Genomic DNA, 44,540 nt, shown 5'->3' with positions numbered 1-44,540 from the left:
CAATATTAATTTGGTTAAAATAAACAATTTAAAATGTTTTTCAGACACGCTCTAGTACAACAAAAAGTGAGGCAGGCATATGGAAGAAATTCTATATGCCTGCCTCACTTTTTTATAGATTCGTTTATTCTTTTACTCTTCTGTACTGTCCGTTTCCTGAGAATCTGTATTCTCCTCTTCGGATGTATCAGAATCGTTTGTTATGCCGGCTGTTTCAGATGTACTGTCATCGGACTCTTCTATGCTCTCACCTGGCATATCTGTTGAATCTGATTTAGTATCATCTGTTGTTGCTTCGTCTGAATCTGTCTTATCTGAACTATCTTCTTCTGTTCCAACAACTGATTCAAATGCTGTGAACAGTTCTTTTACATTCATCTTATTTACGAGATATACTTTATTATCCACCACTGCTGCATAATAGTTTGTATCGTAGCTATAGTATGCAACTTCCTGTGTATCACCGTCTTCTTCTGTAAATGTAGCTGTCAGTTCTGCATCACCGTCAGGTTCATATTTATCTGTCAGACGTTTCTGAGCTGTCATGTTGATCAGTTTATTGTAGAATGTTGTAAATGTTGTTTCATCCAGATCAGAACCATTCAGTTTATAGGTAACTGTTTCTGTATCGTTTCCATCATCATCTGTGGATGTTTCACGTGAAACATTTACTTTATAATCACTGCCCTGATAATTTACTTTGAGGCTTCCGAGGCTGTTTAAAGATACATAACTTACTGTCATATCCCAGAAGTCTTCTTCTGATTTATCAGTGAGCGCGGACAGAGTATCCGTTGACATCGTATAGACTTCATTGCTGTCATTTACCATGACATATCTGCTGCTGTCATCTGTTTCATTTCCAACAAGAATTGTAAGCTGCTTATCTGCCATCTTAGTTTCTTCTTCCGAAGAATCCTCATCGTCTGATGCACTGTCTGAGTTTTCTGATGTTTCGTCTCCTGCTTCTTCGCTGTCAATATCTTCAGCCTCAGATGTTTCATCCGTAGTTTCATTTACGCTTTCATCTGATTCTGTATCCTGTTCAGCATCGTCACTGTTTTCTTCCACAGATGAAGCATCTTCATCTGCCGTCTCACCGGAAGCTGTCGTATCATCTTGTGTGTCATCATCAGCAACTTCTTCCTGATAATCTACTGTGATTGTTGCATATGGTTTATCCAGACCATATTTGCTCTTGTCGTCACATTTATAATCTGCAAGTGAACTATATGCCATGCTTCCGAATGAGGATACCAGAGAACTTACGGTAGCTGAGTCTGCTTTTTCTTCATCCTCGCTGCCTTTTACTGACCAGGTACTTGTATCTTCGTCTTTTGATAATTCATAGGAATTATCGCCGTGTACAGAAATTTTTGTAATGGTATCTGTATTGGAAATTGCAGGAAAATCTTCCATCTGCGCATAATCATTCAATGATTTGGTAAACGGCTCTACGCAGGAAGAATCTATCAGGTATACTGTCTTCTCATCATCATCTTTTCTTACATAATACTGACTGGTGGAGGAATTTTCATCTCCCACATACAGTGTAGTTGTTATGTCATCGCCATCTTCCTCATCAGATTTTGTTACAATCTTAATCGTGTTTGACGGAGAGTCCAGACCATATTCTGAAAGATCATCTACGTCCTCCAGAACTCTGTCTGAATCGACAGATGCAATAGCAGATGCTGCACTGTCCAGAGTAGTCTGATTTACCGGAAAATCTGTTTCGTCTTTCTTTACCCAACTGTCATCATCTTTTTCAAATGTTGTCTCTGTATCATCAACCATAAAATCCAGAGATTTAATGTTATCTGTTGATGCAGTAAATACAGTTGTGCTTTCTTCAGAATCTTCTTCGGATTCTTTCTGCTCCTGATGGGCTACGTAGGTTTTTACACCTGCGTAAGCCCCGCAGCAGACACCAAGAACTACAACTGCAAGAACCATTTTTACAGTTTTATTCTTCATTTAAGCTTTTCTCCTCTTCATCCAAACTGCAAACCCTACAACAAGGAAGAATCCAGGAATCAGACCGATGGTGCAGATCTTCCAGAATGCAGCATCATAGTCTGTAAGTGTCAGATAAGATACAGACAGGCTCTTGGATGGGATAGATACGGTTGCACTGTCTTCTGTGTCTGTCATCCACTTCAAGGATTCGATGATCAGCTTCTCATTTCCGCCGGATACCATCTGATTTACCTGTGATTCCATCAGATTGGAAGTTGAATAGTATACGATCTGCGTTTCTTTGTCATCATCCAGAGTCTCTGTGATGCTTACTCCCAGATCAAATGGGCCAGCTTCGTCTCCGTCTTCTTTCTCCAGAGTATCACTGTTCAGATCTGTCTTGGAATATGCCTGGTCTGATGTGGTGAGGATACTGTTGATCGTTACGGTATCTCTTACATCATCCATTTTTTTGATTCCCTGTGCATATGGTACAAGTACATAATATCCTCCGGAAACAGTCTCAGAGCTTGCATCTGTGCTGTTTATAGTCGGAACCAGATAATATGGCATCTGCATTGCATAATGCTGATTATCACCTTCAAATACGATTCCAGCTTCTCTCTGAACACCATAGTTTTCCAGAACTGCATCAAAGTTTGGCAGGTCTTCTGTTGTATAATCAGAGAAAATCATCGCCTTTCCGCCATTTTCAAGATAATCAATAATAGCAGTCTTTTCATCTTCTGAAATATCTGTGGATGGAGAATCAATGAACAGGCAGTCTGCATCATCCGGAACACTTCCCTCTGTAAGAAGATTCAGAGACTGAATATCCATGTTTGCCTTCTCGATGTCTTCTTTGATAGTAGAATCCATCTCCTTCTCACCATGTCCCTCGAGTGTATAAAGGATCGGGAGATCTTCGGATGTTACATATCCGATTGCACTTGTGATCTGACCTTCACCGTCGAAACCGGTAGTCTGAGAGCTGTAGGTCTGATAATCAATTGTGCTCTCATAGATATTGTTGTAATCAATGACTTTATTTCTGTCGCCGCATACAACGATCAGACTGTTTGCAGAAAGATCATCACTTGTATATTCCGTTACAAATTTAGGATTTACTACAGGATCCTTCTGCTCTACTTTAATATGCTTGGATTCATCTTCATATTTCTTAAGCAGATTGGTAATATTTTCATCTTCAGAACCGCTCTGTGCAATCTGGTAAATTGTTACGTCCTTGTCCAGATCTTTCAGCATTGCTTTTGTATCATCACCAATACTGTAGAGTTTCTGGCTGCTGATATCAATTTCTGAATATTTGGACGGAATCGCATTTACGATCATGTTGAGCACTACAACTACTGCAATAAATACCACTGACATAACCATTGTGTAAGAGCCGTTTTTGATATGCTTCTTACTGATGGTGCCAATCAGTTTCTTTTTGTCAAATTTTTTATGCTTATTATTTTTCATCTTTTCTTTCAGTTTCATTTTCTTTCACCTCCCCACTAATTCCAGCGTCTCTTCAAAATAGACTGTGTTGTAAGGAACAGGCATACTGCGATCACAGAAAGAAAATATACAATTCCTTTTATATCAAAGATGTTACTTGTAAAATTATCAAAGTGTCCGCTCAGATTAAACACATCCAGGACTTTCTGAATACCGCCCTCAAAAATACTGGATTTTACTACATAAATAATAATCAGTGCCACTTCTCCGATCACACCGATCGCTGCTGAGATCAGAATATTCTTGATCATGGTATAGATAATGATGGCTGCTGCTAGGATCAATAACCCAAATGTCACGCATGTCGACATAGATGTCTGAGAGAAGAATGAAGAAATACCATTCATCATGTAAAATGCAAATAAGAAAACAAATGTGAGTACCGCTGCAATTACCTGGCTCTCAGTTAATGCTGACATAAATACACCGATTGCAATATTTGCACATCCCAGGAGAAAGAATCCCAGGACTGCTGTATATGCAGATGCAAACTCTACTGTGCCAAACCTGGACATAATCAGCGGATAAGTACACATAACTGCCATCGGAACAGCAAATACAGTTACCAGTGCAAGATATTTACCTATTACAATACCGCTCACAGAAACCGGTGCTGTCAGAAGCAGCTGATCTGTTTTCTGTTTTCTTTCCTCTGCAAGTACACGCATAGTCAAAATCGGTACTCCGATCAGGAATGCAAAGGTAATTGCACTTAAGGTGTATTCAAATTTCGGATATGCTGCTGAAAGCTGATATGCTGAAAAATAAATACCTGTCAGTACAAGAATGAAAAAGATAAATAAATATCCTACCATGGATGTCAGGTAACTTTTCAGCTCTCTTTTATATATAGCTGTCATGGTTATTTCTCTCCCCCTTTATCATTATTCTGTTCTTCCGGTATTTCTGCTGATGTCTGTTTTACGTTTGTCTCGTTTGATTTACCGGCATCAGTATCTTTATCTTCAGGTGTATTTGGGACTTCGTCTGCAGATATTGGTTTATCGGATGCAGTAAGTTCAAGGAAGATTTCCTCCAGTGATACTTTCCTGGACTTCATCTCATAGATTGGGCTGTTAATCTCCGACATTTTGTAGAATACTTCTTCCCGAATGTCATTCTGCTCCTCTGTTGAAACTTTCACACTCCAGAGATTCTGTTTCTCATCTTTTTCCATTGTTACGCTGTTGACTCCCTCGATTCCCTCGAGAGCCTGCCTGATCTGTGTTTTTTCACCTTTAATAAGCATCTCCAGAGTATTGGATCCCTCTGCAAGTTTTCCAAGATTCTCAGGAGTATCGCTTGCTACCAGTTTTCCATGAGAAATGATCAGCACGTAATCGCATACCGCGCTTACTTCAGAAAGTATATGCGAGCTGAGAATAACGGTATGTTTCTTTTTTAATTCTTTAATTAAGGTTCGGATTTCAATAATCTGTTTAGGGTCAAGACCTACTGTCGGCTCATCCAGGATGATCACCTCCGGATACCCCATAATCGCCTCAGCAAGACCAACTCTCTGTCTGTAACCTTTTGACAGGTTCTTTATCAGACGGTTTCTCATGTCTGAAATCTTTACCATATCCATGACTTCTTCGATCATGTTTGCTTTTTTATCTTTTGGGATTTTCTTGAGATCTGCCACAAATTTCATGTATTCCAGGACAGTCATATCAAAATAGACCGGTGGCTGTTCAGGCAGATAACCGATACATTTCTTTGCCGCTTCCGGTTCTTCGAGGATATCGTGTCCGTCAATTTTGACGGTTCCTTCGGTGGATGCGATGTATCCGGTTATCATATTCATTGTAGTGGATTTTCCTGCACCGTTTGGTCCCAGAAATCCATAGATTTTGCCTTTCTCTATTTTAAAGGAAAGGTGGTCAACTGCCGTATGGTTACCATATCGTTTAACCAGATTGTTTACTTCAATCAATGTGTTCTCCTCCTCTTAATTTTTGCCAAAATAAAATATAGAAAATGTCCCCAGGTGAAACAGAGAATGGGGGAACCCGAGGACATCTCTATAAAAATAGTTTATGATGAAGTTGTGATGAAATTAGGATAAAAGTGTGATTATTCTGTGATGTTTGTTTGAAAAAAATAGCTGTCCCGAAATCTCGGCATTTTTTGCCAGAAGATTTCATGAGACAACTATACATAGATTTATTATGACAATGGTTCTTTTAATGGTGTTCCTGCTTTACGCGGATACTTTCCAGGTGTAGATTTTTTCTTATTTATAATGACAAGGGATCGGTCAATCTCGGAGTCCGGCAATTTAAAGTATGTGATGTCTTTCACCTGACCACCGAGGATATTGATTGCTTTCTCTGCTTCTTCTGCCTCTTCCTGTACAGTTCCTGATTTATAGGAAATGAAAGTTCCTCCTGTCTTTACATAAGGAAGACAATATTCTGACAGAGTTGCAAGGTTTGATACTGCCCTGGATACACAGAGATCATATTTCTCACGATACTCTTTATTTTTTGCATACTCTTCTGCTCTTCCATGAATCGCCTTAATCCCTTCTAATCCAAGAAGCTCAAAACTTTCCTCAAGGAAGTTTACCCTCTTTTTCAGAGAATCCAGCAGACATGCCTCCAGATGTGGAAAAGCAATTTTCAAAGGCACACCTGGAAATCCGGCACCTGTACCGATGTCCATAATTGTTTTTACTTTTGTCATATCAATGGCTTTTACACAGGCAAGACTGTCAAGAAAGTGCTTTGTAAGTACTTCCTCAAACTCAGTAATACCTGTCAGATTCATAACCTTATTTTTTTCTACCAGAAATTCATAAAACTGGATAAACTGATTTTTCTGCTTCTGGCTCAGCTCTATACCCAGTTCTCTGCATCCATTTTCCAATGTCGTCAGATTATACGGCATGTATTATTCTCCTTTTTCTACCTTTATTTATTTATTTTTGTATATTTTACAGGGTTGTTTTATGTGCTTTTATGATTTAATCTGTTATTTACAGTCCGTTATTTTACTCTTTTATGCACTATTTTAATATTTTTTGCCAATTTCTTGTTTTTATAAGCACATTAAAGCGTATTATATTAATTATTTCGTACTGGAAAGATACACCAGTAAAACTGATATATCAGCAGGAGAAACTCCTGAAATTCGGGAAGCCTGTCCGATTGAAATCGGTCTGTATGCTTCCAGTTTCTGACGTGCTTCGATTCTCAGGCTTCCAACTTTCTCATAATCAAGATCTGTCGGGATTTTCTTTGCTTCCAGTTTCTTAAACTGTTCTACCTGTTTTAACTGTCTGCGGATATATCCATCATACTTGATGTTAATGTCAACCTGTTCCTGTACATCCCATGGCAGCTCCGGACGTTCTTTATCAAGTGGTTTGATTGCTTCATAAGAAAGTTCCGGACGGCGGATCAGTTCTGCCAGAGTAGTTCCAGATTTCAGCGGTGTGCTGTTATAGCTTTCCAGAAGGGTCTGAACCTCTTTGTTTGCTCCGATATTTGTATGTTCTACTCTGCTGATCTCTGTTTTTATCTGTTCTTCTTTCGTAAGGATTTTCTGATAATCCTCTTCACTGATGAGCCCTGCCTGATATCCCTTTTTACGAAGTCTCAGATCCGCATTGTCCTGTCGGAGAAGTAATCTGTACTCCGCTCTGCTGGTCATCATTCTGTATGGCTCATGGTTTTCTTTTGTTACCAGATCATCAATAAGAACACCAATATAAGCCTCAGAACGGTCAAGAATCAGCTGTTCCTGACCTTTAACTTCCAGAGCAGCATTAATTCCTGCGATCAGTCCCTGCGCCGCTGCTTCTTCATACCCTGAGCTTCCGTTAAACTGACCGCCGCTGAACAGTCCTTTGATTTTCTTAAATTCCAGTGTAGGATATAACTGACGTGGATTAATACAGTCATATTCGATGGCATATGCATTTTTTACGATTTTTGCATGTTCCAGTCCCGGTACGGAATGATACATTTCTTCCTGCACATCTTCCGGCAGAGAGCTGGACATTCCACCAATATACATCTCATTTGTATAGAGACCTTCTGGCTCAATAAATACCTGATGACGATTCTTATCTGCAAAACGGACTACTTTATCTTCAATTGACGGGCAATAACGCGGACCGGTTCCTTCGATCATACCGGAATACAATGGAGAACGGTCAAGGTTTGCACGAATGATCTCATGAGTTTTCTCATTTGTATATGTCAGCCAGCAGGATTTCTGCTCTATCTGAACATCTTCCGGATTAGTTGAGAATGAAAATGGTACAACTCTCTCATCTCCAAACTGTTCCTCCATTTTACTGTAGTCAATTGTATTTCCGGCAATACGGGCAGGTGTTCCTGTTTTAAAACGGAACATTTCAATTCCCAGCTCTTTCAGAGAATCAGTCAGATAGTTGGCTGCCTGCAGTCCGTTTGGTCCTGTATAATTACTTACATCACCGTAAATACATCTTGCTTTTAAATAAGTTCCTGTACAGAGGACCACAGCTTTACAGTTATAAGTTGCACCGGAATATGTTTTTACCCCTGTAATCTTTCCGTCCTCGACCAGAAGTTTTGTTACTTCTCCCTGTTTAATAGTCAGATTAGGTGTATTTTCAAGCGTTTTTCTCATTTCATTGCTGTATGCCTGTTTGTCAGCCTGCGCACGTAAGGAGTGCACTGCAGGTCCTTTGGAACAGTTAAGCATTTTGGACTGGATAAAGGTCTTGTCAATATTTTTTCCCATTTCACCGCCCAGGGCATCAAGCTCTCTTACCAGATGGCCTTTGGAACTGCCGCCTACGTTCGGGTTACATGGCATTAATGCGATACTGTCTACACTTACAGTAAACATCACTGTATTCAGGCCCAGGCGCGCGCCCGCAAGTGCTGCTTCACATCCGGCATGACCGGCACCGACTACAATAATATCATAATCTTCTACTAACGTTCTCATTTTGTCTCCTTTTATTTTACAACTGCTCATCCTATTCTTTCAAAAATCGCCGAAGGCGATTTTTGATTTTTATTTACCCATGCAAAACTTGCTGAATATCTCATTTACCAGATCTTCACCAACAGACTCTCCGAGGATTTTACCCAGATTTTCATATGCATTCATAAGATCTATAGAAAAGAAATCTTCCGGCATTCCCATTTCGATACTGTTTCTGACCAGATCAAGGCTTCTGTCAGCCTCTTCCAATGCTGCTTTATGACGGGCATTTGTAATATATACCTCATCATTAAAGGAAATCTCTCCTCCAAAAAACATATCTTTAATCTGTTCTTCCAGTTCTGTAATGCCTTTTTCTTCTTTTGCAGAAATCGGAATTACCGGATGTCCTGTTTTTTCTTTCAGGATTTCCGGCTGGATTTCCGGCTGAAGATCAGTTTTATTATACAGGATAATCGCCTTTTTTCCAGTAAGCATTTCCATGATTTCTTCATCATTTTCGTCAAGCGGAACAGAAGAATCCACTACATAAAGAATCAGATCTGCTTTCTGTGCCATTTCTCTGGCTCTGTCTACCCCTATTTTTTCCACAATATCCTTTGTTTCCCGGATTCCGGCTGTATCAATAATCTTCAGAGATATTCCATGAAGTGTGATATATTCCTCCAGAATGTCTCTGGTCGTTCCTGCAATATCTGTCACAATAGCCCTGTTTTCTCCGATCAGAAGATTTAACAGTGAGGATTTTCCGGCATTTGGTTTTCCGAGGATAACTGTCTGGATTCCCTCCTGGATCATCTTTCCGTCAGAAGAAGTTTTCAACAGGCGCTTCACTTCTTTCTGTTCATTATCCACAACTTCCAGAAGTTCCTGGGGATATCCATCCAGACTGATATGTTCCGGATCATCCAGTGCCGATTCTATATATGCAATGTGATAAATCAGCTTTTCTCTGATATCTCGGATTGCTTTCTGCACAGAACCTCTTAACTGATCCATGGAACTGCGAAGCGCATATTCATTTTTCGCCTGTATAACATCCATAACAGCCTCTGCCTGGGACAGATCCATCCGTCCGTTCAGGAAGGCACGTTTGGTAAATTCTCCTGGTTCTGCAATTTCGGCACCATTTTTCAGCACTGTATCCAAAACCCTCTGCATAGCATATACACCACCATGACAGTCTATTTCTACTGTATCTTCTCCTGTAAAAGTCCTCGGTGCATGCATAATCATTACCAGAACCTCATCAATCAGTTCCTCTCCATCATAAATATATCCATAATGAATGGTATGAGTCGGAACTTCTTTTATTTTTTTCTTCCCGCCTTTTGATCTGTAGATACGGGAAATCACATCCATGGCATTCTCGCCGCTGATACGGATGATTCCGATTCCGGACGCACTCATGGCTGTGGAAATTGCTGCGATTGTTGTTTCCATTTTTTTCTCCTCACTTGCCTGTTCTATAATAGTTCCGCCCCTGCGGAACAGTAGACTGTTACAATAATTCTGTCATCTTATATACATAACAGGAAAATCACACTGACTACTGTTATTTTTTTCTGCAAGTGTGTAATCTCTCTGGTATATATACAAGACTTTCCGTAAAATAAAAATGTTACTCCAGGCAAAAGTACACACGCAAAGTTACGTGTTATTCACGCTTTCACCTAGAATAACATTCTTTTTTCATATCTGCAATGAAGCAGTCATATTATTAATTTCTTTTTAATTTTACCACTACATGACGGTAAGGCTCTTCACCCTCACTGACTGTCTCAACGAATTTATTTCCCTGAAGAGCAGAATGGATAATTCTTCTCTCATAAGGATTCATTGGCTCAAGAATAACCGGCTTGCGGGTTTTTCTTACTTTATAAGCAATACCTCTTGCAAGGTTCTCAAGAGTTTCTTTACGGCGCTTGCGGTAATCTTCTGTATCAAGTTTTACACGAATGTAATTTGATTTACCTTTATTTACCACAAGACTCGTCAGATACTGAAGAGAATCCAGAGTCTGGCCTCTCTTGCCGATAAGGATTCCCATATCTTCGCCTTCAAAGTCAACTTCCAGACTTCCGTCCGTTGTGTTATATTCAGATGTAATCTCTACTTCTCCAAGATTCATGGACGCAAATACATCAAGAAGGAATACCTTTGCTCTGTTTTCTACTTCTTTAATCTCTTCCGGATCTGTAAGGATCTCAACAGGCTTTGCTGGTTTAGCCGTCTTTTCTCTGACTTGTTTCTCTTTTGGCTCTCTGAATTCTCTCGGCTGTTTTTCTTTTGCAGCCCTTTCCTTTACAGGTTTTGGCTGTCTTGGTTTCTCAGAAACAGCTTTCGGCTCTTTGATTTCTTTCTTTACCGGTTTTATAGCTTCCGTTTTCTTTTCTTCCTGAACCGGGGCTTCCTCTTTGAAGGAATCGAGTTTCACTGTCTCTACGATCTCCTTCATTTCTTCTTCCTCAGAAACCGGCTCAATCTTACGAACCTTAATTACTGCAGGCTTGCTTCCGATTCCGAAAAATCCGTTGCTGCCTTCACTTATTACCTGAATCTCAAGCTGGTCACTGGATACGCCAAGCTCGATACATGCTTTTGTAATTGCTTCACTCTTTGTTTTCGCTGAAAACTGGATATAATCCTCCATGCCAACCCCTCCGTTCCTGACTACTTCTTCTTATTACGCTCATCAAATGCTTTTACCAGATTGGCCTTTGCAGTAATGCTGCCAGGTTTTGCATTCGCAGCGTCTTTGTAAGCTTCTTCAACCTTCTTGGCTCTTGTCTCAACATTTGTATTGCTGCTGCCTTTTTCAATCTTATTGATATTCTTGGCGCTCTGATGGGCCTGATTTGTAATCTTCTGAGGTGGAAGTCCCGCTTTCTCACGCTTCTTTTCCATCTTCTTCATATTCTCACTGATCAGGTCTTCAATCTGGATCTTATCCATCTTTTTATTGATAACAACCTGCTGCACACTTCTTACTGCAGCACTTGCTACCCAGTAAATACCAAGACCTACAGGGAATGTGAAACAGAATACTGCTGACATCAACGGCATTACCATATTCATTGTCTTCATGGAGTTCATCATTGCATCCTGCTGTGAATCGCCGCTCTGCTGTGCTGCCTGAGGCATCAGTTTTAAGTTGATCATCTGTGTAGCCCACGCAAGAATCGGGATAAGAATCGCAACGATAGCAAGAAGAGCAGATCCACCTACAAAAGCTGCTTTAATATAAGTCAGTGGCTGATCAGCGATATTCAGACCAAAGAAATTCTGCACATGTGAAATCTCTTTTGCAGTGCTGTTCAGCGTATCAGTAAATCCTGCAAACTGGCTTGTCTCAGCAAGTGTTTTCCACTGGGAAGGTGATAATGCATACAAAAAGTCTGTGACTGAATTACTTGTAGCTTTACTTCCATCCATAATAAGCTGAACTCTTGTCATCTTATTATCTGTGATAAACTGCTGAAGGATATCTGTATATCCGTTTACACCTGTAATACTGGTAACTGCAGATGCAAGGATATCCCTTACACTTCCTACATATGCCGGAATTTTATAAATTACCTGATATAAGGCCATCAAAATAGGGAACTGGATTGCAAGCTGTACACAGCTTCCTGTAGGAGATACGCCGTATTTCTGATATACAGCCTGTGTTTCCTCCTGCATTTTCTGCATTGCAGCAGTATCGTTGTTTTTTCCCTTGTACTTCTTTTGAATTTTCTGAAGTTCCGGCTGCATGATCGCACTCAGCTTAGAGAATTTCTGCTGTTTAATCTGCAGTGGGGTCATAAGAGCATAAATAAGGATACTGAAGATGATAATACAAAGACCGATATTCTGAATTCCAAAGATATTCAGCAATCTGTAAATACCATCCATGATCCATCCCATAACGGTCGCAAGCTGACCAATGATAGGAGTGCTACTCTTTGTCGCTAAAATCATTTCCAAGTTCATTTCCTCCTAGAATCCATAAATGACAGGAGGTTCCTTCGATCGATCAATATTCAATTTTCAAGTACATTCCTGTCTTTACGGTACAGGGTCATAGCCTCCGTGGGAAAAAGGATTACAGCGAAGTATCCTCCATACCGCAAGAAGACCGCCCTTTAATGCACCATATTTTTCGATTGCTTCTAAACCATATTGAGAACATGTGGGAATATAAGGACATTTTGTTCTCTTCATCGGTGATATATACTTTTGATAGAGTTTAATTATTCTGATCAGAAACTTCTTTATCATTGTTCTTACCTGCTATGCAGTGCTTTCCCGCCAGATGCATCAGCGCACTCTCTATCTCTTGATAGGTTCTGTCCTTTGCCTGTGGGCGTGCAACTACTACAATGTCCAAACTGTTTTCAAATTCCGCTTCATTCAACCGATAACTTTCTCTTATCAATCTGGTGAGTCTGTGGCGAACCACACTATTCCCTACTTTTTTACTTACTGATATTCCCAGACGATTCTTCATGTACTGATTTTTCAGTACGTACATCACCAGATACCGATTACCTTTTGATGTTCCATTTCTGTATACTTTTTGAAAATCTTGATTTTTTTTTAAGGACTCTGATCTTTGCATAGAATCCCCTTTCCTGATCTCTTTTTTAAGAGAAGAAAAGACCACATAATTGCGGTCTTATTCTTAGGCTGATAAATGCTTTCTTCCTTTTAATCTTCTGGCAGCTAATACTTTACGACCACCCTTTGTGCTCATACGAGCTCTGAAACCATGAACTTTTGCTCTAGATCTCTTTTTTGGCTGAAATGTCATTTTCATAGGTAAAGCACCTCCTTTATCTATTATCCATGTTAAATTTTGTAACTTTTTAAGTATGACAGACACCGGATTCTACAGCTCTCCTGCCCGCCAACTTTACTTATTAGAACATCATTTCAATTATATTCATAAAGGGTGGATTCGTCAAGTATTATTTACACAAAGATTTAAATGGTTTTTTATGCCATTGTGGATTACATAATTGGTTTACGTAATATTATCCACATTTTGTGGATAACTTGTGGATAACTTGTGGAATACCTATATATCTTTCCACTTTCTCCTGTCTATTTTACACATATCTTCAAAAAAATGCTTTTATTTCTACTTTTCTTACTGTGCATAAAATTATCCCCATTTTTTATCGTTTTTAAAAGAATAACGTCACATTATGGTAACCGGAATTGGCTTTTCCACTGTTATCCACACTAATCCACATAAAAAGTGGGGATAACTTTTTTCCACATTTCCCTCAAATATACATTGCGAAAACAGGCATTTTATTATAATATATATAAGGATATTTATGTCTTTTTTAAGAATACGGTCAGAGTTTGTGGAAAACTCAATATTATCAATACACACTTAATATAGAAGTAATACGAACCGGGAGAACCAGAAAATGAACAAAGTTGTGGAAAAATGGGACGAAATCCTGCAAATCGTCAAGACAGAACATGATCTGTCAGACGTTTCTTTTAATACCTGGCTAAAACCACTTACTGTTTACGAAGTAGTTGACAATGTTGTCACTATTATCGTGCCTTCAGAGCAGGTAGGTCTCAATTATATAAGTAAAAAATACAAACTTCCACTTCAGGTAACGATCAGTGAAGTTACCGGAATGGAAAACTGTGACATCAATTTCATATTGCCGGAAGATGTTCCGAAAAAAGAGGAAGTTTCTCCAAAAGCGCAGTCTCAGGACGCACGCTGCGAGGAAGCTCATTTGAATCCAAAATACACTTTTGATACCTTTGTAGTCGGAAGCAATAATAAATTTGCCCAGGCAGCAGCTCTTGCAGTTGCCGAATCTCCGGGTGATACCTACAATCCGCTCTTTATCTATGGCGGTGCAGGTCTGGGAAAAACTCATCTGATGCATTCTATTGCTCATTTCATTATTGATCATGATGAAAACAGCAAAGTACTTTACGTTACCAGTGAAGAGTTTACCAACGAACTGATCGAAACAATCCGTAATGGAAATAACTCGGCAATGACCAAGTTTCGTGAAAAATACAGAAACATTGATGTTCTTCTTGTCGACGATATTCAGTTTATTATAGGAAAGGAATCTACACAGGAAGAATTTTTCCATACCTTTAACAGCCTGCACAGTGCCAAAAAACAGATTATTATTTCGTCAGATAAACCTCCAAAAGATATGGAAATCCTGGAAGAACGTTTCCGTTCACGATTTGAATGGGGCCTGATCGCAGATATCACACTGCCGGATTACGAAACCCGAATGGCAATTCTTCATAAGAAGGAAGAAATGGATGGATATGATATTAACGAGGAAGTAATCAAATACATTGCAAACAATATTAAATCCAATATCCGCGAACTGGAAGGCGCGATCAACAAGGTGATGGCTTTTGCCAAACTTGAAAAAAAGGAAGTTACACTTGAACTTGCCGAACAGGCGTTAAAGGATATTATTTCCCCAGATGAAAAGAAAGTCATCACGCCGGATTATATTATTTCCATGGTTGCTGAACATTTTGATGTTACAGTGGATGACCTCTGTGGAAATAAGCGTAACTCCAAAATTGTAACCCCCCGCCAGATTGCCATGTATTTATGCAGAGAAATCATCTCAACTCCGCTGAAATCTATCGGAAAATGTCTTGGAAATCGTGATCATACTACCATTATGCACGGCATCGACAAAATTGAAAAAGAAATCAACAACGATGAAAACCTTAAAAACACCATCGAAACTTTAAAGAAAAAAATTAATCCACAGGGATGAGGATAACTGACTGTATAACATGTGTATAAGATGTTGATTGAATGTGCATAAGTGTGTATAACTTTTCGCCGCTTTTTGGGCGCTTCGGTTATACACAAGTTATACACATACTTTAAGCACACCTTTACACGAAGTTATCCATATCCGAACTCCTTGAAAAATCAACCTTCAATGGAGTTTTTCACATATTCACATCCCCTACGGCGGCGACGACGGATTCCTTTTATATATTTATCTATAAAAAACCACATCACCCAAGAAAGGAAGTTATACACATTATGAAAATCATTTGCCAGAAAATCAACTTGCTCAAAAGTGTAAACATCTCACTGAAAGCAGTTCCCTCTAAAACAACAATGCCAATTCTGGAATGTATTCTGATTGATGCTACTACAAACCAGATCAAATTTACTACTAATGATATGGAACTCGGTATAGAAACAATTGTTGATGGAACCATTGAAGAAAAAGGAATCATTGCGCTGGATGCAAAAATTTTCTATGAAATCATTCGTCGACTGCCAGACAATACGGTAACTATTAAAACAGATGAGAAACTTACTGCCACCATTACCTGTGAGAAAGCAAAATTCACGATACCTGGTAAATCCGGAGAAGATTTTGCATATCTCCCACTGATTGAGAAAGAAGAAAGTCTTACTATCTCTCAATTCACATTAAAAGAGATGATTAGACAGACTATTTTCTCAATTGCCTCCAATGAAACCAATAAGCTGATGACCGGTGAACTTTTTGAAATCAAAAATAACTACCTGAAAATAGTATCTCTCGATGGACATCGTATTGCGATCAGACGTATGGAACTGAAAAAAGATTATGCTGACCGCAAAGTGGTGGTACCTGGCAAAACACTTAATGAGATCAGTAAGATTTTATCCGGTGAAATTGATGATATTGTAAATATTTATTTCTCAAAAAATCATATTTTATTTGAGTTTGACCAGACTATTGTTGTTTCCAGATTAATCGATGGAGAATATTTCCGTATTGATCAGATGCTTTCCAGCGATTACGAAACCAAAATTAAAATTAATAAAAAAGAATTTCTGGACTGTATCGACAGAGCCACTCTGTTGGTAAGAGAGGGAGAAAAGAAACCGATCATTATTGAAATTACAGATAATTCTATGGAATTACGTATTGATTCTGCAATGGGTTCCATGAATGAAAATATTGATATTGATAAAGAGGGCAAAGATATCCTTATTGGCTTTAATCCAAGATTTCTGATCGATGCACTCAAAGTAATCGACGATGAAACAATCAGTATCTACCTCGTAAATCCAAAAGCACCATGTTTTATCAGGGATGACGAGGAAAATTACACATATTTGATTCTGCCTGTAAATATCAACCAGAATCAGGCAAGATAGGGAGTAAATGAAAATGGAAGAAATTAAGATCAGAGATGAATTTATAAAACTGGGGCAGTTACTGAAACTTGCAGATATGGTTCAGGACGGGGTTGAAGCGAAATATGTGATCACTGACGGACTGGTAAAAGTAAACGGAGAGGTAGATGACCGTCGTGGCCGAAAGGTTTATGAAGGTGACATCGTTTCTTATGATGGAAAAGAAATTAAAGTGATCAGGTGAATAAATGTATATTGAATCTGTTCAGTTAAAAAATTTCAGAAATTATGATTCTCTGGAACTCGATCTGGCACAGGGGACGAATATATTTTACGGCAATAACGCTCAGGGAAAGACCAATATCCTGGAGGCACTTTATCTTTGCGGAACTACAAAATCGCATAAAGGAAGCAGAGATAAGGATATGATTCAGTTTGGAAAGGATGAATCTCATATCAGGATGATGGTAAAAAGAGATGAGCTTTCCTACAGGATTGATATGCATCTTAAAAAGAATAAAGCAAAAGGCGTTGCGATCAATGGTCTTCCTATCCGGAAGGCCAGTGAGCTTTTCGGAGTAGTTAATCTGGTGTTTTTTTCTCCTGAGGATCTGAATATTATAAAAAATGGTCCGGGTGAGAGAAGGAGATTTCTTGATCTGGAACTGTGCCAGTTAGATAAAATATATCTTACAGATCTGGCTTCATATAACCATATTGTAAATCAGAGAAATAAATTGCTGAAGGATCTCAGTGTTCAGCCTTCACTTAAAGATACACTGGATATCTGGGATATACAGATGGCTGAATATGGGCGGAAGATTATTGACAAGCGCAGTGAATTTATTAAAGAACTAAATGAAACGGTTCGAAAAATACATGGTAATCTTACAGGGGGATTGGAAGAACTGAACGTTATTTATGAACCGGACTGTACAGCAGAGAAACTGGAAAGTACCATTTGTGCCAACAGAGAAAGAGATATGAGGATGAGACTGACATCCGCAGGCCCACACAGAGATGACCTGTGTGTAATGGCAAATGGGATTGATATCAGGAAATACGGTTCTCAGGGACAGCAGAGGACAGCGGCGCTTTCACTTAAATTATCAGAAATATATATAGTAAAGAGAAAAATAAAAGACACACCGGTTCTGCTTTTGGATGATGTTCTGTCCGAGCTGGACAGCAGCAGGCAGAATTATCTTCTGGACAGTATCAGTGATATCCAGACATTGATAACATGTACAGGGCTGGATGATTTTATCAGTCATCAGTTTCAGATAAATAAGGTATTTCAGGTAGTTCAGGGAACAGTATCACAGCCTGTGTAAGAAGAAACAATCTTTTGACAAGGGTACGGGCTTATGATACACTGAGCGTAATTATGGAAAGTTGGTGAATGCATTGGATAAAGAAGAATTTCGGATAAAACTTGAAGAGATTAATAAGCTGGTTCAGGACAAAGATTATAAAGGTGCCATGAACATTGTAGACAGCATAGACTGGAGACGCGTCAAAAATGTCCGCACCTTATGTGTTGTCGGTGAAATATATGCAGCAAACGGAAGATATGAGGACAGTAAGGAGATTTTCCTTCTTGCATATCATAAGGCATCTATTGGAAAAAATATTCTTTACCGTCTGATTGAGATCTCTCTGCGAATGGATGATATCAATGAAGCAGAAGAATTTTTTGAAGAGTATAAGCAGGTGGCTTCGAATGACAGTACACAATATATTCTGCAGTACAAGATTGCAAGGGCAAAAAATTCTTCATTAAATGAGCAGATCAGAATCCTGGAAGAGTATAAAGAACAGGAATTTACAGAGAAATGGTCATATGAACTGGCAGCCCTGTATTACAAAGCAGGAGAAAAACAGAAATGTCTGGATTTATGCAATGAAATCATTCTCTGGTTCAGTGAAGGCAAATATGTTATGAAAGCCTATGATCTTAAAATGAGAATGGGTGAGCTGACAGGTGCTGAGAAAGCAAAATTTGAGAAACAGTTTGTTCCGAAACTTCTTACACCAGAGCAGGCGAAAGAACTGGAGAAGAAAAAAACGGAAACAGAAGTAAAAGCGCAGGAAGAGCCTGAAGCTGAAGAAGTGGAAGAAACGACAGAAAACAATGAGCCGGAAGTTCAGGTCAGCATGGAAGGCATTCAGGAAAAGATTTCAAAGGGGATCAGGGATGTCTTTGGAGGTAAGACTCAGGAAGAGAAAGAAGAGTTTCCGGAAGAATCCATGGATATGGTTAACGAGGCCGGTATCACCAGGGAAGATGAGATTCCGGAAGAAATCATAAAGAGTGATGCGTCACAGAAAGAACCTGAAAATGTTCCGGAATTGGAGGCAGAACCTGAAAAACCGGGGGCAGAACCCATGGCTGCAATTAAGATGCCTGAATTAAATATTCCGGAATCCATGAAAAATATGGAACTGAGCAAACCGCCGAAAGTTGAGGAAGTTGCTGAGACGAAACTGAATATGGATTCTTTTGATCTGGAAGGGAAAGAGTTGAATCTGGAGGATACGATCCTTGCTGCTGCCAGTGCGCAGGGAATTGAGATTCCGAAGGAAGAAGAGTCAAAAACAGAAGAAGTACAGGAAGAAAGTTCAGAAACTGATGTTGATGATAAAGAAATAAAAGCCCATGATATTTCAGAGGAACTGGAAGAACCGGATTTCCTCAGCGGAGATATAAAAGATATAAAGGTTGCTGATCCAAAGCCGGATGAAGAACCGAAAAAGGAAATACCGGTGCAGCCGGAAATAGAAGAAGCTGAAGAAGAAGATGAGGTTACAGAAGAAGATCTCAGAAGAGCTGAAGAGGAATTTCTCCATGGACCGATTGGGAATACAGATCTGAATCCGGAAGATGATACAGAGGGAACGGAAGAAGCCCAACCCCTGACAGAAGAAGAGGAGCTGGAACGTTTTATAGAATCTATCCAGCCGGAAAATGGAGCAGATCCAAGGGATATCGTACCAAGAGAAAAAGAACTTACAGATAATGAGAAGCAGTTATTTACATATTTTGTAAAGGTTCCGGGTATGAAAGAGCAGCTTGTGGATACTTTATATGATGTACAGATGGCTGCAGCAGACAAGACTTCTAAAACTGGAAATATTATTGTGATGGGCGGTAAGGAATGCGGAAAGACCAGACTGATCTCAGGCCTGATTCCGGCAATCTGTAAAGAACTGAATCTGGAAGCGTCAAAAGTAGCATATGTTTTTGCAGATCAGATCAACGGAAAAAATATTTATAAGATTTTTTCAAAGCTGGCAGGTGGCTTTCTTGTGATCGAAAATGCAAATCAGCTGACACCGGAAACAGTAGAGATGCTTGACAAAGCCATGGAAGTTAATACAGACGGACTTACAGTAATCGTGGAAGATGAGAAGATTGGTATGCGAAAACTGATTGCCAGATATCCGAAATTCGCAAAGAAGTTTACTTCAATGATCAATATTCCTGTGTTTACCAATGATGAACTTGTCAATTTTGCAAGGGTTTATACAAAAGAGAATGGTTATGCTATTGATCAGATGGGAATGCTTGCGCTGTATAATCTGATTGGAATTAACCAGAAAGAGGATTCTCCTATGAATGTTGGCGCAGTAAAAGAACTGATAGATGCTGCGATTGCAAAATCACAGGGAGGAATCCGTAAATTTAAACGAAATGTATCTAAGAAACGTATAGACAGAGATGGATATATTGTTCTGTACGAGAAAGATTTTACTAAATAATGCGTATTTGTACAGTTACAGGTAATAAAGAAAAAGGAGTAAAGATTATGCCCAGACCGTATCTAGGAGATCCAAAGTATACCATAGAAGTGCTTCAGAAGTATAATTTTGCATTCCAGAAAAGGTTTGGTCAGAACTTTCTGATCGATACTCATGTTCTGGATAAGATTATAGATTCTGCACAGATCACAAAGGATGATTTTGTATTGGAGATTGGACCGGGAATCGGAACCATGACACAGTATCTGGCTGAAGCAGCAAGGGAAGTGGCAGCAGTTGAGATTGATAAAACACTGCTTCCTATTCTGGACGACACTCTGAAAGATTGGGATAATGTGACAGTCATCAACAACGACATCCTCAAAGTAGACATCCGCCAGCTTGCACTGGAAAAAAATCAGGGGCGTCCGATCAAGGTTGTTGCCAATCTGCCATATTACATTACTACCCCGATCATCATGGGATTGTTTGAGAATCAGGTTCCTGTTGATTCTATTACTATTATGGTACAGAAAGAAGTTGCGGACAGAATGCAGGTAGGACCCGGAACAAAAGATTACGGGGCGCTTTCACTGGCTGTGCAATATTATGCGAAACCAAAGATCGTGGCAAATGTACCGCCCAACTGTTTTATGCCAAGACCTAAAGTGGGAAGTGCGGTGATCAGACTGGAACGATATGAAAAACCGCCGGTTGAGGTAAAGAATGAGAAGCTGATGTTTCGTATTATCAGAGCATCTTTTAACCAGAGAAGGAAGACACTGGTGAATGGTCTGAAGAATTCACAGGAGATACCATTTTCTAAAGAACAGATTGAGCAGGCGTTGGGGATGTGTGGACTTTCCCTGAGTGTCAGAGGAGAAGCACTGACACTGGCACAGTTTGCACAGCTGGCAAATGCATTTACAGAAATTTCATAAAAAGATAAATATAAAAAGCATCCGGTGGCTAAGCGGATGCTTTTTATATTACGTTCAAATTTATTTTTTAAAAGGAAGGAGAGTTAATTGCCTCTTCCGGCAATCAACATATGAAAAAGAAATTTTATAAAAATAACGTTGGCTTTATTATTTTTATAGCTTTAGTATATCCTGCAATTATGAGAAAATCGTGTTTAAGATGTGAAAAAAATTTGAACAAATGTCGAAGGAATTATGAAGACAGAAATTGGGATATTTATTTTACAGAAGGCATAAGATTTCTGATATAATGAGCCGGTAAATGAAAATGCCTGTTCATTGTCTGTAATCTGCTGACAGTGAAAAGACAGAGACTTATTATTGACTGGCAAAAGTATGGAGGTAATTAAATCATGAGAATAAAAAAAGCAGGAATACTTATTATTGCGGCAGCAATTACATGTACGACACCGGCAGTACCGGTGATGGCAGCAGATACTTCGGAATCTGTACAGGAGATTATTTCTGATAATGAGATTGATTCTCTTGTATCAGATCCGGACAAAGTAGTTGATATCATTATGTATGTGAAAAATGAGGCAGCAAAACAGGATATTTCAGATGATCAGATCAGATCGCTGATCCAGACTGCGGAGAGTACTGCAGGAGTTAGCCTTTCGGAGGAAGAAGAGAACAGAATCATAAAGATCGTTAAACAGATCAAGGATTCTGATATTGATGAGGAACAGCTCAGGAGTGCTGTGACGAAGGCATATGATAAACTGGAAGAAATGGGGATTGGTAAAGAAGAGGTAAAAGGAATCCTGCATAAACTGGCTGATTTTGCAAAGAGTCTTTTTGAGTAAAATCTGCTCATTCTCAAATCGTAACTGTGAAAAGACGAAATAGTTATGGAAGATTATGGGAGATATACAAGATAGACAAGCATAAAATAAAACAAGAACTATAAATATGTGGTAATTCTATAAAAAAATATTAAAAAATATAAAATAATTGTGCAAATAAACGAAAAGTTAACTGCGAGTTCATAATTTGTTCATAAATGATTGCTACTATATAGATAGTTCGAAAGAACCTACGAAAGACGTTGTAATGTGTTATCATTACACATAAATTTTTTTCATAATAATAGCCCCGGTAAACCACTGCCGGGGCACTCCTCGTTTTACGGGGATTTTTTATTTTTTATCTGATAATTTTCCATATTTCTGGATTTCATTATTGAGTTCTTCCATGCGGGTATCCAGTTCTGCTACATATCGCGCACATTCTCTTAATTCTTTTGTGATATAGTCAGGTCCGTCTCCCTCAAATTTGTAATGCATCTTATGCTCCAGAGTCGCCCAGAAATCCTGTGCAACTGTGCGGATCTGAATCTCTACTTTGGTATCAATGATACTGTCGGAGAGAAAGACCGGTGTGGTAACCAGCATATGATAACTGCGGTAACCGCTCTTTTTAGGATTTTTCATATAATCACGTCTTGCAAGGATCGTCAGGTCATTTTGTTTGGAAATCATATCTGCGATCAGATAGATATCAGATGTAAAGGAACAGCTGATACGGATTCCTGCGATGTCATTTACATAGCGTACCATGTTCTCGATACTGGATTCATATCCATGTCGTTTCAGTTTTTTTACAATGCTTTCCGGAGTTTTGATTCTGGATTTTACATGTTCGATTGGATTGTATTTATGTCTGTGCTGAAATTCACCGTTTAGAATATCAATCTTTGTTTCTACCTGTTTAAGGGCAGACTGATAGACAAAAATAACTGTCTCCCAGTCATTCAGTTCTTTAAAATCCCTCAAGGGGACAGAATCATAATTCATGTATAATAATATCCTTTCCTGATACAGGCAGTTCCCCGTTGATTTTTGTAATCTCACAGGGGACTTGTTTATAGATTTGCTATAGTTGGTTGATGATATTATTGTAACATATAAATATCCGTTTGTGTGAACTATCTGTATGAAAATTCAGATTTCCATTATTAAAGTGATTGTGTTATAATGTTTGAAAATAGCTGACATAATATACTCTATTTGTAACTGTTCAGTATCCTGTAACAGATGGAGAAGAGTTACATTTATTCCAGGTAAAGGAGAAAACAGATAATGGCTGAATCAATGAAAGATTACGAAACAGAACTGGAAGCCTCTTTTAAGAAAATTGAAGAAGGGGATATTCTTACAGGAACTGTCATCAGTGTAGATGAAAAAGAAGTTGTGGTAGATTTGAAGTATTATGCGGAAGGCATTATTCCGGCAGAGGATTACAGCAGAGAACCGGGATTTTCTTTAAAGGAACAGGTGAATGTGGGAGATGAAGTTTCTGCGACTGTTGTGAGTAAAGACGATGGAAATGGAAATATTCTGTTGTCCAGAACAGAAGCAGCAGATGTGCTTGCATGGGATAAGCTGAAAGAATTAAAGGATTCAAAAGAAGTAATTGATGTGGTGGTAAAAGGCATTGTAAATGGCGGCGTGATCGCCTATGTAGAAGGTGTACGTGGATTTATTCCCGCCTCAAAGCTTGCCCTGAATTATGTGGAGGATACAAACGAATATCTGAACAAACCAATCCAGGTTCAGGTTTTCGATATTGATAAAGAAAAAGGAAGATTAATTCTCTCTGCAAAGGAAATATTAAGAGAAAAAGCAGAAGAGGAGAGAAAAACAAAAATCTCCAATGTGCAGGTCGGACTTGTAACAGAAGGTGTTGTTGAGAGCTTACAGCCATATGGTGCATTCGTAGATCTGGGAAATGGTCTGTCAGGTCTGGTTCATATTTCACAGATCTGTGAGAAGAGAATTAAGAAACCATCAGAAGTTCTGACAGTTGGAGATAAAGTAAAGGTAAAAGTAACTGCTGTCAAAGATGGAAAATTAAGTCTGAGCATCAAAGAGGCAACAGATATGATGGCTAAGGAAATTGAGGAGGAAGTGATCGAGCTTCCAGATTCAAAGGAAGAGGCTTCCACATCTCTTGGCGCACTTTTTGCAAACATTAAATTAGATAATTGAGGTTAGAATCTGTATGAGAAATCAGGAAAAAATATTTGTAATAGGTCACAAGAATCCGGATACGGATTCCATCTGTTCAGCAATTGCCTATGCGGACATCAAAAACAGGACTTCTCAGAAGGTGAAATACATTCCAAAGCGTGCAGGACAGATCAATGAAGAGACAGAATATGTGTTAAATCGTTTCGGCATGCAGCCGCCGGGATATCTGTCTAACATTGGAACACAGATAAAAGATATGGATATCCGTATGAGTCCGGAAGCTGATAAGAGTATGTCCCTGAAAAATGCATGGGATCTGATGATGGAGAAAAGTATCGTATCTCTTCCGATCAGAGACAGAGAAGGACAGCTGGAAGGTCTGATCACAATCGGTGATATTGCTAAGACTTATATGGATACAACGGACAGTTATCTGCTGTCAAGAGCGAAGACACAGTACAGAAGAATTGCCGAGACAATTGCAGGTACCGTAGTAGAGGGAAATGAGCATGGATATTTTACAAAAGGAAAAGTTCTGGTGGGAACTGCAAATCCGGAAATGCTCAAAGCCTATATTGAACCGGATGACCTGATAATCATGGGAGACAGAGAAGAGGATCATCTTCAGGCGATTGCGCAGAATGTTAGCTGTATTATCGTTGGTATGGGAATTGAAGTCAGCGAAAAGGTGATAAAGCTTGCTCATGAGAGAGAAATTGTAATTATTATGTCTCCGTATGATACATTTACGATCGCAAGACTGATCAACCAGAGTATTCCTGTACGGTATATTATGAAAACAGATAATCTGGTTACTTTTAATACAGAGGATTTTACGGATGATATTCAGAATGAGATGATCAAACACCGTCATCGTGCGTTCCCTGTAATTAACAAAAAGGGAAAATGTATCGGAACAATTTCCCGAAGAAATTTCCTGGATATGCACAGGAAAAAAGTAGCACTTGTGGACCATAATGAGAAAGATCAGGCAGTTGACAATATCGATAAAGCTGAAATCGTGGAGATTATTGACCATCATAAACTGGGTTCTCTGGAAACTATGGTACCGATTTCTTTCAGAAATCAGCCGGTCGGATGTACAGCAACGATTCTGTATGAAATGTATGGGGAGCAGAAACTTGAGATTTCACCGAGTATTGCGGGGCTTCTCTGTGCTGCGATTATTTCAGATACACTGATGTTCCGTTCACCTACCTGCACATTATCTGACAAGATGGCTGCAGGTGCGCTGGCACTTATTGCAGGAATCAATATTGAGCAGTTTGCAAAAGAGATGTTTAAAGCAGGAAGTAACCTGAAAGACAAATCACCGGAAGAAATTTTCTATCAGGATTATAAGAAATTTATTGCTGAGGATGAGATCAACTTTGGTGTTGGACAGATCAGTTCCATGGACAGCGATGAGCTGGCAGAAATCAAAGAGCGTCTGGTTCCGTTTATGGTCAGCGAGTGTGGCCGTCATGGTGTTACCCGCGTATTCTTTATGCTTACCAATATTATTGAGGAATCTACAGAGCTTCTCTATTATGGTGAGGGAAGTGAGGAAATGGCACGTATTGCTTTCAATATGGAGCCAAAGGATGGTGTATTTGATCTGAAAGGCGTTGTTTCACGTAAGAAACAGCTGATTCCGGCACTTATGGAAGCTGCACAGGCCGGACAGAACGATTACAACTGATGGCAGCAGACAGAATAGCTGAGGATAATAAGAAATGGAAAAAGAAACCTGGAAAGCAGGAAATATGCTTTATCCACTTCCGGCAGTTATGGTAAGTGTTTCTGACGGAGAGGGGAATGACAATATTATTACAGTTGCATGGGCAGGAACTGTCTGCACGAATCCGCCGATGGTGTCTATTTCTGTGCGACCATCCCGTTTTTCCTATGATATGCTCAGAAAGACGGGAGAATTTGTAATAAATCTGACAACAGAGAAACTGGCATATGCAACGGATTACTGTGGAGTCCGTTCCGGCAGGGATGTTGATAAATTTAAAGAAATGAAGCTTACCAAAGAGAAGGCGGATTTTGTGAAAGTTCCCATGATCGCAGAATCTCCGGTGAGTATTGAATGCAAAGTAAGGCAGGTTCTGGAATTGGGTTCCCACCATATGTTTCTGGCGGATGTGCTTGCAGTTCATGCTGATCCGCAGTATATGGACGAGAAGAAGAAATTTCATCTGAATGATGCGAAACCTCTGGTGTATTCTCATGGTGAATATCTGGGAATTGGTAAAAAACTGGGAACATTTGGATACAGCGTTAAAAAAAAGAAGAAAAAATCCGGAAAAAAGAAACAGTAATCCGCAATTTGCAGACGCAGACAATGTATGATAAAATGAAAGGACATAAACATGAATAATGTGACATTAATAGGAATGCCCGGTTCAGGGAAAAGTACAATAGGAGTTATTCTTGCAAAAGCATTGAGATATGAATTTCTGGATTCGGATCTTCTGATACAGAAACAGGAGAAAAGAAAGCTTTCAGAGATCATAGAGCAGGACGGACCGGAAAAATTTAAGGAAATTGAAAATCAGGTTAATGCAGACATTCATGTGACAGATACGGTCATTGCACCCGGCGGAAGTGTTATTTACTGTGATGAGGCAATGGAACATCTGAAGTCCATAGGTAAGGTTATATATCTTAAATTATCACTGGAATCTTTATCCAAAAGACTGGGAAATCTGAAAGGCCGCGGAGTTCTGTTAAAGGACGGTCAGAGCCTGAAAGATCTGTATGAGGAACGTGTACCTCTGTACGAGAAATATGCAGATATTACCATTGATGAAGAGGGGAAAGATTTGGATGAAAGTCTTCGGGCAATTCTGGAGATAATACATATCAAAGAGCAGGGAAAGTGATTATTACAGCTCGGGAAAAGGACAGTGGTAAATAATTTTTGTTTACAAATGATAAATATATGATATAATATACAACTGACTTTAAAATAGGATGATCGTTTAGTATAAACATATATGCATTTGAAACAGAAGTTACATGTTCGCAGAAAACGAAAAACAGAGTGAACAGTGACCATTAATTCTGCTCATGGAGTGAAAATAAATAAGAGGTGTGATATGGAACAGTATGTTATAAAAGGAGGCAACCCTTTAGTCGGTGAAGTTGAGATTGCCGGTGCCAAGAATGCGGCACTTGCTATTCTTGCAGCAGCCATAATGACTGATGAGACGATTCTGATAGAGAATTTGCCGGATGTAAGGGATATCAATGTATTGCTTGAAGCGATCGCTGGTATTGGAGCACAGGTAGACCGTATTGATAAATCTACTGTGAAGATTAACGGATCTACAATTGGAGATGTAAGTGTTGATTATGAATATATCAAGAAGATCAGAGCTTCCTACTATCTGCTGGGAGCACTTCTTGGTAAGTATAAACATGCAGAGGTACCGCTTCCAGGTGGATGCAACATCGGAAGCCGTCCGATCGACCAGCATCTGAAGGGATTCAGAGCGCTTGGTGCAGATGTAGATATCATGCATGGAGCAATTGTTGCGAAAGCAGATGAACTTCATGGAAGCCATATTTTCCTTGACGTTGTTTCTGTAGGTGCAACGATCAATATTATGATGGCAGCCTCATTGGCTCCGGGACGTACTATTTTGGAAAATGCCGCAAGAGAACCGCATGTAGTTGACGTTGCCAACTTCCTGAACAGTATGGGGGCAAATATTAAAGGTGCAGGTACAGATGTGATCCGTATTAAAGGTGTGGAGAAGCTCCACCGTACAGAGTATTCTATTATTCCGGATCAGATCGAGGCAGGTACATTTATGTTTGCTGCGGCAGCAACAGGCGGAGATGTAACAGTTAAGAATGTAATTCCGAAGCATCTGGAAGCAACTACGGCTAAACTTGAAGAAATTGGATGTGAGGTTGAGGAATTTGATGATGCAGTTCGTGTACGTGCACCAAAGAGACTTCACCGTACTCATGTAAAGACTCTTCCATATCCCGGATATCCTACAGATATGCAGCCACAGATTGCTGTAACTCTGGCACTTGCAGAGGGAACCAGTATTGTAACAGAGAGTATTTTTGAGAACAGATTCAAGTATGCGGACGAACTTTCACGTATGGGAGCAAACATCAAAGTTGAGGGAAATTCAGCAATTATTGATGGTGTGAAGAAGCTTACAGGTGCGAGAGTAAGTGCACCGGATCTGCGTGCAGGTGCAGCCCTGGTGATCGCAGGTCTTGCAGCAGATGGAATCACAGTTGTTGATGATATCGTATATATCCAGAGAGGATACGAGAATTTTGAAGATAAGCTGAGATCTCTCGGTGCTGAGATTGAGAGAGTATCCAATGAGAAAGAAATCCAGAAATTCCGTCTCAGGGTGGGATGATAAAAAATACCAAAAAATTACTTGACATTTGTAAGAGTTAAGTATATTGTATGGTATGCAGCAATCTTAATTAATGCAAGTTAATAATTAGTAATAGCCTTTTATTCAGAGTGGTGGAGATACAAAGGATCTGCGAAGCCACGGCAACCCCTGTTTGTGTAGGAAGGTGCCAACCTGAGCGAGTGATCGAACAATAAGAGGATTGTTGAGATAATCAGACAGTCCGATTACTTCGGGCTGTTTCTTTTTGTTAACGGAAAAGTATCAGCGGAGAGAAATAATCTGTTGATACAGTACATAAATGGCTGCGGGTTATTCTGCGGTCGGGAAACAATTGTAAATGAATAAAAAAAGGAGAACACAATGGAGAAAATTTTATTTACTTCTGAATCTGTAACTGAAGGCCATCCGGATAAAATGTGTGATGCTATTTCCGATGCTATTCTTGACGCTCTTATGGAAAAAGATCCTATGAGTCGTGTTGCATGTGAAACTGCTACAACTACAGGTCTTGTACTTGTTATGGGTGAGATTACAACAAATGCATATGTTGATATCCAGAAAATCGTAAGAGATACTATCCGTGAAATCGGATATACACGTGGAAAATATGGATTTGATGCTGATACATGTGCAGTTATCACAGCAATCGATGAACAGTCTGCTGATATCGCTCTTGGCGTAGATAAAGCTCTTGAAGCAAAAATGGGTGAAGATGAAATTGATGCCATCGGAGCAGGTGACCAGGGTATCCAGTTTGGTTATGCTTCCAATGAGACAGAAGAGTATATGCCATATGCCATCAACATGGCACACAAACTTGCACGTCAGTTAACGAAGATCCGTAAAGACGGTACATTAAAATATTTAAGACCGGATGGAAAAACACAGGTTACTGTAGAATATGATGAAGCCGGAAAACCAAGCCGTATCGATGCAGTAGTATGCTCTACACAGCATGATCCGGATGTAACTCAGGAGCAGATCCATGAGGACATTAAGAAATATGTTTTCGATGAGATCATTCCGGCAGATATGGTAGATGAGAACACAAAATATTTCATCAACCCAACAGGACGTTTCGTGATCGGCGGACCTCATGGTGACAGCGGACTTACCGGACGTAAGATCATCGTTGATACTTACGGTGGAACCGGACGTCATGGCGGCGGTGCTTTCTCCGGTAAAGACTGTACAAAGGTAGACCGTTCCGCAGCGTATGCTGCACGTTATGTTGCAAAAAATATTGTTGCAGCAGGTCTTGCAGATAAATGTGAGATTCAGCTTTCCTATGCGATCGGTGTTGCTCATCCGACATCTATCCACGTAGAAACATTCGGAACCGGTAAACTTTCTGATACAAAGCTGGTTGAGATCATTCGTGAGAACTTTGACCTTCGCCCGGCGGGAATTATCAAGATGCTTGATCTGAGAAGACCGATTTACAGACAGACAGCTGCTTATGGACATTTCGGACGTACGGATGTAGACCTTCCATGGGAGCATCTGGATAAAGTTGATGACCTTAAAAAATACCTTGCTTAAATAAGAAAATCGTAACTGTTCAGTACTTGCACAGACAGTGGAATGCTGAATAATTACAGAATATCACAAAAATTGCAGTGCAATGGGATAAAACAGGAATTATCTGAAAGAACAGGACAGATGATTCCTGTTCTTTTTATAGAAAATTTAGATATGTAAAACAGACTTTATGATATAATGCTTGCAGAGGGCAAAATTATAGAAACCTTATAAATCAACAGATAAAGGATGATCGGGATGAAGTTAAAAACAAGGATTATAGTTGGATTCGGTATGAGTATTCTGGTTCCTCTGCTTTTATTTTCGGCAACTTTGTACGGATTAGGTCATACAAAGTTTGCACAGCAGACAAAGGATTCCTCGGAAGTGGTGTATGATATTTCAGTAGGGGAATCCACCCACAGCCAGACACAGGTAAGGATTATTGCAAAAGATCTGCTGTTTACTGCGACGGTAATATTAGTATTCACAGCTTTATCTATTGGATTATGGATTTACAGAAGTATTGCCACACCGCTGGTTAAATTAAAGAAAGCCACTCAGAATATCAAAGAGGGAAATCTTGATTTTGTTCTGGAAGTAGATGGTGACGATGAGTTTTCGGAACTTTGCCGGGATTTTGAGGAGATGAGAAAGCGGCTGAAGGAATCAGCAGAAGAGAAAGTTCTTATGGATAAAGAAAATAAAGAACTTATCAGCAATATTTCTCATGATCTTAAGACGCCGATCACAGCGGTAAAGGGATATGTAGAGGGGATTATGGACGGCGTAGCGGATACGCCGGAGAAAATAGACCGTTATGTGAAGACTATTTATAATAAGACGAATGAGATGGATCATCTGATCAATGAGCTGACTTTTTATTCAAAGATTGATACCAACAGAATTCCATATACTTTCAGTAAACTGAATGTAGAAGATTATTTCAGTGATTGCGCAGAAGAAGTAGGACTGGAACTGGAAACGAGAGGAATTGAACTGGTATATGCCAATTATGTTGAGGATAATGTGCAGGTGATCGCAGATGGAGAACAGATTCGGCGTGTTATTCATAACATTATCAGCAATGCTATCAAATATATGGATAAACCCAAAGGTATCATCCAGATTCGCATAAAGGATGTGGGAGATTTTATTCAGGTTGAAATTGAAGATAATGGAAAGGGAATTGCAGCAAAGGATCTGCCGTCTATTTTTGATCGTTTTTACAGAACAGACGTGTCGAGAAATTCATCCAAGGGAGGAAGCGGAATCGGTCTTTCCATTGTGAAAAAGATCCTGGAGGATCATGGAGGAAAGGTCTGGGCAACCAGCAGGCTTGGAATCGGCACAATCATGTATTTTGTACTTAGAAAGTATCAGGAGGTACCAATGAAATGAGCAGAATTTTAATTATAGAAGATGAAGAGGCAATTGCAGATCTGGAGAAGGATTATCTGGAGCTTTCCGGATTTGAAGTTGAAATCTGCAACAGAGGAGACACCGGACTGACGCGTGCGCTGAATGAGGAGTTTGACCTGATTATTCTGGATCTGATGCTTCCGGAAGTGGATGGCTTTGATATCTGCAGGCAGGTAAGACAGGAAAAAAATACTCCTATCATCATGGTATCTGCAAAGAAAGATGACATAGATAAAATCAGAGGTCTGGGACTGGGGGCAGATGATTACATGACAAAACCATTCAGTCCAAGTGAACTGGTAGCCAGAGTCAAGGCACATATGGACAGATATAATCGTCTGATCGGTTCCAATGTACGCAAAAATGATATTGTGGAGATCCGCGGGATCAAGATTGATAAGACTGCACGCCGCGTATGGGTAAACGGAGAGGAGAAAACATTTACTTCCAAGGAATATGATCTGCTTACCTTCCTTGCAGAGAATCCGAACAGAGTGTTTACCAAGGAAGAGTTGTTCCGGGAAATCTGGGATATGGAATCTGTGGGAGATATTGCAACAGTCACTGTCCATATCAAGAAGATCCGGGAGAAAATTGAATTTAATACTGCAAAACCTCAGTATATTGAAACAATCTGGGGCGTAGGATACAGATTTAAAGTTTAACTGAATCAGGGAAGTTCCATATTTCAGGCACGAAAAGGCAATAATCAGTGGGAAATTTGGAACGCAAGATTGTTCGAGAAATCAACTTGTTGGCACAATAGTATAAAAAGGAAAAAAATGGAAAGATTATATAAAAAATTAGAAAGCTATGGGCAGTCTGACTATTATCCGTTTCACATGCCGGGGCATAAGAGAAACCGGGCATCTTCAGCAGATGATTTTCTTTTTGAGAGAGATATTACAGAGATTTCAGGATTTGACAATCTTCATCATGCGGAAGGGATTCTGAAAGAAGCACAGGAATATGCAGCTCAGATTTATGGGACAAAGAAATGTTTCTTCAGTGTAAATGGAAGTACGGCGGCTCTTCTGGCAGCAGTCAGTGCAAGTGTAAAGAAAGGCGGGAAGATACTTGTCGCAAGAAACTGTCACAAGGCTGTTTACCATGCATTGTATTTACGTGAGCTTCAGCCGGTCTATATTTATCCACATGAAGATCAGAGACTGGGGATAAACGGAGGAATTTCCCCTGAACGTGTGGAAAGATATCTGGAAGAAAATACGGATGTGCAGGCTTTTCTGCTTACTTCGCCTACATATGACGGCGTTGTGTCTGATATAAAGACAATTGCAGAAGTTGTACACAGACATAAGATTCCTCTTATTGTGGATGAAGCACATGGTGCACATCTTCATTATTCTAAATATTTTCCGGTGTCTGCTGCTGATCTGGGAGCTGACATTGTAATACAGAGTTTCCATAAAACGCTGCCATCTATGACTCAGACGGCGGTGCTTCATATATGCAGTGATATGGCAGATGTGGAAAAGATAAAGAGATTTATGGGGATTTACCAGACCAGCAGTCCGTCGTATATTCTGATGGCGAGTATGGATGCATGTATGGATAAACTGAGAAAAGACGGGCAGCAAATGTTTCGTGAATTTACCTTCAATCTGGAGAAGGCCAGACAGCGCCTTTCAAAGTGTGAAAAAATAAAACTGATCGAAGGTTCTATGATCGAAGGCAGTGGAATCTATGATTTTGACAGATCCAAGCTGTTGTTCTCCACAGTCGGAACTTCTGTTAACGGACACCTTCTCCATCAGATACTTCGTGACAGATATCATATTGAAATGGAAATGGCGGCTGAGAAATATGTTCTTGGAATTGCAGCAGTGGGAGATACAGAAGAGGGATTTGAGAGACTGTGTACTGCAATTGAAGAGATTGATGCAGAGATACAGCAAACAGATGAGTCGGAGGAATCGCAGTATCATACTTCTCATGCGAGAATGACACAGCTTATGACAATTTCTCAGGCAGTGGATGCGCAGCAAAGGCGATATTCTCTGAAAGAAAGTGTTGGCAAAGTCAGTGCAGAGTTTGCTTATCTGTATCCGCCCGGAATTCCGATTATTGTGCCGGGAGAGCAGATAACTGGACAATTTGTAAGAAATGTGAGAAGATACATGGAACAGGGGCTAGAAGTACAGGGACTCAGTGATACATCTGCTGAAACAATCTGCGTAGCTGCCCGAAATGAAATTGGACAGGAAGAATACAGTCCGGCAAAGGAATAACATAACAGATATGGGAAAGATTTTTTACATCATGGGAAAGAGTGCATCCGGAAAAGACAGAATCTATTCACTTCTGGCCGCACATAAAGAATTGAATCTGAAAACACTTATTCTGTATACAACCCGCCCGATCAGGGCAGGAGAGCAGGATGGAAAAAATTATTATTTTGTAGATGACGGAAAACTGGAAGAATTCAGAAAAAACGGAAATCTTATCGAGGAGAGAGCATATCATACGGTTTATGGGATATGGACTTATTTCACTGCAGATGATGGTCAGGTGAACCTTGCAGATTCCGATTATCTGGGAATCGGTACTCTGGAGTCATTTAAAAAGATGCGTAAATACTATGGGGAAGATGCAGTCTGTCCTGTTTATGTCCAGGTAGAAGATGGAGAAAGACTGAGTCGTGCTCTTAATAGAGAGAGAGAACAGGAAAATCCAAGATATGAGGAAATGTGCAGAAGATTTATTGCAGATCAGTCGGATTTTTCAGAGGAAAATATTCTGAACGCAGGGATAGAGAAACGTTTTCAGAATATAAATCTTGATGACTGTGTGAAAGAAATCGCAAATTATATAAAGTCTGTGCAATAGTTCTTCTTTTATGGTATAATATCTTACAAAACGGACTGGTGAGGTGATTCTTATGATGGGATTTAACAATATTATCGGACACGAAGAGATTATCGGACATTTAAAAAATGCAATAGAATCAGGAAAAATATCGCATTCTTATATTTTTACCGGCGAACCAGGTTCTGGTAAGAAGCTCCTCGCAGGGACTTTTGCGTCAACACTTCAGTGTGAGGCCGGAGGTACAGAACCCTGCCAGAAATGCGACTCCTGCAAAAAGGCGATGGGTAAGAATCATCCGGACATTATTATGGTCAGTCATGAGAAACCTGGAACGATCACAATTGACGAGATCAGAGATCAGGTGATCAATGATATAGATATCAGACCATATTACAGTCCTTACAAGATTTATATTATTGCAGATGCAGATCTTATGACACCACAGGCACAGAATGCTCTTCTTAAAACAATTGAAGAGCCGCCGGAATATGCAGTGATTCTTTTGCTGACTAATAATATCGGGGGACTGCTGCCGACTATTCAGTCAAGATGTGTTCGTCTTGATCTGAAGGTAGTGGATGACGGTCTTGTAAAGAAATATCTGATGGAGCATCTTCATGTTCCGGATTACCAGGCGGAGATTGACGCATCCTTTGCACAGGGCAGTATTGGAAGGGCAAAAGAAGCAGCTACTTCTCAGGAGTTTGCAGAGATGACTCAGAATGCACTGAGGATTCTTAAATATGCAAACACCATGGAAGTTTATGAACTGTCAGATGCGATTAAGAGTCTTTCTGAGGACAAACAGAATATCAACGATTATCTGGATATTTTCCAGTTCTGGTTCAGAGATGTCCTGATGTTTAAGGCAACACAGGAGATTGACAATCTGGTATTTAAACAGGAAATTAATTTTATCAGAGAACAGGCAAAGCAGCGTTCCTACGAGAATCTGGAGAACATTCTGGATTCTATTCAGAAGACAAAGGTACGTCTGAAAGCAAATGTTAATTTTGATCTGGCATTTGAATTGCTGTTCCTGACGATCAGGGAGAAATAGAATGACAAAAGTAGTAGGCGTGAGATTTCGTAATGTAGGCAAGATTTATTATTTCAGTCCTAAAGATTATGAAATTAAAACAGGCGATCACGTGATCGTGGAGACAGCCCGGGGAATTGAATACGGGAAAGTCGTACTTGCACCAAGAGAAGTAGATGAGGAAGATGTTGTTCACCCTCTCAAAGAAGTTCTTCGTGTGGCAACAAAGGAGGACGACGAGAGAGAGGCACAGAACAGAGTCAGAGAGAGAGAGGCATTTAAAATCTGTCAGAAGAAGATTCGTGAACATGGTCTGGAAATGAAACTGATAGATGCAGAGTATACATTTGATAATAATAAAGTGCTGTTTTATTTCACTGCTGACGGCAGAATTGATTTCCGCCAGTTGGTAAAAGATCTGGCAGCAATTTTTAAAACGCGTATCGAACTTCGCCAGATTGGTGTTCGCGATGAGACAAAGATTCTGGGAGGAATCGGTATCTGCGGAAGATGTCTGTGCTGCCACACATATCTGTCTGAGTTTGCACCTGTATCCATAAAGATGGCAAAAGAGCAGAATCTGTCCCTTAACCAGACAAAGATTTCCGGTGTGTGCGGAAGACTGATGTGCTGCCTGAAGAACGAGCAGGAAACATATGAAGAGCTGAATAAAAAGCTTCCGGGACTGGGAGATACAGTTACAACTCCGGATGGGCTTACCGGAACTGTACACAGTGTAAACGTGCTTCGTCAACGTGTAAAGGTAATTGTAGAGATCAATGACGAGAAAGAAATTCAGGAATTTCCGGTAGATGACCTGAAATTCAGACCGAGAAAGAAGAAAGTCAAAGTCTCTGAAAAAGAATTAAAAGAACTTGGAAATCTGGAAGATAAAAAAGGAGATTCCAAATTAAATGACTGATCAGCTGGTAAAAGATAATGAACGTATAGATGATCTTCAGAACGGATATTATGTGATACAGGATCCGGATAAATTCTGTTTTGGGATGGATGCAGTTCTTCTTTCCGGCTTTGCAAAAGTAAAAAAGGGTGAGACTGCTCTGGATCTGGGAACAGGAACGGGAATTATCCCGATCCTGCTTAAAACCAAAACAAATGGGAAACACTTTACAGGTCTTGAGATTCAGAAAGAGTGTGCAGATATGGCCGGACGCAGTGTCAGATATAATCATCTGGAGGACGATGTTGAGATCGTACGGGGTGATATTAAGGAGGCTGCTGATATTTTTGGGGCAGCTTCTTTTGATGTAGTGACAAGTAATCCGCCTTATATGATCGGACAGCATGGACTTCGCAATTCGGATATGCCAAAAGCAATTGCCAGACATGAAGTACTCTGTAATCTGGAGGATGTGGTGAGCCAGGCATCAAAGGTTCTGAAAGAACGTGGAAGATTTTATATGGTCCACAGACCGTTCAGACTGGCTGAGATTATGAATGTTCTCACAAAGTATCGTCTGGAACCGAAAAGGATGCAGCTTGTATATCCATACATAGACAGAGAACCGAACATGGTTCTGATCGAGGCATTAAAGGGAGGAAATTCCAGAGTTACAGTGGAACCTCCTCTGATCGTATATAAAGAGCCGGGAGTCTATACAGAAAATATACTGAAGATTTATGATATGATTTAACCGAACTTTATTTGCAAAGTAATATGAGAGGAAATAAATTATGAGTGGTAAATTGTATTTGTGTGCAACACCCATAGGAAATCTGGAGGATATTACACTCCGGGTACTTCGAACATTGAAAGAAGTGGATCTTATTGCAGCAGAGGATACCAGAAACAGTATTAAACTGCTGAACCATTTTGATATAAAAACACCTATGACCAGTTATCATGAGTACAACAAAATTGATAAGGCATATGTTCTGATCAGTAAAATGCAGGAAGGGCAGAATATTGCACTGATCACAGATGCGGGAACTCCGGGGATCTCAGATCCGGGAGAGGAGCTTGCGGCAATGTGTTATGAAGCGGGGATTGAAGTAACTTCTCTTCCGGGACCTGCTGCCTGTATCACTGCCCTGACTCTGTCCGGACTTCCAACCAGAAGATTCGCTTTTGAAGCATTTCTTCCGGCAGATAAAAAAGAAAGAAAACTGATTCTGGAAGAACTGAAGAATGAAACAAGAACTATCATTCTCTATGAGGCTCCTCACAGACTGGTAAGAACTCTGGAGGAATTGAAGGAAACTCTCGGAAATCGCAGAATGACTCTTTGCAGGGAACTGACGAAAAGACATGAGACTGCATTCCATACGACTATCGAGGAGCTGATTCTCTATTATCAGACAGAGAAGCCGCTTGGAGAGTGTGTGCTTGTGATCGAAGGCAGAAGCAGACAGGAGATGGAAGAGGAACAGAAGGCATCCTGGGAAAAAATTACCATAGAAGAACACATGGAAATCTATGAAAATCAGGGACATTCAAGAAAAGAAGCTATGAAAATGGTAGCAAATGACAGAGGAATGACGAAGAGAGATGTCTATCAGTACCTCATCAATAAAACCGAAGAATAAGATTAACATACAGAAGAATTCCCGTTTTCGGGGATTCTTTTTTATTCAGGCTGTGGCAAGGAACGGGCTTTTGTGCTATAATAAATTTGTATTATTATGTCCAGATACCAGAATATATTTGAAAACCTGTCTATAATTTTCACGCAGGGGTTTTCAGATATATTCTGGTGATAAGTATATATAACAGGAGGAAAGAAATGGGCGGAGAAAATACAGAATACGGAGCGGATCAAATCCAGATTCTGGAAGGTTTGGAAGCCGTACGAAAGAGACCAGGTATGTATATCGGAAGTACATCCGGCAGAGGTCTTCATCATCTGGTTTATGAGATTGTAGATAACGCGGTTGATGAAGCACTGGCAGGATTTTGTACAGAGATTCAGGTAGTTATTAATCCGGACAACTCTATCACAGTTGTAGATAACGGACGTGGTATTCCGGTAGGAATCAATCATAAAGCAGGGATTCCTGCTGTAGAAGTAGTATTTACCATTCTTCATGCCGGCGGTAAATTTGGAGGCGGAGGGTACAAGGTATCCGGTGGTCTTCACGGAGTAGGTGCGTCTGTAGTAAATGCACTTTCCACATGGCTTGAAGTAAGGATCTATCATGAAGGTAAGATTTATCAGCAGAGATATGAACGCGGTAAAACTATGTATCCTCTGAAGGTTGTGGGAGACTGCCAACCGGATAAGACCGGAACAACAGTTGTCTTCCTTCCGGATAAAGAAATATTTGAGGAAACAGTATATGATTATGACATTCTGAAACAGCGTTTGAGAGAGATGGCATTCCTGACAAAGGGATTGAAGATTTCTCTTAAAGATACCAGAGAAGGAATGGAAAGAGAGAAAGTTTTCCATTATGAAGGTGGTATCCGTGAATTTGTAAGCTATCTGAACAGAAGCAAGGAAGCGCTTTACCCGGAAATCATTTACTGCGAAGGACAGCAGAACGGTGTGTCTGTAGAGGTTGCCATGCAGCACAATGACTCTTATACAGAGAACTGCTATGGATTTGTAAATAATATTAATACACCTGAGGGTGGTACTCATATTGTAGGTTTCAGAAATGCCCTGACAAAGACGTTCAATGATTATGCCAGAAAGAACAAGTTGCTTAAAGACAGTGAACCCAATTTGAGTGGCGATGATATCCGCGAAGGTCTGACTGCAATCGTCAGTGTTAAGATTGAGAATCCCCAGTTTGAAGGTCAGACAAAACAGAAGCTTGGAAACAGTGAAGCAAGAGGGGCTGTTGACAGCGTGGTGAGCAAGCAGCTTGAGATTTTCCTTGAGCAGAATCCAACAGTAGCGAAAACTACAGTAGAGAAATCAGTTCTTGCACAGAGAGCACGTGAGGCTGCACGTAAGGCTCGTGATCTGACCAGAAGAAAATCAGCACTTGATAATATGTCACTTCCTGGAAAGCTTGCAGACTGTTCAGATAAGAATCCTGAGAACTGTGAAATCTACATTGTAGAGGGAGATTCCGCCGGTGGCTCTGCAAAAACAGCCAGAAATCGTGTAACACAGGCTATCCTTCCACTGAGAGGTAAGATCCTGAATGTAGAGAAAGCACGTCTGGATAAGATTTATGCAAATGCAGAGATCAAAGCTATGATTACAGCTTTCGGAACAGGAATTCATGAAGATTTTGATATCAGTAAACTTCGTTATCATAAGATTATTATTATGACTGATGCCGATGTCGATGGTGCGCACATCGCAACCCTTCTGCTGACTTTCCTGTATCGTTTTATGCCTGAGCTTATCAAACAGGGATATGTGTATCTTGCACAGCCGCCATTATACAAGGTGGAGAAGAACAAGAAAGTATGGTATGCATACGACGATGATGAACTGAATCAGATTCTGACAGAAATCGGACGTGACGGAAATAACAAGATCCAGCGTTATAAAGGTCTTGGAGAGATGGATGCAGACCAGCTTTGGGAGACGACAATGGATCCTGAGAAACGAATCCTGCTTAAGGTTACCATGGATGAGGCTGCGACTTCTGAGATTGACCTTACATTTACTACACTGATGGGTGACAAGGTAGAGCCGAGACGTGAATTTATTGAAGAGAATGCAAGATTTGTAAAGAATCTGGATATCTGATAATAGGGAGAATAGATAAATGGAAGATAATATTTTTGACAAAGTCCACGAGGTGGATCTGGAAAAGACCATGAAGGACTCTTATATTGACTATGCCATGAGCGTTATCGCTTCCAGAGCGCTGCCTGATGTAAGAGATGGTCTGAAACCGGTTCAGCGACGTGTATTGTATTCCATGATAGAACTGAATAATGGTCCTGACAAACCGCATCGTAAATGTGCGCGTATTGTCGGTGATACAATGGGTAAATATCATCCACATGGTGACAGTTCTATTTATGGAGCACTTGTAAATATGGCACAGGAATGGTCTACCAGATATCCGCTGGTAGACGGACATGGAAACTTTGGTTCCGTAGATGGTGACGGGGCAGCGGCCATGCGATACACTGAGGCACGTCTGAGTAAGATTTCCATGGAAATGCTGGCAGATATTAACAAAGATACTGTTGACTTCCAGCCAAACTTTGATGAGACAGAGAGAGAGCCGGTTGTACTGCCGTCCCGTTATCCGAATCTTCTGGTGAACGGAACTTCAGGTATTGCAGTAGGTATGGCTACCAATATCCCTCCTCATAATCTGAGAGAGGTTGTGGATGCTGTTGTCAAGATTATAGACAATATCATTGAAGAACAACGCGAAACGACTATGGAAGAGATTCTGGATATTGTAAAAGGTCCTGATTTTCCTACAGGTGCGACGATTCTTGGAAGAAGAGGGATTGAAGAAGCATACAGAACAGGTCGCGGTAAGATTCGTGTACGTGCAGTGACAAATATTGAGACTCTTCCAAACGGAAAGTCCAGAATTATTGTCACAGAGCTTCCGTATCTGGTAAATAAAGCGCGTCTGATCTCAAAGATTGCAGAACTTGTAAGAGATAAAAAGATTGACGGAATCACAGACCTGAATGACCATTCCAGTCGTGAGGGAATGAGAATCTGTATTGATCTGCGCAAGGATGCAAATGCAAATGTAGTTTTGAATTTACTGTATAAGCATACGCAGTTACAGGATACTTTTGGCGTAAATATGCTTTCACTTATTCCGAATAACGGAAGTCTGGAACCGAAGGTATTAAACCTGAAACAGATGCTGGAATATTATCTGGCTCATCAGGAAGATGTAGTGACCAGAAGAACGAAATATGACCTGAATAAAGCAAGAGAGCGAGCTCACATTTTAGAAGGTCTGCTGAAAGCACTGGACAATATTGATGAGGTGATCCGTATTATCAGAGCTTCGCAGAATGTGCAGATCGCAAAACAGGAGTTAATGGACCGCTTTGAACTGACAGATGTTCAGGCACAGGCAATCGTAGATATGCGTCTGCGTGCTCTGACAGGTCTGGAAAGAGAGAAGCTGGAAGCAGAGTATGCTGATTTAATGGAAAAAATCCGTAAATACGAGGCTATCCTTGCGGACAGAAGTCTTCTTCTTCGCGTGATTCGGGAAGAAATTCTTGCAATTGCAGAGAAATACGGAGACGACAGAAAGACTTCTATCGGATATGATGTATACGATATTTCTACAGAGGATCTGATTCCGAGAGAGAATACAGTGATCACAATGACCAAACTTGGATATATTAAGAGAATGACAGTAGATAATTTCAGAAGCCAGAACAGAGGTGGAAGAGGAATCAAGGGAATGCAGACTCTTGAGGATGACTACATTGAAGAACTTCTGATGACAACTACCCATCATTATCTGATGTTCTTTACAAATACAGGAAGGGTATATCGTCTGAAGGCATATGAGATTCCGGAGGCAGGACGTACTGCAAGAGGAACTGCGATTATTAATCTGTTACAGCTTATGCCGGGGGAATGCATCACTGCAGTAATCCCGCTCCGCAAATTTGAAGATGGTCATTATCTGATGATGGCTACGAAGAATGGCCTGGTAAAGAAAACACCGATTAAAGAATATGCGAATGTGCGTAAAAACGGACTGGCAGCTATCACATTGCGTGATGATGATGAACTGATCGAGGTTAAGCTTACAGATGATAAGAAGGATATAATACTTGTTACAAAAGATGGTATGTGTATCCGTTTTAAAGAAACAGATGTAAGAAGTACAGGCAGAACTTCTATGGGCGTACGCGGTATGAATATCGATGATGGAGACGAAGTGGTAGCAATGCAGCTGAATTCTCAGGGAGATTGTCTGCTGATAGTTTCTGCAAATGGTATGGGTAAACGTACTTCTATGGGCGAATTTACCTGTCAGAATCGTGGCGGTAAAGGTGTAAAATGTTATAAGATTACCGAGAAAACCGGTGATGTAATCGGAGCAAGAGCTGTAAATGAAGATAATGAAGTAATGCTGATCACTACGGAAGGTATTATCATCAGAATCGCCTGCGCTGATATTTCCATTCTTGGAAGAATTACATCGGGTGTAAAACTGATCAATCTTACAGAGGGTGTCACTGTAGCCAGTGTAGCTAAAGTGAGAGATAAAGAAGAAAAAGATACAAATGCACAGCAGGCAGCAGTGGAAATTACGGACAGTGCAGAAACAGAAGAATCTGATCAGCCGACAGATCAGGAGACACAGGATGAGAACAGAGGGGAAGAGGAATAACCATGAAGAAATGGTACAGATATCTTGCAGCCGGAGTGTTGGTATTACTGACACTCTGTGTGGCAGGATGCGGGGGAGTGAGTCATAAATCACCGGAAAAAGTAACAGAGGAATTGATTCAGTCCTATACTGACGGGAAAGAAAAGAAAGTGAAGGAGTGCTATAACCAGGCAGATAATACAGAAGCAGATCTTCAGACAGAGATTACAGCAACACTCAAATATTTTGCGGCACATAATCCTAAGAAAGTATCTGTTCAGGATTGTGAGATCCTTTCTGAAAATGACAAGTACAGTTATGTATACATAACCTACAATCTGATCCTGGAGGATGATCAGGAATATCCATGTGTTGAAACTTATATGGTTGGTAAACAGGATAAAACTTATTATATCATGGCACCATCACAGATCACAGATGATATGAAAACTCAGGCGGCTACAGCATATGTCCAATTTATGAAGACAGATGCTTACAAGACGTATACCAAAGCATATGAAACATTTATCAAGAAAAATCCGGGATATGAAGACAAAATTTCGGAAAAAGCAGGAGTGTAATATATCGAGGGCAAAAAAATGAAAAGAATATTACTGATGGTATTTAGAAATCTCTTTTTTGTTCCATATGGATGGTTTAAGTTATGCTGGTATGCATCGCATGCAGAACGTTACAGTGAAGAACAGAGATATCAGCTTCTTAAATATGTAGATAACAGAGCAGTGAAAGGCGGTAATCTGGTAATTGACGGTCATGGTATGGAAAATATTCCAAAAGAAAATGGGTTTATTTTCTTTCCCAATCATCAGGGATTATTTGATGTACTTGCAATCATACAGGTGTGTCCGGTACCTTTCTCGGTAGTGGCAAAAAAAGAGCTGACAAACGTACCATTTCTGAAGCAGGTATTTGCATGCATGAAAGCGTTTATGATTGACCGTGATGATGTCAAACAATCTATGCAGGTAATCATTAATGTTATCAAAGAAGTAAAGGCAGGAAGAAACTATCTGATTTTTGCCGAGGGAACCAGAAGCAAAGACGGCAATCATCCGCAGGAATTTAAAGGTGGAAGTTTTAAAGCTGCAACGAAATCAAAATGTCCGATCGTACCCGTAGCACTGATTGATTCTTATAAAGCGTTTGATACGGGATCTGTCAAAAAACTTACAGTGCAGGTACATTTTCTGGAACCCATATACTATGATGAGTATAAAGATATGAAAACAACAGAGATTGCAGCAGAGGTAAAAAAACGTATCGAAGCGACAATAACACAGTATACTTCTTGATGGAAGTATGAAATTTGCAAGTCCTGAAACCGGATTTTAGGGTAAAAATAAAAAATATGAAAAAAAGTAAAAAAACCTGTTGACAAAACAGGTTTTTTTACATATAATTACAAATGCGCTTCGGGAGATTCCAAAGTGCATTCGAATTTAATATTGAACTATTAGTTCGGAGTCTGGAGAAGTACTCAAGAGGCCGAAGAGGTGCCCCTGCTAAGGGTATAGGTCGCTAACGCGGCGCGAGGGTTCAAATCCCTCCTTCTCCGTTTTTATTTTTTGGAAAACAAAAAATAAATAAAAAAAGATGTTGACAAACACTTGAAACTATGATAAAGTAAACAAGCTGTCAACAAACAGTAAATCGGTTGAAAAAAAGATTTGAAAAAACTTAAAAAAGTTCTTGACAAATCAAAAACAACATGATAAAATGAACAAGCTGTCGCAAGACAGACAACCTTGATAACTAAACAGTGAAACACATACGATTCTCGAAAATTCT

General features: G+C 39.9%; 38 protein-coding genes, 1 tRNA gene and 1 riboswitch. Of the genes, 26 read left to right on the top strand and 13 right to left on the bottom strand.

Annotation, left to right across the window (positions count from 1 at the left end; genetic code table 11):
- Positions 1–132: 132 nt before the first annotated feature.
- The 12 genes from LI074_RS12160 to rpmH form a co-directional block, all read right to left on the bottom strand.
- The gene (locus LI074_RS12160; protein WP_243868827.1) at positions 133–1,977 is read right to left on the bottom strand and encodes a DUF4340 domain-containing protein; all 1,845 of its coding nucleotides are present in this window, start codon (positions 1,975–1,977) and stop codon (positions 133–135) included.
- The gene (locus LI074_RS12155) at positions 1,978–3,462 is read right to left on the bottom strand and encodes a GldG family protein (RefSeq protein ID WP_008708020.1); all 1,485 of its coding nucleotides are present in this window, start codon (positions 3,460–3,462) and stop codon (positions 1,978–1,980) included.
- 17 nt (positions 3,463–3,479) lie between these two features.
- Positions 3,480–4,343, bottom strand: coding sequence for an ABC transporter permease subunit (locus LI074_RS12150; protein WP_008708018.1), 864 nt, complete (start codon positions 4,341–4,343; stop codon positions 3,480–3,482).
- A 2-nt stretch (positions 4,344–4,345) separates the two neighbouring features.
- The gene (locus LI074_RS12145) at positions 4,346–5,419 is read right to left on the bottom strand and encodes an ABC transporter ATP-binding protein (protein ID WP_008708017.1); all 1,074 of its coding nucleotides are present in this window, start codon (positions 5,417–5,419) and stop codon (positions 4,346–4,348) included.
- 233 nt (positions 5,420–5,652) lie between these two features.
- Positions 5,653–6,375 (bottom strand): 16S rRNA (guanine(527)-N(7))-methyltransferase RsmG, encoded by a 723-nt coding sequence (rsmG, locus tag LI074_RS12140; protein ID WP_020993346.1) that lies wholly within the window; start codon positions 6,373–6,375, stop codon positions 5,653–5,655.
- A 180-nt stretch (positions 6,376–6,555) separates the two neighbouring features.
- Positions 6,556–8,430 (bottom strand): tRNA uridine-5-carboxymethylaminomethyl(34) synthesis enzyme MnmG, encoded by a 1,875-nt coding sequence (gene mnmG / locus LI074_RS12135; protein ID WP_173698234.1) that lies wholly within the window; start codon positions 8,428–8,430, stop codon positions 6,556–6,558.
- Positions 8,431–8,499: 69 nt separating this feature from the next.
- Entirely contained in the window at positions 8,500–9,873 is a 1,374-nt protein-coding gene (gene mnmE / locus LI074_RS12130; protein ID WP_020993344.1) for a tRNA uridine-5-carboxymethylaminomethyl(34) synthesis GTPase MnmE, read from the bottom strand.
- A gap of 277 nt (positions 9,874–10,150) precedes the next feature.
- On the bottom strand, positions 10,151–11,083 hold the full coding sequence (gene jag, locus LI074_RS12125; protein WP_055058227.1) for an RNA-binding cell elongation regulator Jag/EloR: 933 nt from the start codon (positions 11,081–11,083) through the stop codon (positions 10,151–10,153).
- Positions 11,084–11,103: 20 nt separating this feature from the next.
- Positions 11,104–12,393 (bottom strand): YidC/Oxa1 family membrane protein insertase, encoded by a 1,290-nt coding sequence (locus LI074_RS12120; RefSeq protein ID WP_070100001.1) that lies wholly within the window; start codon positions 12,391–12,393, stop codon positions 11,104–11,106.
- An 87-nt stretch (positions 12,394–12,480) separates the two neighbouring features.
- Positions 12,481–12,693, bottom strand: coding sequence for a membrane protein insertion efficiency factor YidD (yidD, locus tag LI074_RS12115; protein WP_008708006.1), 213 nt, complete (start codon positions 12,691–12,693; stop codon positions 12,481–12,483).
- Entirely contained in the window at positions 12,662–13,033 is a 372-nt protein-coding gene (gene rnpA / locus LI074_RS12110) for a ribonuclease P protein component (protein WP_008708005.1), read from the bottom strand. The genes yidD and rnpA overlap by 32 nt, the downstream gene beginning before the upstream one ends.
- Positions 13,034–13,096: 63 nt before the next feature.
- Positions 13,097–13,231 carry a 50S ribosomal protein L34 gene (gene rpmH, locus LI074_RS12105; protein WP_008708004.1) on the bottom strand — a complete coding sequence of 45 codons (135 nt, stop codon included), beginning with the start codon at positions 13,229–13,231 and terminating at the stop codon, positions 13,097–13,099.
- A gap of 622 nt (positions 13,232–13,853) precedes the next feature.
- Between rpmH and dnaA the strand changes: the two genes are divergently transcribed.
- The 7 genes from dnaA (at position 13,854) to LI074_RS12070 (ending at position 22,109) form a co-directional block, all read left to right on the top strand.
- On the top strand, positions 13,854–15,209 hold the full coding sequence (gene dnaA, locus LI074_RS12100; RefSeq protein ID WP_008708003.1) for a chromosomal replication initiator protein DnaA: 1,356 nt from the start codon (positions 13,854–13,856) through the stop codon (positions 15,207–15,209).
- A gap of 278 nt (positions 15,210–15,487) precedes the next feature.
- On the top strand, positions 15,488–16,603 hold the full coding sequence (dnaN, locus tag LI074_RS12095; RefSeq protein ID WP_055053962.1) for a DNA polymerase III subunit beta: 1,116 nt from the start codon (positions 15,488–15,490) through the stop codon (positions 16,601–16,603).
- Between the two features lie 13 nt (positions 16,604–16,616).
- The gene (locus LI074_RS12090) at positions 16,617–16,826 is read left to right on the top strand and encodes an RNA-binding S4 domain-containing protein (protein WP_008708001.1); all 210 of its coding nucleotides are present in this window, start codon (positions 16,617–16,619) and stop codon (positions 16,824–16,826) included.
- 4 nt (positions 16,827–16,830) lie between these two features.
- Entirely contained in the window at positions 16,831–17,916 is a 1,086-nt protein-coding gene (gene recF, locus LI074_RS12085) for a DNA replication/repair protein RecF (RefSeq protein WP_008708000.1), read from the top strand.
- A gap of 73 nt (positions 17,917–17,989) precedes the next feature.
- Positions 17,990–20,344 carry a hypothetical protein gene (locus LI074_RS12080; protein ID WP_243261891.1) on the top strand — a complete coding sequence of 785 codons (2,355 nt, stop codon included), beginning with the start codon at positions 17,990–17,992 and terminating at the stop codon, positions 20,342–20,344.
- Between the two features lie 47 nt (positions 20,345–20,391).
- Positions 20,392–21,264, top strand: a complete 873-nt coding sequence (rsmA, locus tag LI074_RS12075; RefSeq protein WP_008707998.1) for a 16S rRNA (adenine(1518)-N(6)/adenine(1519)-N(6))-dimethyltransferase RsmA — start codon at positions 20,392–20,394, stop codon at positions 21,262–21,264.
- A 392-nt stretch (positions 21,265–21,656) separates the two neighbouring features.
- The gene (locus LI074_RS12070; protein ID WP_055053964.1) at positions 21,657–22,109 is read left to right on the top strand and encodes a DUF1002 domain-containing protein; all 453 of its coding nucleotides are present in this window, start codon (positions 21,657–21,659) and stop codon (positions 22,107–22,109) included.
- Positions 22,110–22,442: 333 nt separating this feature from the next.
- On the opposite strand, the gene LI074_RS12065 is transcribed toward LI074_RS12070, so the two are convergent.
- Positions 22,443–23,099 carry a GTP pyrophosphokinase gene (locus LI074_RS12065; RefSeq protein WP_020993340.1) on the bottom strand — a complete coding sequence of 219 codons (657 nt, stop codon included), beginning with the start codon at positions 23,097–23,099 and terminating at the stop codon, positions 22,443–22,445.
- Between the two features lie 285 nt (positions 23,100–23,384).
- On the opposite strand from LI074_RS12065, the gene LI074_RS12060 reads away from it, so the two are divergent.
- From LI074_RS12060 to LI074_RS11970, 19 genes are all read left to right on the top strand, one after another.
- The gene (locus LI074_RS12060; protein WP_022380403.1) at positions 23,385–24,293 is read left to right on the top strand and encodes a S1 RNA-binding domain-containing protein; all 909 of its coding nucleotides are present in this window, start codon (positions 23,385–23,387) and stop codon (positions 24,291–24,293) included.
- A gap of 13 nt (positions 24,294–24,306) precedes the next feature.
- Positions 24,307–25,977, top strand: a complete 1,671-nt coding sequence (locus LI074_RS12055) for a putative manganese-dependent inorganic diphosphatase (RefSeq protein ID WP_173698233.1) — start codon at positions 24,307–24,309, stop codon at positions 25,975–25,977.
- A gap of 34 nt (positions 25,978–26,011) precedes the next feature.
- The gene (locus LI074_RS12050) at positions 26,012–26,602 is read left to right on the top strand and encodes a flavin reductase family protein (protein ID WP_008707992.1); all 591 of its coding nucleotides are present in this window, start codon (positions 26,012–26,014) and stop codon (positions 26,600–26,602) included.
- A 51-nt stretch (positions 26,603–26,653) separates the two neighbouring features.
- Positions 26,654–27,166 carry a shikimate kinase gene (locus LI074_RS12045; RefSeq protein WP_022380404.1) on the top strand — a complete coding sequence of 171 codons (513 nt, stop codon included), beginning with the start codon at positions 26,654–26,656 and terminating at the stop codon, positions 27,164–27,166.
- A 216-nt stretch (positions 27,167–27,382) separates the two neighbouring features.
- Positions 27,383–28,675, top strand: a complete 1,293-nt coding sequence (locus LI074_RS12040; RefSeq protein ID WP_008707990.1) for a UDP-N-acetylglucosamine 1-carboxyvinyltransferase — start codon at positions 27,383–27,385, stop codon at positions 28,673–28,675.
- Between the two features lie 98 nt (positions 28,676–28,773).
- A riboswitch (SAM riboswitch) is annotated at positions 28,774–28,875 on the top strand.
- Between the two features lie 163 nt (positions 28,876–29,038).
- Entirely contained in the window at positions 29,039–30,220 is a 1,182-nt protein-coding gene (metK, locus tag LI074_RS12035) for a methionine adenosyltransferase (RefSeq protein ID WP_008707987.1), read from the top strand.
- A 237-nt stretch (positions 30,221–30,457) separates the two neighbouring features.
- Complete coding sequence (locus tag LI074_RS12030; RefSeq protein WP_020993339.1) at positions 30,458–31,600, top strand: sensor histidine kinase; 1,143 nt, start codon at positions 30,458–30,460, stop codon at positions 31,598–31,600.
- Complete coding sequence (locus LI074_RS12025) at positions 31,597–32,286, top strand: response regulator transcription factor (RefSeq protein ID WP_020993338.1); 690 nt, start codon at positions 31,597–31,599, stop codon at positions 32,284–32,286. Before LI074_RS12030 ends, LI074_RS12025 begins: the two co-directional genes overlap by 4 nt.
- A 117-nt stretch (positions 32,287–32,403) precedes the next feature.
- The gene (locus tag LI074_RS12020; RefSeq protein ID WP_173698232.1) at positions 32,404–33,870 is read left to right on the top strand and encodes an aminotransferase class I/II-fold pyridoxal phosphate-dependent enzyme; all 1,467 of its coding nucleotides are present in this window, start codon (positions 32,404–32,406) and stop codon (positions 33,868–33,870) included.
- Between the two features lie 10 nt (positions 33,871–33,880).
- A complete protein-coding gene (locus tag LI074_RS12015; RefSeq protein WP_008707981.1) occupies positions 33,881–34,468 on the top strand; it encodes a guanylate kinase in 588 nt (195 codons plus the stop codon).
- A 52-nt stretch (positions 34,469–34,520) separates the two neighbouring features.
- Positions 34,521–35,510, top strand: coding sequence for a DNA polymerase III subunit delta' (holB, locus tag LI074_RS12010; RefSeq protein ID WP_008707979.1), 990 nt, complete (start codon positions 34,521–34,523; stop codon positions 35,508–35,510).
- A 1-nt stretch (position 35,511) separates the two neighbouring features.
- Positions 35,512–36,411 carry a PSP1 domain-containing protein gene (locus LI074_RS12005; RefSeq protein ID WP_008707977.1) on the top strand — a complete coding sequence of 300 codons (900 nt, stop codon included), beginning with the start codon at positions 35,512–35,514 and terminating at the stop codon, positions 36,409–36,411.
- Positions 36,404–37,144: a tRNA1(Val) (adenine(37)-N6)-methyltransferase gene (locus LI074_RS12000; protein WP_008707975.1), complete on the top strand. Its 741-nt coding sequence runs from the start codon at positions 36,404–36,406 to the stop codon at positions 37,142–37,144. The genes LI074_RS12005 and LI074_RS12000 overlap by 8 nt, the downstream gene beginning before the upstream one ends.
- 40 nt (positions 37,145–37,184) lie before the next feature.
- Positions 37,185–38,036 (top strand): 16S rRNA (cytidine(1402)-2'-O)-methyltransferase, encoded by an 852-nt coding sequence (gene rsmI / locus LI074_RS11995; RefSeq protein WP_008707974.1) that lies wholly within the window; start codon positions 37,185–37,187, stop codon positions 38,034–38,036.
- 197 nt (positions 38,037–38,233) lie between these two features.
- Complete coding sequence (gene gyrB / locus LI074_RS11990; protein ID WP_008707973.1) at positions 38,234–40,159, top strand: DNA topoisomerase (ATP-hydrolyzing) subunit B; 1,926 nt, start codon at positions 38,234–38,236, stop codon at positions 40,157–40,159.
- Positions 40,160–40,178: 19 nt separating this feature from the next.
- Positions 40,179–42,752, top strand: a complete 2,574-nt coding sequence (gyrA, locus tag LI074_RS11985) for a DNA gyrase subunit A (protein ID WP_022380443.1) — start codon at positions 40,179–40,181, stop codon at positions 42,750–42,752.
- A 2-nt stretch (positions 42,753–42,754) separates the two neighbouring features.
- Entirely contained in the window at positions 42,755–43,312 is a 558-nt protein-coding gene (locus LI074_RS11980) for a hypothetical protein (protein ID WP_025578488.1), read from the top strand.
- Positions 43,313–43,330: 18 nt separating this feature from the next.
- A complete protein-coding gene (locus LI074_RS11975; protein ID WP_008707970.1) occupies positions 43,331–44,044 on the top strand; it encodes a lysophospholipid acyltransferase family protein in 714 nt (237 codons plus the stop codon).
- 175 nt (positions 44,045–44,219) lie between these two features.
- Positions 44,220–44,307 (top strand) — tRNA-Ser (locus LI074_RS11970).
- Positions 44,308–44,540: the final 233 nt, after the last annotated feature.

Source organism: Blautia sp. MSK18_10, from assembly GCF_020553185.1.
Lineage (GTDB): Bacteria > Bacillota > Clostridia > Lachnospirales > Lachnospiraceae > Blautia_A > Blautia_A wexlerae.
Note: the sequence above shows the minus strand (reverse complement) of the source record. Positions and strands in the feature narration are given on the sequence as shown.

Excerpts from the sequence above, each read along its gene's own strand:
- LI074_RS12030 (WP_020993339.1), top strand. The coding sequence starts at position 30,458 with ATGAAGTTAAAAACAAGGATTATAGTTGGATTCGGTATGAGTATTCTG.
- LI074_RS12120 (WP_070100001.1), bottom strand. The coding sequence starts at position 12,393 with ATGATTTTAGCGACAAAGAGTAGCACTCCTATCATTGGTCAGCTTGCG.
- LI074_RS12020 (WP_173698232.1), top strand. The coding sequence starts at position 32,404 with ATGGAAAGATTATATAAAAAATTAGAAAGCTATGGGCAGTCTGACTAT.
- LI074_RS11980 (WP_025578488.1), top strand. The coding sequence starts at position 42,755 with ATGAAGAAATGGTACAGATATCTTGCAGCCGGAGTGTTGGTATTACTG.
- LI074_RS12065 (WP_020993340.1), bottom strand. The coding sequence starts at position 23,099 with ATGAATTATGATTCTGTCCCCTTGAGGGATTTTAAAGAACTGAATGAC.
- mnmE (WP_020993344.1), bottom strand. The coding sequence starts at position 9,873 with ATGGAAACAACAATCGCAGCAATTTCCACAGCCATGAGTGCGTCCGGA.
- dnaN (WP_055053962.1), top strand. The coding sequence starts at position 15,488 with ATGAAAATCATTTGCCAGAAAATCAACTTGCTCAAAAGTGTAAACATC.
- LI074_RS12040 (WP_008707990.1), top strand. The coding sequence starts at position 27,383 with ATGGAACAGTATGTTATAAAAGGAGGCAACCCTTTAGTCGGTGAAGTT.
- LI074_RS12000 (WP_008707975.1), top strand. The coding sequence starts at position 36,404 with ATGACTGATCAGCTGGTAAAAGATAATGAACGTATAGATGATCTTCAG.
- LI074_RS12155 (WP_008708020.1), bottom strand. The coding sequence starts at position 3,462 with ATGAAACTGAAAGAAAAGATGAAAAATAATAAGCATAAAAAATTTGAC.
- LI074_RS12015 (WP_008707981.1), top strand. The coding sequence starts at position 33,881 with ATGGGAAAGATTTTTTACATCATGGGAAAGAGTGCATCCGGAAAAGAC.
- dnaA (WP_008708003.1), top strand. The coding sequence starts at position 13,854 with ATGAACAAAGTTGTGGAAAAATGGGACGAAATCCTGCAAATCGTCAAG.
- rpmH (WP_008708004.1), bottom strand. The coding sequence starts at position 13,231 with ATGAAAATGACATTTCAGCCAAAAAAGAGATCTAGAGCAAAAGTTCAT.
- rnpA (WP_008708005.1), bottom strand. The coding sequence starts at position 13,033 with ATGCAAAGATCAGAGTCCTTAAAAAAAAATCAAGATTTTCAAAAAGTA.
- LI074_RS12025 (WP_020993338.1), top strand. The coding sequence starts at position 31,597 with ATGAGCAGAATTTTAATTATAGAAGATGAAGAGGCAATTGCAGATCTG.
- rsmA (WP_008707998.1), top strand. The coding sequence starts at position 20,392 with ATGCCCAGACCGTATCTAGGAGATCCAAAGTATACCATAGAAGTGCTT.
- LI074_RS12005 (WP_008707977.1), top strand. The coding sequence starts at position 35,512 with ATGACAAAAGTAGTAGGCGTGAGATTTCGTAATGTAGGCAAGATTTAT.
- yidD (WP_008708006.1), bottom strand. The coding sequence starts at position 12,693 with ATGATAAAGAAGTTTCTGATCAGAATAATTAAACTCTATCAAAAGTAT.
- LI074_RS12090 (WP_008708001.1), top strand. The coding sequence starts at position 16,617 with ATGGAAGAAATTAAGATCAGAGATGAATTTATAAAACTGGGGCAGTTA.
- recF (WP_008708000.1), top strand. The coding sequence starts at position 16,831 with ATGTATATTGAATCTGTTCAGTTAAAAAATTTCAGAAATTATGATTCT.
- LI074_RS12150 (WP_008708018.1), bottom strand. The coding sequence starts at position 4,343 with ATGACAGCTATATATAAAAGAGAGCTGAAAAGTTACCTGACATCCATG.
- LI074_RS12050 (WP_008707992.1), top strand. The coding sequence starts at position 26,012 with ATGGAAAAAGAAACCTGGAAAGCAGGAAATATGCTTTATCCACTTCCG.
- LI074_RS12160 (WP_243868827.1), bottom strand. The coding sequence starts at position 1,977 with ATGAAGAATAAAACTGTAAAAATGGTTCTTGCAGTTGTAGTTCTTGGT.
- jag (WP_055058227.1), bottom strand. The coding sequence starts at position 11,083 with ATGGAGGATTATATCCAGTTTTCAGCGAAAACAAAGAGTGAAGCAATT.
- LI074_RS12070 (WP_055053964.1), top strand. The coding sequence starts at position 21,657 with ATGAGAATAAAAAAAGCAGGAATACTTATTATTGCGGCAGCAATTACA.
- LI074_RS12055 (WP_173698233.1), top strand. The coding sequence starts at position 24,307 with ATGAGAAATCAGGAAAAAATATTTGTAATAGGTCACAAGAATCCGGAT.
- mnmG (WP_173698234.1), bottom strand. The coding sequence starts at position 8,430 with ATGAGAACGTTAGTAGAAGATTATGATATTATTGTAGTCGGTGCCGGT.
- LI074_RS11975 (WP_008707970.1), top strand. The coding sequence starts at position 43,331 with ATGAAAAGAATATTACTGATGGTATTTAGAAATCTCTTTTTTGTTCCA.
- gyrB (WP_008707973.1), top strand. The coding sequence starts at position 38,234 with ATGGGCGGAGAAAATACAGAATACGGAGCGGATCAAATCCAGATTCTG.
- rsmI (WP_008707974.1), top strand. The coding sequence starts at position 37,185 with ATGAGTGGTAAATTGTATTTGTGTGCAACACCCATAGGAAATCTGGAG.
- metK (WP_008707987.1), top strand. The coding sequence starts at position 29,039 with ATGGAGAAAATTTTATTTACTTCTGAATCTGTAACTGAAGGCCATCCG.
- LI074_RS12045 (WP_022380404.1), top strand. The coding sequence starts at position 26,654 with ATGAATAATGTGACATTAATAGGAATGCCCGGTTCAGGGAAAAGTACA.
- holB (WP_008707979.1), top strand. The coding sequence starts at position 34,521 with ATGATGGGATTTAACAATATTATCGGACACGAAGAGATTATCGGACAT.
- LI074_RS12060 (WP_022380403.1), top strand. The coding sequence starts at position 23,385 with ATGGCTGAATCAATGAAAGATTACGAAACAGAACTGGAAGCCTCTTTT.
- rsmG (WP_020993346.1), bottom strand. The coding sequence starts at position 6,375 with ATGCCGTATAATCTGACGACATTGGAAAATGGATGCAGAGAACTGGGT.
- gyrA (WP_022380443.1), top strand. The coding sequence starts at position 40,179 with ATGGAAGATAATATTTTTGACAAAGTCCACGAGGTGGATCTGGAAAAG.